The organism is Glutamicibacter sp. MCAF14, from assembly GCF_052114325.1.
Lineage (GTDB): Bacteria > Actinomycetota > Actinomycetes > Actinomycetales > Micrococcaceae > Glutamicibacter > Glutamicibacter arilaitensis.
Window position 1 is genome coordinate 1 of sequence record NZ_JBFREO010000007.1, and the last position, 57671, is coordinate 57671.

Sequence of the window (57671 nt, forward strand, 5' to 3'; positions counted from 1 at the left end):
TCATAGCGTGGGGGAAACGCCCGGTCCCATACCGAACCCGGAAGCTAAGGCCCACTGCGCCGATGGTACTGCACTCGTGAGGGTGTGGGAGAGTAGGTCACCGCCGGACTTAACTTGAGATGAATGGTTTGAGGCCCTGGAACACTTATKGTGTTCCAGGGCCTCACCTGTTTAACCCGTAGCAGGGGTCAGGCTGTGATGCGTGGCCTCTTTCCGCTATTTAAAACAGGACTTGAAAAAGACTCCCCTGAGGCTGTAGGCGCAGAGGAATATGCGCCAAAGATGTGTACAGAACACCCGCGCGAAGGGACTTCTAACAAGATCGGGTCGATAGATTTCCAAGTCCTCGGTCTGGGATCCTGCTAGGATCTTGCAAAACGGAGATAGCGGCCCGATGACTGTGAGCAGTCATCTAAACGGGAGAGTTGGGCAAACATGTTGTTCATGAGCTTTCTAGCATCCAGTGGGCTCGTGGCCTCCACATTCCTGCTTGGGTTCTTCTTTGCCGGTCTGCACGAGACCGGGGCAGAATCCGAGAGCACGAGCACGACTTCAGTGGCTTTCACCGCACTTGTAATGCTTTTTGTGGCCGTATGTGCCGCATTCATTCTTGTTGAGCCTGCACTGATTAACCCGTTGTGGTTGCAATACACGTTGATGGCAGGAGCCCCGTTGGTGGTTGGCTACGCTATGCGCCGGGCGCTGGCCCGGAGCATGGATCGCAGCCAGTAGTAGCAATTGGTCTATTTGAGGGATCCGTCGGCAGCGCCAGGGGACGTTCTCGTTTATTTAGGTTCCAGGCTGGTTGTCGGAGCTGCAGGGTTACGTGGTTTTGGGAAGTTCTTCGTTTCTATTTGGCGCAGACCACCCAAGCGCTGTTTTAGGTTAGCTGCTAATCGATTGCCTTAGGCATCGTTGTTCAGGACCCCAATTGAAATAGGCATATTGTGGGATATGAGCGAGGTTGTAACTGTCTGACTTGCGGTGACTCGACTCGTCTTGCGACTACGAAAGAGGATGACCGAACGTGAGAACCTATGTAGTTACTGGTGCTGCTTCTGGAATTGGTGCTGCCACCGCTGAATTGATTCGGGAACGTGGACACAAGGTCATTGGCGTCGATTTGCGCGACGCTGATGTCACCGCCGACTTGTCGACAGCAGAAGGACGGCAAAGCGCCGTGAGCCGCACTCTGGAGCTTTCTGAGGGGAAGATCGATGCGGTTATTGCAGCCGCCGGCATCTCTGCGCCTAAAGCTGTGACGGTGGCAGTAAACTTCTTCGGCGTCACCAACTACCTTGAAGGTCTCCTACCTGCATTAGCCCAGGCGCAATCGCCACGTGTTGCGGTGGTTTCCTCGATGGCATCGATACAGCAGAACTCCGCGGAGCTGGTTGAAGCCTTGCTTTCGGGCGACGAAGAACAGGCCCTGGCCATTGGCGCTTCGTTGGAAGCCGAGGGACCACGTGCTGGATATCTGAACTATCCCTCCTCGAAGCGTGCCGTGAGCCGTTGGGTTCGTCGCGAATGCATTACCGAAAAGTGGGCCGGCGCCGGCATTCCCTTGAATGCCGTGGCCCCTGGCACCGTGATCACCAACATGACTCGCGAGCTGTTGTCTACGGATGAAGGCAAGGCAATGGTTGACCAGAACGTGCCAATGCCATTGAACTACCACTCCGAAGCAGTGGTCATTGCCAAGCTGCTGCTGTGGCTAACGAGTGAAGAAAATACTCACGTTACTGGCCAGACAATTTACTGTGACGGCGGTGCTGAAGCCACCCTGCGTGGCGATGACATCTGGGCCTAGGGCCTAGTGCTGTCTATGGCGAAGAACACTGTCACCCACCTGCTTTGAATTGGCGCAGTGCTTAGTTGCTTGATATAGTTATGGAGTTATCGCAATTGCGACGGACACCGTAGTTTTCCCATGGTTATCCATGAGGTATAGAGTTACGGCGACCATAGCGTGGGGGAAACGCCCAGTTCCATACCGAACCTGGAAGCTAAGACCCACAGCGCCGATGGTACTGCACTCGGGAGGGTGTGGGAGAGTAGGTCATCGCCGGGCATAATTTGCCGAAGGCCCCGAACTTAGTTCGGGGCCTTCGATGTTTATCCGGAGCAACGAACTCCAAGAGCAAAACAATGGCGACGTGGAAGTTCATTCCACGTCGCCATTGGGATAAATCAGCTAATGCTAGGCATCTGCCAAACGCAAGCCGCTTTCCGTATCAAACATGTGCGCATGCTGCATATCGGGAGCAATGTTGATGCGCTGTCCACGTGCTGGTGGAGTGCGTCCATCAACGCGGACTACAACCACCTGAGTTTCACCAGCAAGCTCTGCTGAGCCGTAGATGTATGCATCGGCTCCAAGTTCTTCAACAACATCAACAATCAGCTCAATGCCTTCGCCCGGGCCGACCAATTCGATATCTTCAGGACGGAATCCGAGGGTGGTTCCACCCTTGGAGCCTGGAGCGTCGATGAGCGTTGAACCGAAAGCGATCTTTCCATTTTCGGACTGCAGCTTCACCAGGTTCATGGCAGGGGAGCCGATGAAGCCAGCGACGAAGACGTTGCGCGGGCGATCGTAGAGCTCACGTGGGGTGCCTACCTGCTGCAGCTCGCCATCCTTGAGCACGGCTACGCGGTCGCCCATGGTCAGTGCTTCCACCTGGTCGTGGGTAACGTACACGGTGGTGACACCGAGGCGTCGGGTCAACGACGCGATCTGGGTACGGGTCTGTACGCGCAGCTTGGCATCGAGGTTGGACAGTGGCTCATCCATCAAGAAGACCTGAGGTGAACGAACGATGGCGCGGCCCATGGCTACGCGCTGGCGCTGGCCGCCGGAAAGTGCTTTTGGCTTGCGGTCCAGGTACTTCTCCAAGTCAAGGAGCTTGGCTGCCTCCAGGACGCGCTTCTTGCGCTCTTCCTTGTCGACGCCCGCGATCTTCAAGGCGAAGCCCATGTTTTCGGCGACGGTCATGTGCGGGTAAAGCGCATAGTTCTGGAAAACCATGGCAATGTCGCGGTCCTTAGGCGGAACGTTGGTTACGTCCTTATCGCCAATGAGAATCCGGCCGGCGTTTACTTCTTCCAGGCCTGCGAGCATGCGCAGGGTGGTGGACTTACCGCAACCCGAAGGGCCAACGAGGACAAGGAATTCTCCATCTTGGATTTCCAAGTCGATTGCGTCGACGGAAGGCACAAGTGCGCCAGGGTAAATACGGGTGGCCTTTTCAAAGGTCACAGTTGCCATGATGACAATCCTTTCACGGGCAGGTACGTGCCCGACGATCCGTTGTGAAAGTGAATTGGGACACTTTAGTGTCGCATGAAAATCAGAATTTTCAAAAGGTCTGGCAATTCAGCAGGGGATGGAATAGAATACGTCGCGACCGTGGGGCCGGCTCCCACCTTGATGCCCAAATCTGCCGTGCCCAGAACCTTGAATCCGTTTTCGTCTGTCACATCATCGCCGACAAACAGGACTGCCTGGACATCGAGAACTTCACGCAGCCATTGCAGGCTTTGGCCCTTATCCCCGTGGTGGACCGTGGCTTCCAACACCGCTTTGCCTTCAAGCAGCGCTACGCCGTCTAATTGCTGCAGTGCTGCCTTCGCTTGTGCCAAAGCCTTAAGCGCCGTATCGGGCGCTGCTTGACGCACATGCAGGACCGTGGCTGAGGGCTTGTGCTCCACGGTGACATTCGCATGAGCTGCAGCGATCTGCTCCAAACGCCCGGTGAGTTCCTTGAGCAGTTGTAGCTGCTTCGTGGACAGCGGCTCATCATGCCAATGTGCGCCCAACTGCTCAGGCAGTAATCGTTCGGCACCGTGCGAGCCGATGCAGATCTCCGGACGTGGTTCGGGATAGGCCTGATTCAAGGACTGCAAATTACGTCCAGACACTACCGCGGTGTAGACCCCGGGGCTGGTGGCTAGCTGCTCAAAGGCAGCCGCCGATGCCGGCAATGGCCGGGCATCTTGCGGCCGGTCAACCAGTGGCGACATCGTTCCATCAAAGTCCAGGGCCACGAGCACTCGCTCGTGTGCGGCGAAATCGGCCAGGGCGGCACGCAGGGCAGGGGCAAGTTCAGGCAACGAAGCTCCTCATCTATATGAATGAATCCTTGCGGAAACCTATTAGCGAACGCTTCCGTGCACGGAAGAAGCCGCGTTGATTTCGGCCAGCGCGGCCAAGAAATCGTTGGACCATTTCGAGACGTCATTCACTGCCAGCTGGCGATTCATCCGTTTCATCCGGCGTTCCTGCTCGGATTCATTCATCTGAACGGCTTCAACGATCTTGGCCTTCATCCCATCGATATCGTGGGGGTTGACCAGAACCGCCTGCGGCAGCTGATCGGCGGCACCGGTGTACTCGGAGAGAACCAGCACGCCGCGTCCGTCCTGATGGGCCGCCACGAACTCCTTGGCCACTAGGTTCATGCCATCACGCAGGGCAGTAACCAGCAGGACATCAGCCGCCAGGTACATGGCGATCATTTCGCGCAATGGGTAGGACTGGTGCAGGTAGCGCAAGGTGGTGTGGCTTAGCGTGTCATGCTGGCCGGTAATCTGGCCGACCATGAGCTCGACCTGGTCGCGCAGCTCCATGTAGCTTTCTACGTTCTCCCGGCTGGGGCTCGCCACTTGGATCAGGCAGACGTCTCCGGCACGCAGCGTCTGGTCCGTGAGCAGCTCGCCGTAGGCCTTCAGGCGGTGGCGGATGCCCTTGGTGTAGTCCAGTCGATCCACCCCGAGCATGATGGTCTTCGGATTGCCCAGCTCATGGCGGATCTGCGCGGCCCGGGCAATGATTTGCGGGTCGCGTGAGAGCTTGGCGATGGTCTTGGTGTCAATGGAAATCGGATGCGCGTTGGCTCGGCACAGATTCTGCATGTCGCTATCTGCTGGGGGAGTAGCCACATCACCCTTGGTGGAGTAGCCAGTAAACCGGCGCAAGCAACGCAGGAAATTCGAGGCATCGGTTTCACGCTGGAAACCCACCAGATCAGCACCTGCCAAGCCCTGCAAGATTTGGGTGCGCCAAGGCAGCTGTGAAAATAAGCTGGCTGCGGGGAAGGGGATATGCAGGAAGAAACCGATTTTCAGATCCGGGCGTGCCAGCCGCAGCATCTGCGGCACCAGCTGCAGCTGGTAATCGTGGACCCAGACAGTGGCATTGGGCGCAGCAATTTTCAGCACCGCATCAGCGAATCGCTGGTTGATCTTCTTGTACCGGTCCCACCATGTGCGGTGGTACTCCGGGGGAACAATGACGTCGTGATACAGCGGCCACAGGGTCGAATTCGAGAAGCCCTCGTAGTAGAGCGAAAGGTCATCTTCATCCAGGGGGACCGGAACCAGATGGATCTCGTCCTTGTCGAAGCTCTCCAGCTCTTCGCCGATACCACCGTGCCATCCGACCCAGGCGCCTTCAGAAGATGCCATCACCGGTTCCAAGGCAGTAACCAAACCGCCGGGCGAACGCTGGAATCCTTGCGTCCCATCCGGGTTGGTAATGCGGTCCACGGGCAGACGATTGGCTACGACTACGAAATCGTAGGAATTTTCTGTTTTTGGATTCGGCGCTGGGATACCCACTGTAAACCTCCTGGTTTGTTCAATCTGGTTCACCGGCGTGGTGCAGATTCGTCGGTTCTAAGTGAATGACGTCTCGATATGGTTCGTCGCTCTTGGTATTGAGCCTAGTGAAAACTAACTAGTAAAGGAACGACAGGCTAAGTTTTGCCGTCATATGACCAGGTTTCTGCTTTTGTGCCGTTGCTAACACGGAACTGAGGAAAGGGGGGAGCATTTGCGATGATGACTTGGTTTAATGCTCAAGTACATGGTTCTGGGCACTTTGGGCGCTGTATGCGAAAGATATGTGTGTCCTGTGAAGGTGCGCGAATCTTGAGTTTTCAAGGATACTGGGCATCGGAGTTGGCTAAGCTTGACTTCAGATGACAGTTTTCCGCTGACCAAGGAACTACCAAATTTATGTCTACGAATAATCCGCGCCCTTCGAAGGCCGAACGTACTGCGAGTGCTCGCGAAAAGGCAGCACAGATGCGTGCCGCCCAGGAGGCAGCTGCGAAGCGTAAGTCGCTTTTCGTGAAGCTGGGCGTATTGGCCGCAGTCATTGTGGTAATCGCGCTGGTCGTCACTTTGATCGTGCAGAACAACAACGCCAAAATTGAAGACAGCGGCGCAGTTCCCCAGGGCGGTACCGCTGCTGGCGGCATCATGGTCACCTCGGCCGACACTGTCGCTGAGAAGACCATCGACAAGGTGGACATCAAGAAGCTGGAAGCACCGGACGAGGCTCCAGCTCCGGCAACCCCACGCGATCTGACGGTCGCTGAAAAAGGCGAGCCGATCAACATCGTCTTGTACGTTGATGCCAATTGCGTTCACTGTGCAGACTTCGAAGCCACCTATGGCGACCAGATGCAACAGTGGCTGGCTGACGGCAAGGTCACCATTGAGTACCGCAACGTCGGCTACCTGGATCGCGGTTCGGCAACCAACTTCTCCTCGCGTGCAGCCAATGCACTGGCTTGCGTAGCGGATGAAAGCCCAGCTGCATACATGGGCTTCGTCAAGGCACTGTGGGGCCACTACCCAGAGGGCGAAATGAAGAACGCCGAGCTGGCAGACATGGCGATCCAGAACGGTGCTGCCGAATCGGTTGCCGACTGCATCGACGATGACAAGTTCCGTCCATTCGTCAAGTACGCCACCACGGCTGGCCAGTACGATGGCGTAGCCGGCACCCCATCGATCTTCGTCCAGGGCAAGGAAGTCGACCTGGCGAAGCAAGACTTCCCAACCGCAGTCGAGGAAGCAATGGCTGCTAACAAGTAAGCAAATCCAGCCCAGGTCTGGACAAACGTCCGAGATTCGGTAATATTCCATATTGATCTCGCACTCTGTCCGATGGGAAGGAAGCCAAAGTTGGTTTCCTTCCCATCGACATTTAACCTGCAGCTTCCCCAATTCGCAGTGACGTAGGGTTTTCGGATATTCTTATCCGGTACGCCCCCTTAGCTCAGCTGGCCAGAGCGTCTGTCTTGTAAACTGAAGGTCACCGGTTCGAATCCGGTAGGGGGCTCTGTCCTGGTCTTGGGCCAGCAGTTGGAACCGTGTCCGTGAATCCTCATGGCGCGGTTTCTTTTCTTTAAACCACACAGCGTGCTCGATTCAACGTCGTGCCTGTAGCAGGGGCCAAGGCCTCGCCGGTAGAATTCTGCGCAGAACCTATATTTGAGGAGCCGACCATGGCCGGAGGCCTTGCAGCACTATTGGACGACGTTGCGGCGTTGGTGAAAGTCACCGCTGCATCCCTCGATGACATCGCATTGGGAGCCGGCAAAGCCAGCACCAAGGCGCTGGGCGTCGTTGTCGACGATGCGGCAGTAACCCCGCAGTATGTGCACGGAATTTCTCCCAAGCGCGAGCTGCCGATCATCTGGAAGATCGCAAAGGGCTCGCTGCGCAACAAGCTGCTGTTCATCTTGCCAGTGGCTTTGCTCTTATCCACTTTCGCTCCTTGGGCGCTGACCCCGATCCTGATGCTCGGTGGGGCCTACCTGGTCTTCGAAGGCGCCGAGAAGCTGATGGAAGCTTTCGGCTGGATCAAGCACCATGGTGTGGAACTCGAAGGCAAGGACCGCGACGAGAAGGCCATCATCGGCTCCGCAGTACGCACGGACCTGGTGCTCTCCGCCGAGATCCTGGTGATCTCGCTGAACGAGGTGGCGGACCAGCCGTTCCTGATGCGCACCGCAATCCTGCTGGTCGTCGCCATCATGATGACCGTCGTGGTCTACGGGACGGTGGGCCTGATCGTGAAAATGGACGATATCGGCCTGCATCTGGCCGCCAAGCCGCGCGAGCTCTCGCAGAAGATCGGCCGCGGCCTGGTCAAGGCGATGCCAATCGTCATGTCCGTGCTGAGCAAGGTCGGCGTGGTCGCAATGCTCTGGGTGGGTGGCCACCTGCTGCTGGTCGGCATGGACGAACTGGGCTGGCATGCCCCATACGGCTTCGTGCACCACATGGAACTGCTGGTCCACGACGCCACTGGCCAGGCCGGTGCCGTACTGGGCTGGCTGGTGAACACCGCTTTCTCCTGCCTTGCCGGATTCATCATGGGCACCGTGATTACCGTCATCATCCTGGGTATCAAGAAGCTGCGCCACAAGGGCAAAGCCGAAACCGCCCACTGAGTCCAAAAAACTGCGGGATGCCCGCACACGTAGAATGGACAAGTTGCACCCCCGGACTCGGTCTACCAGTCCAGCCAAATTGTCTGGCCTGCGTGGAAAGATCGATGCGTGTTGAGTAAAGAATTGAACGACCAGGCCACCGCCCGCCATGCGCGCGGTGCCTACTTCACCCCAGAACCCGTAGCCAGCTTCATGGCGCAGTGGGCGCTGGGCCAGCAGGGATCCAGGGTCCTGGAACCTTCCTGCGGTGAAGCGCAATTCCTTGCCGCCGCGCATTCGGTGCTCGATGAGCAGCGCGAGCAGCTGGACATGCTGGGTCTGGAGCTGCACGAGCCATCGGTGCAGGCAGCCCGCCAGCGGATGCGCGCGGCTGGGATCAATGCGCGGATCGAACAGGCCAACTTCTTCGAAGTCTCCGGCCACGGAGATTTTGATGCTGTTATCGGAAACCCTCCCTATGTGCGCTACCAGCTGCACCGTGGCGCCGACCGGCAGCTCTCGCGCGCCGCGGCCAAGGCCTCGGGCGTGGAGCTGAACGAACTTGCCAGCATCTGGGCGGCTTTCGTCGTGCACGCCACCAGCTTCCTTGCCGTCGGCGGCCGCCTGGCCCTGGTACTGCCCGCGGAGCTGATGTTCGTGAACTACGCCGGACCGGTCCGCCAAATGCTGCTTGAACGCTTCGCCGACGTGCACCTGGCAGTTTTCGAAGAACGCCTGTTTGCCGATGCACAGGAAGAAGTGGTGCTGCTGCTTGCCAAGGGGTACTGCGAAGGGGCCAGCGGTTCCTTCAACCTGCACCAATTCCGCAATGCCCAGGATCTGCAAACCCTCGGCGAAGGCGTGCGCCACACCCCGGTGCGCATGAGCGACCGCTGGACCGGTTCATTGGCAGGTCTTGAAGCCCAAGGGATCCTGGCCACGGCGCTGGCCGCCGGCCGGATGGCGCCGCTGCAGTCCTGGGGCGAGACCTCGCTGGGAGCTGTCACCGGCAATAACAAGTGGTTCACCCTCTCCGCCGGGCAGATCCATCAGCTGGGGCTGGTGCGCGAGGACCTCATCCGCATCTCGCCTCCGGGCTCGCGCCACCTGCGCGGGCTGGAACTGAGCGAGGAAGACTGGGAAAAGCTCACCGAGCATGGGGCTGCCACCTACATGTTCCGTCCCGCAGCGGAACCCAGTGCCGCCGGGGCGCGCTTAGTGGCCAGCGGTGAGTTGCAGAACGTTGACCAGGCGTATAAATGCCGGGTGCGCTCGCCGTGGTGGCGGGTACCTGTCCTCTCGGTCCCAGACCTGTTCATGACCTATATGAACGCAGATACCCCGCGGTTGACCGCCAATGAGGCTGGAGTGCACCACATCAACTCGATCCATGGTGTGTACCTCGGCGCTGATGTCCGCCAGCTGGGCCGGGAGCTGCTTTCGGTTGCATCGCTCAATACCCTGAGCATGCTCGGCGCTGAAATGGTGGGCCGCTCCTATGGCGGGGGCATCTTGAAGCTGGAACCGCGTGAAGCCGACCAGCTGCCGGTCCCGTCAATCGACCTGGTGCAGCGCCATGCCAAGCGGTTGCGTTCCATCAAGCCCACGGTGCGCGAATTGCTGCAGCAGGGGCGCAAGCAGGAAGCCACGGACCTGGTCGACAGCGTGGTGCTCAAGCAGATGCTCGGGTTGGACCACGCAGCCGTGGCCGCGGTCCATGCCGCGCGAACAAGCATGCTCGAACGCCGCAAGGCCCGAAGCAAAGCAGTGAAGGGATGAACGTGGCTAACCCCGTGGTTGAAAAGACCCTGGCCTTTGCCGAATTCGATACCACCTTGATGTCAGCGGCCAAGGATTCGCCCTGGCTGAACAACGGGGCAGTCACCGAGGCATTCAACCCCTCCTTCAGCGTGCTCGAACGCCTGCTGAGCATCCCGGTACGCAATAAGGCGGTGACCCGCTCCGGCCGCTTCGCCCAGGGCGTTGATGCGTGGCTGGCCCACGAACTGCGCCGTGCCGGATTCGATGCGGATCTGGTCTGGCCGCGCCCGGAGGCGCCCCGGGTCCTGTCCAGCGACATCCTTGAGCTGCTGCGCAAGCTTCCCGAGCGCCTGGCCGATGAGGTCCACGAATCCATCATGTCGGGCAAGGCCGGCAGCACCGATGCGCGCATACTGGGCCGCGCCTACATGAAGCAAACAGATGTGGTGATGACCCATTGGTCTACCGGCCCTGAGCTGCTGCTGAGCACCAAGGCCATGACCTCTTCCTTCGGCAAGAACCTGGCCAACCGCTACGAGGAAGCCTATGGAGATGCGGCTAACCTGCGCGCACGCTACCCGCTGGCAGCTGTCGGGTTCTTCTTCGTCCAGCGCGCCACGATCTTGGAATCCGAGCCGGCCGCCTTCCGCCGCACCGTGGACATGATCCGCAAACTGCGCGATTTCGGCGACGGCTTTGGCTATACCGCTACCGGCCTGCTGCTGGTGGACTGGGATGACACAGCAGAAAACCCGGAAGTCAAGTGCGTCCATGCTCCGGTGCCTGCAGATATCGCAGCCCCGCAGTTCCTCAATGCCATGGTTGATGCGGTCCTGAAAGTCACTCCGATCGACCTGCACGAGGCCGCGCGCGCTCGCCGAGCTGGCGAAGTCGCCCCGCTGCCGGGGCACGACGCAGTCGATGAGCAGCAGGACGCCCTGTTCTAGGCAGTCACATCACCGGGACCGGCGAAGCTGAGTCATCGGAGCCGTAGCGGGCAGCGTGCGGGTAGGCCAAGGCCGGAGCCAGGGTGAAAGGTGCGCTAGGCGCCGGTGCTTGGGACAAGCGAATCGCGACTTGATCTTCGCTGGCCTGAGGCAATTGCGCGGCCCACTGCCAAGCGGCTTCGGTAGCCCGGTAGATGAACTTCAGCTGCCCCTCGTGTTCGAAGCTGCGCTCGCGCTCCCAGAGCTCGGATCGTTCGTAGAACGCCCACGAAGCGGGGTTCTGCGAATCTATAACGCTGATCGGGGTTCTGCCCGCACGCAGGGCGTGGGCAAGGCGCAGCGAGGTTACATGCTGGCGGATGCCCAGCCGACGGTAATCGGCGCGCACGGCCATGCAGCCCAGCTCTACGGCGTTCATCGAAGAGGTCGGGGCAACGATGGAATCATGCACCAGGCCAGCAGCGACCAGGGTGCCCTGGTCGCGCACGGTCACCAACAGCGCCAGGCGATCGAATTTCTGGTTCCAGCGCTGGTCTACAACGGTGTACAGGGACGCTAATTCGGCGCGCTGGGCTGGCTGATCGCATAGGGATGACAAGGAAAAGTTCAGGTTTTCAAACACTGGGGTACGGTCCTAAATTCTAAGAACGAACGAAAGATGAGGCTTTTGCACGGTGGAGAAAATCCACTGCGCGGTTTCGTTGGCCTTGAGGGGACCGATGCCGGCGGCTTCCGGCAACTTCCTTGTAGGGTCCAGTTTGAGCTCGATGAGCTAGAAAAATTATGGAGTCTAAAGTGCCCTTTTGACAAGTGGAGATGGGTACTTTTAAGTGAATCGCAAATAAACTATTTGGCGCTGATTTTCTGTTCTGGTCAAGCAACGGATTATCTTGTCCCTGATGGCTGGTTTCAGCGCATTTGCGGTGTGTTTTACAACCGGTTTGCGACAACCGGAACCGGAACCGATTTGGAGTCAGGTCCGCTGCCCGGTAAGATTGCATACGCACTTGGCTTGCAAGTCAGAGCGCAGATGGATCTTTAGCTCAGTTGGTTAGAGCGTTCGCCTCACACGCGAAAGGTCGCTGGTTCGAGTCCAGTAAGATCCACCAATAACGAAAGCCACCGCGTCGCGGTGGCTTTCGTGATTTCCGGCTCAGTTTCGGCGTTTAGCTTCCCAGCAGCTGGTGCACCCGGGGCTTTACTTCTTCGCCGAGCAGCTTGATGCTCTCCATCATCACCTCGTGCGGCAGGGATCCGGCCGAATATTTGATGTCAACGCGGGATAGCCCTAATTGCGTGGTCACCTTGGCCATCTTCTGCGCCACGGTCTGCGGACTGCCTGCCATCATGGCGCCTTCAGGGCCCATGGAAGCCTGCAAGCGCATTTTGCTTGCCGGCGGCCATCCGCGTTCGGCGCCCAGACGGTTCATGGTGCGCTGGTAGTGAGGCCAGAGCGTTTCCAGGGCTTCTTCGTCGGTCGATGCCACCAGGCCATGGAAGTGCGCAGAGATGGGCAGCTGTTCCTGGCCGAATTCCTCCAGCGCGCGGTGGTAGAGGCTGGCCAATCCCTCGAATGCCGAAGGCTGCCCGCCAATGATGGCCAAGCACAGGGGCAAGCCGTGCCGGGCGGCGCGGACCACCGACTGCGGGCTGCCGCCGACGCCCACCCAGGTGGTGAGCGGACGGTCTTCCAGCAGCGGGTACACCTGCTGGTTGCGCAGAGCCGCACGGTGCTTGCCCTGCCAGGAAACCGGTTTTCCGTGGCGCAGCTTGGCCAGCAGGTGCAGCTTTTCTTCGAACAGGTCCTCATAGTCCTCGAGGTCCAGGCCGAACAGCGGGAAAGACTCGATGAAGGAACCGCGGCCGGCGATGATTTCGGTTCGTCCATTGGAGATCGCATCCAAGGTCGCGAAGCGTTCGTATACGCGCACCGGGTCGTCGCTGGAGAGCACGGTCACCGCGGTGCCCAGCTTGATGCGCTGCGTGGTGCTTGCTAAAGCGGCCAGTACGACTTCGGGGGAGGAGATGGCATAGTCATCGCGGTGGTGCTCGCCGACGCCGAAGAAATCGAGATTCGAGGCCTCGGCCTGCTGCCCTTCGGCGATGACGTTTCGAATCACCTGGGCATGGCTTAGCGGGTTGCCTTGGGCGTCTTCGGTGATGTCACCGAAGGTCTCGGCGCCGATTTCTGGCAAGGGGAGTTTGGTGCTCATCAGATCCTCCGGTTTATATGCAAACACATCTAACTTCTGACTGGTTCAACCGCTATCGGCCCTCCGATATTCCAGCAAGCAGAAAAGCACCTAAATGTGTTCGGGGATACCATCGGAATTCGCCACGTTCCCGACAACTTTTCATGCACGGGTTGTATGGTGAATCCATGGGAAAAACTTTGGTTCAGGGGGCGTGATTCGTGGCATATCGATCTGACGAGGAGCGGTCCACCTCGTCGAATGCCGTGGGTGAGGATCCGGCTCCGATAGCTGGCGCCATGCCACGCATTGTCACTAGCGAAATCAATATGGGCTTCCATCCGGAAGAGCCTGTCGAAGAACCGCTGATGGCGTCCGAACTGCCGCTGAATACTGCGGTTAGTGCCAATGTGGCGGCTGCTGATGCCACGGATATCGAGTGGCGCACCGGACAGGTGCACACCACCGATGAGGGCATCACCCTCATGCCTACCCGAGCCAACCCAGTGGCTCGCCGGCTGCTGGCGAAAATGTGGATCTCCGATGCCCCGCCAACCGAGGCGCTGAACATTGTCGAGCGCTTGCAAGGCACCCCCTATGCCAATCCCAAAATCAACGTAGACCAGGACGCTTCAAACCGGCGCACCATGGAGTTCGCGCTGGACTTGGGCGAGACCCTGATCCGCTATGGCGCAGGCGCCTTGGAAGTGGAAACCAGCGTGATCGCGGTGACTGCGGCCCTTGGCCTCAGCCACCTGGATGTGGATATCACCAACCAGTCCTTGCACCTGAATTACAGCCCTCCAGATGGCGAGAGCTACTCGGTCTTGCGCGTGGTGCGTTCCTACACCTCGAACTACGCAGGCATGGTCCTGGTGCACGAGCTGGTCTCGGACATCATCGCAGGCGGAGTTTCACGCACCGCTTCAGCTGCGCGGCTTAAACAAATCACGCGCAAGCCCAAGCCGTTCCCGCGTTGGATCGCCGCTACCTCGCGTGCGGTCTTTGCCGCCGCATTCGTGCTGTTCATCGGCGGCTCGTGGGCCGGGGCGCTGGTGGCCATGGTTTCTTCCAGCCTTGTCACCCAGATCAGCCGCTATGGTTCGCGCTGGCGCGTGCCCGAGTTCTTCACCATCGCGGCTTCGACATTGACGGTAACGGTCATTGCCCTGCTCGGCCACCAATTCCATGCGCCGCTGGACCCGGCATTGGTGGTTTCTGGCGGTATCTTGCTGCTGCTGCCATCGGGCAGATTCGTTTCGGCGCTGCAAGATGCCATCAACGGCTTCCCGGTCACAGCGGTGGGACGCTTGTTCTCGGCCAGCTTGATCTACGGGGCAATCCTCTGCGGCATCGCTACCGCTCTGGTGATCTCGGATCTGCTAGGCGGAGAAAAGGTCGACGTGCATAAGATCGTCCAGACCGAGTATCCAACCTGGCTGCTGGTGGTCTTGGTGGGCGTGGCCATCGTCGCTGGCGCGGTCACCGAGCAAAGTGCCTTGCGCTTGCTGCTGCCGACCGCCGGCATCGCAGTGGGCGGTTATCTGGTGATGCTGCTGGCCGAAAGCATTGGCCTGGGCGATCGCGCCACCCCGGCGCTGGTTGCCACTGTCATTGGTTTCGCCGCGCGCTTCGCAGCAGACAAGCTTCGATCCCCGCAGTTGGTCTTGGCAGCTCCCGCGGTTATGTTCCTGCTGCCGGGTTTGATGATCTTCCGCGCCATGTACGGCATCGTCATCAACGTGGATGAGACCGCGGCCGGGCTGGTGGAGATGTTCAACGCCATGGCAATCATGCTCTCCATCGCTGGAGGCGTCGTTTTCGGAGACACCCTGTGCCGCCCGCTGACTTCCAATGCTCGGCGCGAACGGCGGCGGATCCGCCGCCGCTAGGCTTTCGGCAATGACCAATCAATCGGCTTCTGTCCCTTTTCGGACAGGAGCCGATTGATGTTTGAGAAGGGTTTGGAGCCGAAGAAGCCACGCGAGGCTGACAAAGGCGAAGGGTGGGCGCTATGCAGCTGCTCTGCGTTGGGCAGCGCCTGCGAGAGCTTCTGGGCGTGCTTGCCCCACAGCAAGGCCACCGGAGGGTGCGGGCGTTCATTGAGCGCCTTGAGGATGCTCTGCACTATTGGGGACCACCCGAGGTTCTGGTGGGAGCCGGCATCCCCGGCGGTAACGGAGAGCACCTGGTTCAGCAGCAGCACTCCTTGGGAAAGCCACGGGCTCAGATCCGGGTGCGGGACCGGGGCGATGCCCAGATCCGCCTGCAGCTCCTTGTAGATATTGGACAAGGAGCGGGGCAGGGGACGAACCTGCTTGTTGGCCGCGAAGGCAAGTCCATTGGGATGCCCGGGCGTCGGATAAGGGTCCTGGCCAATAATTAGGACCTTGACCTCAGACAATGGCAGACTCAGTGCGCGGAACATCACCTCTGGCGCTGGCAGGATCTGTTCACCGGCCGCTGAGCGGGCAGCTAGAAGCGACGCCAGGGACTTGAGCAGTGAGTCCTGCCCCTGGAGCGCCTGAACCCAGTCTGGCGCGATAAACCCGAGGTCGGCCATTGATTTCGCCCCATGGTAAAAAGGGAAATCCGAGGCTTCGTAAACGGGCAACGGGGCTGGCCCAGGTGCGTCGAAAAGTGCTGGCTGCAAATCGTCCATAGAGTTAATTGTGCCGTTTTTCTGGCGTGCCTGTGCTCGGCCACACGGCGTTAGGCAAGCGGATTGGTTAGAATATCGGTGGTATGTCTGCCGAAGGCGGATTGCATGCATAACTGAAACCCGAGAAAATCGAACTAAGGATCGAGGTGAGAGCGTATGGCTGAAAATGAATTGCTGGTGGATTTCGTGATGAACCCGGATTCAGAATTGGACGAACGTTCGCAGCAGATCCTCACCTTGGAAAAGCTGTGGTGGAAGTATGCCGGGGCCAAAGAACAAGCCATTACCAAGCAGTTTTCGATGTCGCCGACGAATTACTACCAGTTGTTGAACCAGCTGATTGAAACCGACGCGGCACTGGCCTACGACCCGATGTTGGTCAAGCGCCTGCGCAGAGCACGTTCCACAAAACGTCGCGTGGGCGGTAAGGTCGGCACGGGAAGATAACCCTGCCTGCCGTGACCAATCAGACCTCGAGCAAGGACAAGAATGACCAACTACCCGCGTGACGAATTTGATCGCGTTCCGGAATTCAGCACCCGTGTGGGCTCGCACCACGCCCACGGATGGGCGCAGTCCGCCGCGTCGAAGTCAACCGGTGGAAAATTGCGCTGGGTAGTGCTGACCGCTGTGCTCGTGCTGGTGATCGGTGCCCTGTCCTTTATCTTTGGTCCGCAGCTGAAGGAAACCCTTGCCACTTCCACTGGCAGCGAATCGTCGCAGTCCCAGGAAGAGACCCCGCAGAGCTCCGAGGAAGCTACCCCGAGCGAAAGCGAATCGCCATCGAGCACCATCGATGATGAAGACGTGCTCTACGGCCAACTGATCGGCGTGTATAACGCTGCAAACATCGCCGGCTTGGCCACCGCAGGCGAAGACGCCATGACCGAAGCCGGATTTACCAGCATCGTGGCCGACAACTGGACCAAGCCAGCCGAAGTTTCGGCGGTTTATTACATGTCTGAGTCCTACCGGACTACTGCTGAAAAAGCTGCCGAAGTCTTGAATGTCGAGGAAGTTTTGCAGACTACCAACATCCCGAACCGAGTCACCGTGGTTTTGGGCACCGATGACACCTTGGGGCTAAACGAATAATTCGTTCATAATTCCATTCGCTTACAGCCGATCAGCTTGCACTCGCAATGCGAGAGTGCCAATATTTGTATTAGCACTCTCGTGTTGTGACTGCTAACGCTGGTCGGTTTTGGCGTTCCTAGGGGAACTTCAAGAAGCACCAGGAAGCGTACGCAACGCGTGGAGCGTGGAAAATACCTCAGATAGCGAGAGCTGAAACGGCTGCTGGCCCGATGCCACGCCGCTCCACTCGTCCGTCGCGGGCGCTGTCTGTCGGTTGCATTTTCGCAAAATCGTCCCGAAAGGACCGTACGCCACAATGGCTAAGATGATTGCATTTGACGAGGAAGCACGCCGCGGACTAGAGCGCGGCCTGAACACCCTTGCTGACGCGGTAAAGGTCACCCTAGGCCCACGCGGCCGCAACGTCGTTCTGGAAAAGAAGTGGGGCGCCCCTACTATCACCAACGACGGTGTATCCATCGCTAAGGAAATCGACCTCGAAGATCCTTACGAGAAGATCGGCGCAGAGCTGGTCAAGGAAGTTGCCAAGAAGACTGACGACGTCGCTGGCGACGGTACCACCACCGCAACCGTACTGGCACAGGCACTGGTCAAGGAAGGCCTGCGCAACGTTGCCGCAGGTGCTGACCCAATCGCACTGCGTCGCGGTATCGACAAGGCTGTAGAAGCTGTCACCGCTGAACTGTTCGCCGCTGCGAAGAAGATCGAATCCAAGGAGCAGATCGCTGCCACCGCTTCGATCTCCGCTGGCGACAAGGAAATCGGCGGTCTGATCGCTGAAGCTCTCGACAAGGTCGGCGAGCAGGGCGTCATCACCGTTGAAGAGTCCAACACCTTCGGTCTGGAGCTTGAGCTGGCTGAGGGCATGCGCTTCGACAAGGGCTACATCTCCGCTTACTTCGTTACCGATGCTGAGCGCCAGGAAACCGTTCTTGAGGATCCATACATCCTCATCGTGAACTCGAAGATCTCCTCGGTCAAGGACATGGTTACCTTGCTGGAGAAGGTCATGCAGTCCAACAAGTCGCTGCTGATCATCGCCGAAGATGTTGAAGGCGAAGCACTGGCTACCCTGATCCTGAACAAGATCCGTGGCCTGTTCAAGTCTGTTGCCGTCAAGGCTCCAGGCTTCGGCGACCGCCGCAAGGCCATGCTGACCGATATCGCCATCCTCACCGGTGGCCAGGTTGTTTCCGAGGAAATCGGCCTGTCCCTGGACAACGTAGGCCTGGAAGTTCTGGGTACCGCCCGCAAGGTCGTTATCACCAAGGACGAAACCACCATCGTTGAAGGCGGCGGCGAAGCCGACGCAATCGAGGGCCGCAAGTCCCAGATCGCAGCCGAGATCAAGAACACCGACTCGGACTACGACCGCGAGAAGCTGCAGGAGCGCCACGCAAAGCTCTCCGGCGGTGTCGCTGTGCTGAAGGCTGGCGCAGCTACCGAGGTAGAGCTCAAGGAGCGCAAGCACCGCATCGAAGATGCTGTGCGTAACGCCAAGGCAGCTGTTGAAGAAGGCATCGTCGCCGGTGGTGGCGTTGCACTGATCCAGGCTGGCGCTGCTGCATTCGAGAAGCTGGTTCTGGAAGGTGACGAAGCAACCGGTGCGAACATCGTTCGCGTTGGCATCGAAGCACCTCTGAAGCAGATTGCACTGAACGCTGGCATGGAGCCAGGCGTCGTGGCTGACAAGGTCAAGGGCCTGCCTGCAGGTCACGGCCTGAACGCTGCCACCGGTCAGTACGTGGACCTGCTGGAAGCTGGCGTCAACGACCCAGTGAAGGTAACCCGTTCGGCTCTGCAGAACGCAGCATCGATCGCTGGCCTGTTCCTGACCACCGAAGCTGTTGTCGCAGAAAAGCCAGCTCCTGCTGGCGCTGCTCCAGCCGGTGGAGATGACATGGGTGGCATGGGCGGCATGGGCGGCTTCTAAGCTTCCCGCCGCAAGGCACCAAGCAATCATCGCGCCGATGGCCCGGATTCCTTTTCACAAGGTATCCGGGCCATCGGCCGTTTTGCCTCGAAGAGGCGTTGAACTAGAGCCAGCTTCGCAGCAATTCCAGTTCATTGCTCAGATTGATGCGCGCACCGGGCTCCCAGCGCTGGATACCGGCGGGCGTGCCGTAGATCTTGTCTTTCTCCAGCAGCCCTGTGAGGATCTTGCTGCGTCCTGATGCGAGCAGGGGGCGAGGCAGATGCTCGTATTCCTTGTAGATAGCTTCCGCGTAGCGTTGATAGGCGACCGTGGGGCGTGCAAGGACCTCCAGGTCGGCATCGCAGAGGATATTTCCCAAGCGGTCGGTATCTGCCGGGGAATGCCCGGCGGTGAGCATGATGAGGTCACTGACTTTCGAGACTGCCCCGGGGGAGAGTACTCCCCACAGCCGTTCGCGGGCTAATATCGCAGACTTGAATTCGTCTTCGCTGGTTCCTTCATACACCGCATCATGGAACCAGGCAGCCAGTTGAAGCAGCATGAGCTCTTCCGGATCGGTATTGTCCTTGGCCAGCCAATCGAGTGCTTCGAGCACCGAGAGCAGGTGCACCCGGTCGTGATAGTGCCGATGGGACTGGGACCAGCGCTCCAAGAGCTCAGAGCCGAGCTGGGGCTCGGTAGGCAAGGTACGCGCCCAGCGGCGGGAGAGGATCGTTCCCAGCTTCTCGGGCCGGTATTTGGCCGGTATCCGTATCCCAGAGCTGAGCAGGGCGCGGACCAGTTCGCCTCCCGAGACTTCCTGAGCGCCAGCCGCAACTAGGCGGTCGTAGTGTTCGCGCGGAACATCGTAGTGGTCGCGGTCAAACGCCCGACGGGAGATTTCTTGTTGTTCAGCGAACTGATGCAGTTCAGCCAAGGAAGTATCCGACACCAAATGGGCAAAGAGCGTGCCATGGGCAGGCCAGCGCGGCGGGTCAATCAGAATACTCATAGGGCTAAGCCTACTGGTCAACCGGCCGTTGCGCCTGTGCCTTTCAATACCGGAACAATGAGGTGTTGACCTGCTCGACCTCTTCGTACTGCATGGATGCGTGGTTCAGGGCCGTGGCAATGCTGCTCAGCGCCTCCTCGATCTGCACATGGGTTGACCCCCATTCGGCCACGATTGACTGGAAGGAGGCAGCTGCAGAACCCTGCCAGGTACTTTGCAGCTGGTCGAGATTCATCTGCATGGTCGAAACCTCATGACGCAACCGGTCAATGGTGTTCATGACGGCCTGGGACTTAACCTGCATTTCGCCGGTATTGGTGGAGAACGTACTCACTGAAATCATCCTTTCCAAGATGAGTGACTTGATCACTGATGCATTCACCCTAGAAACACCACACCCCGTGCTGGCGGCGGCCAGCACGGGGTGTGGATAAAAGCTAAGCGCCGTTAGTCCTCGATATCGTCGACTTCCGGTTCCTTAGGTTCGCGAAGCGGTTCATATGGCAATGAAATCGACATCGTCGCTCCACCGCCGGGGGTGTCTGCCAAGGCCACCGAGCCGCCATGCTGCTGGACAATGGCCGCAACGATCGCCAAGCCCAGGCCGGAACCTCCGGTCTCGCGTTGGCGCGAGCTATCCGAACGGTAGAAACGTTCAAAAATGCGCTTGGCATCTTCAGCAGGGATTCCTGGTCCATGGTCGCGGATTTCGACCACAGCGTCCATCGTTCCTGCGACCAGCGAGCGTACACCGACAGCGACTTCCAGCGGGCTGCCTTCCGGAGTGTAGCGCAGGGCATTGGTGATCAGATTAGCGATCACCTGGCGAATGCGGGCATCATCGCCGACAGTGCTTGCCGGACTTGGACGATCGGAGACCAGGCCGACAAGTTTGACGGTACGGTCCGGTGCACGGACCTTGGTGTCTTCCACAGCGTCCTGCCCGAGCACCAGCAGGTCCACTGGCTGTTTTTCCATGGGGCGCTGTTCGTCCAAGCGGGCGAGCATCAACAGGTCTTCAACCAGGCGAGCCATCCGCTTGGATTCGCTTTCAATGCGGCCCATTGCCGAGTCCATGGCTTCGGGCTCTGCCAGTCCGCCATATCTGTAGAACTCCGAGTAGCCCTGAATGGTCACCAGCGGGGTGCGCAGCTCGTGGGATGCGTCTTGGATGAAGCGGCGCATCTTCCGTTCGGAAGCTTCGCGGTCGTTGAACGCCTTTTCAATCTGGGCCAGCATGGCGTTGAGCGAGCGGGAAAGCCTGCCGACTTCGGTTTCTGCCGGGTAGTCCTTAACACGCTGGGATAGGTCGCCTTCGGCGATCATCGACGCGGTGCGTTCCACATTAATCAGCGGTTTGAGTGAACGCCCGGTCAGTCCGTAGGCGATCATCGACATCAGCAGGGCAGCGAGCGTGCCGGTGGAGAGCACCAGCACGGCGGTTTGATTGACAGTACGGTTCACATTGTCCAGCGGCATGGACAGGAACAGGTTCAATTCACTGCTCTTGAGCGGAATCATGACCGTACGCCAACCCGCGGAGGTCGGAAAAGCGCCAGGAACTGTCGCAGGGGAGTTCGGGTGAGCTGCCAGCTGCTGAATTTCTTCCATATTCAATAGCGGCAGGTCGGTGCCGTTGGAAGGCCCGACCCGCGAACGCGGCATCACGTAAACGATTTCGCCGTCCTGGTCGCGGATATCCGCGTAGGCGCTGCTCAAGCCGAGCAGCGTGGCATCGACATCCAAGGCGTCGTGGCTGCCGCTGTCCTCGTTCAACGAGTACAGGTAGGCCTTGTTCAGACCGTAAGCCATTGTCGACTTAGACACGTTCAACTGCTTATCGATCTGATTGGTCATCGCGATCCTCAGCGTATGCGCTGAACCGACTGCGGTAGCGAAGATCGCGACGATCATCAGACCCAGCATGACCGTGACCAGCTTGGTCCGCAACGAGGTGCGGCGCCACTGGGCTCGAAATGACTTCATAAGGTGACTTTACAAGGCCTTCAACTATTGGCTCGGACCGATACTCATGCTCTTAGCGGCGATCCGGGGTGCGCATCAGGTAGCCGACACCGCGCTTGGTCTGGATAAGCGCAGGCCATTCAGGGCGGTCAACCTTGCGGCGCAGGTAAGAAATGTAGGACTCAACGATCGATGCGTCGCCGTTGAAGTCGTATTCCCAGACGTGATCCAAGATCTGCGACTTGGACAGCACTCGGTTTGGGTTCATCATCAGGTAGCGCAGCAACTTGAATTCGGTAGGGGAGAGGTCGATGATCTCCCCGGCACGGCGCACCTCATGGGCGTCGTCATCCAGTTCAAGGTCGGCAACGGAAATGGTCGCGTTCTCGTCCTCGCCGCTGGCGGTACGACGCAGCACGGCACGGATGCGGGCTACGACTTCGTCCAGGCTGAATGGCTTGGTGACGTAGTCATCGCCGCCAACAGTCAGACCAGTGACCTTGTCGCTGGTGTCATCGCGTGCGGTCAGGAACAAAACTGGGAAATGGCGGCCGGCGGCACGCAGCTTCCTGGTGATGGTGAAACCATCCATGTCCGGGAGCATGACGTCCAAGACGGCCAGATCTGGTTCGTCGGCTTCAACGGCGGCAAGAGCTTCGCGTCCATTGGCAGCAGCAACGACTTCGAAGCCTGCAAAGCGCAGGGAAGTGGAAAGCAGTTCGCGGATGTTTGGCTCGTCGTCGACAACGAGAAGTTTTGCCTCAGCAGTTTTTGGACTCATGAACCCTAGTTTGCCGAAGAAGTCTGGGAGTCTGCTGGGCGAAAGCTGAGGCGGTTGGTTAGTTGCTTCGGCGTCGGGCGACGTTTCCGAAAATCACCACGGCGGCCAGGATGAATGCCGTGGGCAAACCGAAACGGGCGCAGAGCATCAATAGGGGTGGGATAGCGATCCCCTGGAAGTAGAAGACCAGGATTCCAATCAGGGCCAAGGCCGAGAGGACAGCGATGGCAATCGCCAAACGCGAAAGGAAGGACATGGTTTTGGATGAAGCGCTCACGCTACCAAGTTTAGCCGTGGAGGCTGTGCCTGTACGCAGAATCCGAAGAATGGCCGGTAAAGATGAATTCCCCGTGCCAGAGATGACATAATCTTAGGTAAAGGACTTGAAGCGTTTCGGCAGTTTGAGCACCCGGCAAGAAATATAGAAGAATTCCGGTAGTGGCTCCGCGGGAACGCACATATGAAAATGCATGGCGCTGAGCAGGCCTCGGCTATGCAGCTTAGTTAAAGAACGAACGAGGTAAGCGATCATGCCTAGCGGCAAGGTTAAATGGTACGAAAAGGCCAAGGGTTTCGGTTTCATCACTGCCGAGGACGGCAAAGAGATCTACGTCAATGCTGCAGCGTTGCCCGAAGGCGTGCATGACCTGCGCCCCGGAACCCGACTGGAATTCGGCGTTGCCGAAGGCCGGCGTGGTCCGCAGGCACTGAGCTTGCGACTGCTGGAAGAAGCACCGTCGGTCGCCCGCGCCAAGCGCAAGAAGCCGGAAGCGGAGGCTGTGCTGATCGAAGATCTTATTAAGCTGCTCGACAACGTTTCCAATAGCTTGCACAAGGGGCGTTATCCTGAACAGGCATATGGCAAGAAGGTTGCTACCGTACTTCGTGCGGTAGCCGACGATCTGGACGCATAAATAATGGCCCGTAAACCCAAGTTGGACACCATCCTCGCCGAGGCAGTGGATACTGCTCGCGGTGCGCTCGCAGAAATTGCACGCGTGTCGGAAATCGGCGAACACCTAGGGGTCACGGCGGAAGGTGAGCGACTTGTCACCCATCGTTTTGTCTCCCATAAAAAGGGATACCAAGGATGGACCTGGTTTGCCACACTTGCACGGGTGTCTCGGGCTAAGTCCAAAGACCTGACGGTGTGCGAAGTCGGCATCATCGCCGGTGAGCACTCGCTGCTTGCTCCAGCATGGGTGCCGTGGGCAGACCGCTTGGCCAAGGAAGAGATTGAAGCGGCTAACGCTGAGGAAGCCGGTGAAACCTCTGGCGAGGATACCGGAACCGCGGCTTCAGCAGAACGCGCTGAGACTGAACCTGACGCTGCAGAGGCTGAAGATTCCACTTCAGCCACTGAGAAGCAGCCTGAGTCGGATGAGGCAGAAGATGCCGAAAGCGACCAGGAGACGGTTCAGACTCATAAGTCTCCAGCCCGACGCCAGGTGCGCCGCCGCCGGACCGCACAGCGCACCGCAGCCCGACGCCGGGCAGCGCAACGCAATCGGACGCGCAAAGAAAACTAGGCAGTAAAAAGCAAAGACCTTCGCCCAACGATGTTGCATCGTTGGGCGAAGGTCTTTGACGTTAAATCGTGAAGCTCTAGAGCTGCTCGATCACGTAGTCGATGCACTTGAGCAGCGACTCAACGTCATTTGGCTCAATCGCAACAAAAGTCGCGATACGCAACTGGTTGCGTCCAAGCTTGCGGTAAGGCTCCACATCGACCACGCCATTGGCACGCAGCACCTTGGCGATTGCCGAAGCGTCCACTGAATCTGCGAAGTCAACAGTTGAGATGACGTTGGAGCGGTGAGCAGGGTTGGCAACATAAGGGGCGGCAATTTCGGATGCCTCGGCCCATGCCTGGATCTTGCCGGCAGATTCCGCAGTGCGTGCTGCTGCCCACTTCAGACCACCATTGGCGTTGATCCACTTGATCTGCGCATCCAGCCCGACCAACGTGGTCAGCGACGGGGTGTTGTAGGTCTGGTTCTTCAGCGAGTTATCCAGAGCGGTCTTCAGATTCAGGAAGTCCGGGATCCAACGATCGGTAGCTGCGATTTCTTCGATGCGGGCAATGGCAGCAGGCGAAACGAAGGCCAGCCACAAGCCGCCATCCGAAGCGAAGTTCTTCTGCGGGGCGAAATAGTACACATCGGTCTCGGCCAGATCGACATCCAGTCCGCCGGCGGCGCTGGTGGCGTCAATGACGACCAACGCATCGGCATTCGCACCAGCAACACGCTTGATCGGTGCGGCAGCGCCGGTGGAAGTCTCATTGTGAGGCCATGCGTAGAGGTCTACATCCGCTTCGGCGACTGGTTCGGGCACAGTGCCAGGCTCGCCAACAATGATTGAGGAAGCTTCCAGGAATGGAGCCTTGTCGGTAGCCTTGGCGAATTTTGAACCGAACTCACCGAAGGACAGGTGCTGTGCCTTGGAACGGACCAAGCTGAAGGCCGCTGCATCCCAGAACGCGGTGGAACCGCCCACGCCTAGCAATACTTCATAGCCTGCTGGCGCGTTGAACATTTCCTTCAAGCCGTCCTGCACCGAGGCGACGAGGTTCTTGACTGGAGCCTGGCGGTGGGAAGTGCCAAGCAGCTCGGGGCCGGCATCGACGATGGCCTGAACCTGCTCTGCACGAACCTTGGACGGTCCGGCGCCGAATCGACCATCGGCAGGCAGAAGGTTTTCTGGAATTTTGATATCCGTGCTCATCGCGCTCCTCTTGTAGCGATAGATTGAAGTGCCGTAGGGGCCACCCATCCCCAAGGTCAGGAATATTGATAGGTAGCTTTGGCGTTTCAATAGACATCTTCGCAAATAGCGGGGGTTCGTGAGAAAAGCGCGTCGGTCGGTTACGCCGAGGGCATGGCGGGTTACAGCGCTTTCTGTCACTCAGACCAAGTAGAGTGGGATATCGACGCTAGGTAATTTTCAAGCGAACTTTAATTGTTGTGACTTCCAGGAGCGGCTACAGTGTCTGACCTTATCGATACAACTGAGATGTATCTGCGCACCATTCTTGAGCTTCAAGAAGAGGAAATCGTGGCCTTGCGTGCCCGAATTGCAGAGCGTCTAGGCCACTCCGGCCCTACTGTGTCACAGACGGTCGCCCGCATGGAACGCGATGGCTTGGTGATCGTGTCCACCGACCGGCACCTGGCGTTGACGGAGAAAGGTCACGAATTGGCTACCGGCGTGATGCGCAAGCACCGCTTGGCCGAACGCCTGCTCTCGGACATCATCGGCTTGGATTGGGAATACGTCCATGACGAAGCATGCCGCTGGGAACACGTGATGAGTGAGCGCGTCGAGCGCCGACTGTTTGATCTCTTGGGCAAGCCAACAGTGTCGCCGTACGGGAACCCAATTCCCGGGTTGGAGGTGCTCGGCGGCCCCAACGTGGGCGAGATCTCACACGATGTCGAGAACCTGGATGACGCGTTGCTCTCCGGAAATATCGGTCCCTTGGCGATTGAACGCCTCGCTGAACCGATCCAGACGGACCCAATCCTGCTCGGACAACTGAACGAAGGCGGTATCCGCCCCGGCGCGATCGTCACTCTGGAACGCGCCGATGACTATGTCGTCGTGCGTGTGCAAGGCATCGAAGGCGCATTGGAGCTGCCAGTTGAGGTCAGCGCACACGTATTTGTAAAGTCTCAGAAATGATAACGAAATTGTAACTTTCTGTGTTGACAGGTAACGTTAAGCATTGGTGCTAGCGGTCTAGCTAGTTCCATCCATTTCCGGTGCGACCGCCTAGTGTTGCCCTGCGCCAGAAACGGTCATCAAATTTTGAGGGCAATAACGGGGGACCCACTTTCCGGCGTGCAAACGCCTTGGGGTGAAGTTCTGCGACAAGCAGGCCGGCTCATTCTCCAGAGCCGAACCCGACAGCTAACTTCGTAGGCGCAACAGTGAGAGGAATGTTTTGGTAGAAACCAAGACTGCGGGACGTCGTCGCGTTGCAGACGTTGAAGTGGATGTGATTGCAGAAGTCACTGCTTCGGCTACTGAGCGCACCGGCGGGCGCCGGGCAGCACGAGCTGCTGCCACCGTCCCGATGATTGCACCGGCTAAGCCGGTTCATGAAGATTTCGTTGGTCGCCGCTTCGACTCCGTGCACCGCTACGGTGTTGCTCCAACCCAGAGCATGCTTGCTGCGACGGATGTGGCCAGCAATGTTGTTCTACTTCCAAATGCTGCTCCAGCATCTGCCAGCAAGCCGAAGCCGGTTGAAGCCGCTGGCAATGTGGCGTTCATCGCGAGCTTTAAGTCCAAGGTCCAGAAGACAGCTCACCGTGGGTTTGCCCATAAGGTTGCAGCAGTAGCCGCAGTTTCGGGCTTGGCACTAGCGGCCGTAACCCCACAGCTTTCCGGAAACTCAGAAGAGCAGAAAGCTGTTGAAGTAGCTGCACAGCGCACCGCAACGTCTGCAGTTGTAGATGTCACCGCACCAAGCAGCAACGCGGAACTTTCTGTGGAACGCGCGGCTTTGTCCTCGGAATTGAACACCGAGGTCGCCAAGGAAGAAAAATTCGCTGAGGTCATGACCGCTTCGGGCGGCAGCATTACGGCGATCAAGGACACCTCAGGTTTACTCGGATCGCCAGTTACCACGCAGCGAATCACTTCGACTTTTGGTCACCGTAAGAACCCAACCGGTGCCGGATACATGATTCACAGCGGTACCGACTACGGCGTGCCAAGCGGTACCAAGGTATACGCAGCCGCAGATGGCATCGTGACCGTTTCTGGCTGGGCTGGACACTCCGGCAACCGCATCACTCTCGATCACGGCAACGGTCTTGAGACCGGTTATAGCCACAACAGCAAGTTGGTTGTGAAGGTCGGGCAGAAGGTTAAGCGCGGCGACGTCGTTGCTCTAGCCGGCAGCACCGGCAACTCAACGGGGCCACATGTGCACTTTGAAGTGATCGTAGATGGTCAGTTTAAAGACCCAGCAGGTTGGTTATAACGACGTTCGTCACCATTCCGTGATCAAAACGTGACATTTCAAAAATCTTCCTATAAGCTTGAACGCGTGCCATGGGGAACCCTGGGCAACGTTGCGTGAGAACCGAGCACTGCCAACACGCAATGAGCAGTTATACACAACTCGTACGGCAGTGGCGGGGGAACCAACATCGGGTCGTTAGTTTTGGCTAACAACCCTAGGGGTGAAGTGGATAGAGAAGGAAACTTCGAGTCCACCGAGGTAACTCCACTTCGAACCCGACAGCTTACCTCGTAGGTATCAAGGAGAGGCAATACTTTGACCAAGAGTCATGCACATGGACGTCGCCGTGCCGACGTACCACGCACCAATTCGCTACAGGCGATTTCACAGGCCGTAGCGTCCAACGCAGGCTCGGTGGGTCGACAGGCTGCCGTTGTAGCTGCAGCATCCGGCTTGATCGTTACTTTGGGCGTGCCAGGACAGGCAACCGCACCACGTGACGTTTCCGCATCGCCAGTTGACACCATCAACCCAGAGCGCGTTGCAGTCAAGGCAGTAAAGGTAGCTGCCGACAAGAAGGCTGACATCGCTATCGAGCGCGCTAGCTTCACCGCTGAGGAGAAGCCAGAGCCAGTTGTCATTGCAGTTTCCAATGACATCACCCCAACTACCCGTAGCAACAACTCGGGCAGCTCCGATTCGATGGCCCCAATGACTCGCCAGAGCCGTTCGGGTGGCCAGGAATCGGCTCCACAGCAGAAGGCTCAGCCAAAGGCTGAAACCACTGTTCAGAGCTCCAACCTTTCCGGCATTGCAGCAACCGCTGCCAAGTACGTTGGCGTTCCATACGTCTGGGGCGGCAACGGTCCAAGCGGCTGGGATTGCTCCGGCTTCGTCAAGTTCGTTTACGCACAGCACGGCATCAACATTGCTCGCGGCACCTCGGCTATCCTCGGATCCGGCCAGTTTGTTCGCACCAGCAACCCTAAGCCAGGCGACTTGGTATTCCAGAATGGTGGCGGCCACGTTGGCATCTACCTGGGCGGCGGCCAGATGATTGGTGCACAGAACCCAACCGTGGACACCATGATCCACTCGGTTTCGCGCAACCCACTGTACGGCTACTACACCCTAGCTGGCTAAGTACAAAAGCTTTTCATAGGCCATCGGATGAGAAAGACATCCGATGGCCTATGTTCGTTTAACCAGATGAACAAGGGGCATCAAAGCGATGAAAAGAAGACAATTTCTTCGCTAGGTACTCACCAATGAACCGACCCATCGCATAGGCTAGCGCTTAGAGACACTCCGAGCAGAACGCGAGCTCCATCAATGCCAGATGGCGGCCATCGGTTCATGAAGGTAGTACGAGCAATGCGAACACTAGTATTAAACGCAGGATACGAGCCATTAGCCGTTGTGACATTCCGTCGAGCTCTAGTGCTTGTTATGAGCGATAAAGCGAGCATTGTGCTCCAAGATGATTTCTCACCCATCCGCAGTTCCCATGGCGAGTTACCAAGGCCCACGGTCATTGTTCTCAAACGTTATGTACGACGCCCCTACAGGGACATGCTTCATGTCACCCGTAGGGGCGTTTTGCGTAGGGACGCCTTTACCTGCGCTTATTGCGGCAAATCCGCCAATACTATTGATCACGTCATTCCGCGAAGCAGGGGAGGGCAGAACACCTGGGAGAACTTGGTTGCTGCATGCCTGCACTGCAATAGCAGGAAGGCGGACAAGATGCTCTCGCAATTGGGCTGGCAATTACGTATCACCCCGCACCGTCCGAGAGTCGCCGGCCACCTCGTTTCGGGGTTGCAACATGTCGATGCAGCATGGAACGAGTACCTGCACGCGAGCTAGAGACCAACGGTAAGCTGCGTGAATAGTTTGTTGCGACTTACGCCTTGGCTCGTGCAATGGCCAGGGGCAAGACATGGTCGCGCAATAGCGGGGCCAGATCGTCGCGCTCCAAGGCCTGCTGTGGATCAATCCACAGCAGCTCTTCCAATTCAGCCAACGGCGTGAGCGCCCCGTCGTAACGAGCGCTGTATAGCGACGCATGGATCAGGGTATCTGCTTCGTTGGCGGCTGGTCCTGTCCATTCACCATCGAAGTGGAGTTGCTCGGCCGTAAAATCGATGCCAAGTTCTTCACGAATTTCTCGAATGATAGTTTGTAACGCAGTTTCCCCGGTTTCTGGCTTCCCGCCGGGTTGCATGAACATCGTTGTTCCACGTTTCCGAACCAGGAGTATTTCTCCTTGGTTGTTGATTAAACAGGCCGCTGAGATCGTCAAATTTTTCTTCACTAAAACACAATATCGCGTGTTTATGCGAGTTAGAGATGGTAACGTGCTTAAATGGATCTCCAACGTTTTTAGTTCTAAGATGTCATGGTTATTTTACTCGCAGTAGCTAACCGAAACTTTGACTGACTATGGGAAACGTTGGAATTGAAAGATCGATCCATCAACTTTACAGATCAATGGAGCAATTTATGCGACGGGGTACAAATTTAGGACGCTTGGGAGACTTCAACCAAGCCGTAATTCTCGAGTCAATTCGACGGGCTGCAGAAGGAATTAGCCGCGTCGAACTGGCTGGTTCCACTGGTCTGTCTCCACAGACCATTTCCAACGTAGTCCGCCGCCTGCTGGATGATGGAATTGTCCGAGAAGACCGCACTATCGTTTCCGGCCCGGGAAAGCCTCGCACCGTTCTGGAACTTGAAGGCAACCGCCTCGTTTCTATCGGTATCCATCTTGACCCTAGCGTTCTCACCTTCGTCGCAATGAACCTGCGCGGTGAAGTTTTGCGCGAGCGTCGCATTGAAGTTCCCAACCTTGAAGTTGCTACCGAGACCGTACAGCTCATGGCTACCACGGTGAAGGAACTCATTGCTGAAATCCGCGTGCCAAAGAAGCATATCGTGGGTGTCGGCATCGCAGTTCCAGGTCCGGTAAACGTTGAAGAAGGCGTTGTGCTGAACCCGCCATTGCTCGACGGCTGGGCAGATGTTGAACTGGTGAACCCGCTGCGCAAGCTCTTGCGTCTGCAGGTCATCATCGAAAAGGACACCATTGCATCGGCAGTCGGTGAACTGTGGCAGGCCAAGGAAGAGAAGAATAACGACTTCGTCTTCGTCTACTGCGGTCACGGCTTCGGTGCTGGTCTAGTGCTCAACGGCGACGTCCACCACGGTTCGAGCAATAACGCCGGCGAAATCGGCCATTACTCAACGGGCTACAAGTCGGTGAAGTGCGAAGAATGCGGAGCGGATGACTGCCTCGCTGCCGGCACTTCGTACGAATTCATCGCGGCTCAGGCCAAGGAACGCGGACTGGAACTGCCAAGCTTTGAAATCGTCGGCCCAGAACAGCGCGCAGCGGGAATGAACCGCCTCTACGAGCTGGCTCATGAAGGCAACAAGGTCGCCAAGGACTTGGTCATCGAAGCAATGGTCAAGGTAGGCGAAGTAGCCGGCCAGCTAGCGAACTCGCTGGATGTCCGTGAAGTTGTCCTCGGAGGCCCGCAGTGGGACAAGGTCCGCGAACTGGTCGCTGACGAGGTCAACGATGCCATCGGTCGCCGCTTCGCTTTGCGTGGCGTGCATGAAATCGAGATGCGCACCTCCGAGCTCGGCTCCAATGTTGGTGCTATCGGTGGCGCCTGCGTCGTCATGGATGCTTCGCTGTCGCCGAAGGCGACCGCACTGCTGCTTCGATAAATTCAGCTCAAGATAAAATACAGAAGGGACGTTCCATCGGGAACGTCCCTTCTGTATTTATCCCTGTAACTACAAAATGAGCCTTGTTTCCAATCAACAGAATGGAAACAAGGCTTCAGTTGTGCCCCTGGCCGGAATCGAACCGACGGCCTACCCTTTAGGAGAGGGTCGCTCTATCCTACTGAGCTACAGGGGCTTGGGCGTGAAAACACCAACAACACTATCTTACTAGGATGTCAGGGTGTAATTCTCACACCCTGGCTCAGTCGGTGCCCTCGCGAATTGCAAGCATCTTTGCCTTGAGCGCGCGATTGGCGCGCACAGCGCCCAGGCCCAGAACCAGGCCAGCAGTAATAATGAACAATGCCCACCGGGTAGTGGTGAGAATCGACGCCAGTACGACGGCGCTTTCGCTCAGTTCTCCGGTGAACAGTGCATCAATAGCGAAGTTCTCCCAGATATCAATCGCGGCAAAGCCCAAGGGGGCAATCCAGGCCAACCATCGTGTCTGGCGGTTAGGAATCCAGTAGATGAATAGCAGCATGGAGAAAATAGCGGTAAACATTGGGAAGAGGAAGCCAGCGGTCTTGTGCAAGTAGTTGAGCTGTCCAACAGCGTCATCATCCATGGCGTTGCGCAGGGCCTCAATATCGCCAAGTGTGTACCCAAAAATCCGCTGATCAGGCATCGGCAAGGAACCACTGAGGTCTTGCATCTGAACCAAGGTCAGCAGGTGGTAATACACGAATAATGCAACACCGATGATCAAGCCCACCGAAATTAACAACATCGGGTTCGACTTGTTCTCGTGGGAGGTGCTTTGCACCTTGCCTGAGCTCGCATTCGATTCAATCCGCTGATTTGGCAGCTGCTCGAATTGATTCGGCTTGCGATATTCCTTGCTTTTCCTGACCTTCTTTGCCATATCTTCTATTATGCCCGTCCGGCAGCGTCCGCTTTTCCTCACACACTGAAAAGTGTCCGGTGCTCCACGTAGACTGGCTACATCATGGATTTTCTTTTTGATGATTTCGCCCCGGACACCACACAGCAGGTCATGCCCAGCGCTGAAGAACTTTTAGTCGGTATGAACCCGCAGCAGGAAGAAGCCGTGCGCTATGCCGGTGGACCATTGCTGATTGTGGCAGGTGCCGGTTCTGGAAAAACTCGTGTGCTCACGCACCGCATTGCTTATCTCATGGCAACCGGTCGCGCTCGGCCACACGAAATTTTGGCGATCACCTTCACCAATAAAGCCGCAGCCGAGATGCGTGAGCGAGCCGCGGAACTCATTGGTGAGGATCAGGCGAAGAAGATGTGGATTTCTACTTTCCACTCCTCGTGCGTGCGCATTTTGCGTCGTGAAGCTGCCACCATCGGCATGAAATCGAATTTCTCGATCTATGACTCCACTGACTCATTGCGACTGATTACCCTCGTGGCAAAGTCTTTGGAAATTGATCCGAAACGCTTCACCCCGAAGGCGATCGCGCATAAGATCTCGTCATTGAAAAATGAACTGATTGACGATGAGGACTATGCCTCAACAATCAATGCCAATGATCCATTTTCGCGAGCAGTCTCTGAGGTATACCGGGGCTATACTCGTCGCCTGCGGGCAGCGAACGCCATGGACTTTGATGACCTGATTGGGCAAGTTGTCTACATGTTCCGCGCGTTCCCACGCGTGGCAGACAATTACCGCCGCCGTTTCCGCCATGTGCTCATTGACGAGTATCAGGACACCAACCATGCCCAATACTCCCTGGTGCGTGAGCTCACCGGGGTAGAAGGGGATACGACTCCTGGCGAATTGACCGTCGTGGGCGACTCGGATCAGTCGATTTACGCTTTCCGTGGTGCGGACATCCGCAACATCATCGACTTCGAAAAGGACTACCCGAACGCGGCCACCATCAAACTGGAACAGAACTACCGTTCCACGCAGACAATACTGTCGGCGGCAAATGAGGTCATCAAGCGAAACCCGGACCGCAACGATAAGAAGCTGTGGACTGCCAGCGGCGACGGTGAGAAGATCACTGGCTACGTTGGAGAATCCGAGTCGGATGAAGCTCGCTGGATTGCTGAAGAAATCTTGCGCTTGAATGACGACGACGAAGTCCGCCCCGGTGACGTAGCGATCTTCTACCGCACTAACGCTCAATCGCGTGCGCTGGAAGAACAGCTGATGCGTGTGGATCTGAAGTACCGGGTTGTTGGCGGAACCCGCTTCTATGACCGCAAGGAAATCAAGGACGCATTGGCCTACCTGCGCGCCTTGGTGAACCCTGATGATGACATCAACGTTCGCCGCATTCTTAATGAACCCAAGCGCGGCATCGGAGACCGAGCCGAAGGTGCTGTGGCTGCGTTGGCTGAACGTGACCGCATCTCCTTTATGGACGCGTTGCGGCGGTCGGATGAAGCACCGGGCCTAGGTACCCGCGGCATCAAGATGACCGCGGCCTTCGTTTCGATGATGGATGACCTGAAGACCGTAGCTGAAGGCTCTGGTCCTGCGGAGGCTCTTGAGGCCGTTCTGGAACAGACCGGATACTTGGAGACTCTTCGGCTCTCCTCGGATCCGCAGGACGAGTCGCGTGTGGAGAACCTTGCTGAATTGGTCGCTGTGGTCCGCGATTATGTCAATGACGAGCCAGAAGGTGGTCTTGAAGGATTCCTGGAGCGCGTTGCGCTGGTGGCAGATGCCGACCAAATTCCAGAGGCTCCGAGTGACGACGAGGGCGCGGCCATGGCTGCCCAAGAAGGCGTGGTCACTTTGATGACCCTGCATACGGCCAAGGGTTTGGAATTCCCCGTAGTCTTCCTGACTGGCATGGAGCATGGGGTCTTCCCGCACCAGCGGTCGATGACCGACGAGAAGGAACTGGCCGAAGAGCGCCGCTTGGCCTATGTTGGCCTGACCCGCGCGCGCGAACGCTTGTATCTGACCCGTGCCGAGCAGCGCAGCCTCTGGGGACAGGCCCAGTACAACCCTGCGAGCCAGTTCTTGGAAGAAGTCCCAAGCGAGCTGATCGATTGGAAGCGTGAAGGATCTGGCGGCGGAATGGGCTTTGGCTTCGGCAACACAGCGGTGAATTTCGCCACGAGCAGATACGAACGTGGCAGCCACTGGGGTGCTGGTTCAGGTACGGTGCAGCCCACTCGCGGACATAACGCTGCTCCGATTTCCAAGAAACGAGTTGTGCAGAACAAGGACATAACAATCCCCGAAGTTGGGCAAAACGTTAAGCATTCCTCGTTTGGCTTGGGCACTGTTATTGCTTTAGAGGGTGCAGGTGACAAGACTGTTGCCAAGGTGCAGTTCCCGGACTCTGAGAAGAGGCTGTTGCTGCGTTATGCACCGCTAGAAATCGTGGACTAGATAACAGACTTTTAGTGTTTTCTAGGTCACATCTTGATGGTATCCGGCAGTCTTCGCGAGTTTCTCTACACGCTGTAAAAGTGGGAAGTTTGCGAAAGTCGGGATAGTCTGAGAGGTGCGCACGGGCTACGGCGCCTAACGACGTCCCGATAGTTGCGGTGCGCTCTCTTTGGCATGGCATGGATTTCGGTCTGTGGCCGTGTCGCGAGTCAGCATGAACTTCGAACGAAGGACACAAACCCGTGGACCTGTATGAGTACCAGGCGCGCGATCTATTCGAGGCACACGGCGTTCCCGTGCTTGCCGGTATCGTCGCTTACACCCCGGAAGAAGCCAAAGCCGCAGCCGAGAAGATCGGCGGCGTTGTTGTAGTTAAGGCACAGGTCAAGGTTGGCGGCCGTGGCAAGGCTGGCGGCGTCAAGGTTGCTAAGACCGCTGACGAAGCTTTCGAGCACGCTTCCAACATCCTCGGTATGGACATCAAGGGCCACACCGTAAACAAGGTCATGATCGCTCAGGGTGCCGACATTGCTGAGGAGTTCTACTTCTCGGTACTGCTGGACCGTGCAAACCGTAACTACCTGGCCATGTGCTCGGTAGAAGGTGGCATGGAGATCGAGGTGCTCGCAGTTGAGCGCCCGGACGCCCTGGCAAAGGTTGCAGTCGACCCAATCGTTGGCATCGATGCCGCGAAGGCTGCTGAAATCGTTGAGGCGGCTAACTTCCCTGAAGAACTGCGTGCCAAGGTTGCAGAAACCATCCAGAAGCTCTGGGTTGTATTCAAGGAAGAAGACGCCACCCTCGTCGAGGTCAACCCACTGGTGAAGACCGGTGCCGGTGACATCGTTGCGTTGGACGGCAAGGTTTCCCTGGATGACAACGCATCTGAGGTTCGCCACCCAGCTCACGAAGAGCTCGAGGACAAGGGCGCAGCCGATCCACTGGAAGCAAAGGCAAAGGCCGCTGGCCTGAACTACGTCAAGCTGGACGGCGAAGTGGGCATCATCGGTAACGGTGCTGGCCTGGTCATGTCGACCCTGGACGTTGTTGCCTACGCTGGCGAGAACCACGGTTCGGTCAAGCCTGCTAACTTCCTTGACATTGGTGGTGGCGCATCGGCTGAGGTCATGGCTAACGGCCTTGACGTCATCCTGAATGACCCACAGGTCAAGTCGGTCTTCGTTAACGTCTTCGGTGGCATCACCGCATGTGACGCTGTTGCAAACGGCATCGTTGGCGCGCTGAACACCCTGGGTGATGCAGCGAACAAGCCACTGGTTGTCCGCCTGGACGGCAACAACGTTGAAGAGGGTCGCGCCATCTTGGCCCAGGCCAACCACCCGTTGGTAACCCTGGCAGCAACCATGGATGAGGGCGCCGACAAGGCTGCCGAGCTCGCCAACGCAGCGAAGTAAGAGGGATAAGCGAACAATGAGCATTTACCTGAACAAGGACTCCAAGGTCATCGTCCAGGGCATCACCGGCGGCGAAGGCACCAAGCACACCGCCCTGATGCTCAAGGCTGGCACCAACATTGTTGGCGGCGTTAACGCCCGCAAGGCCGGCACCACCGTGACCCACGGTGACCAGGACATCAAGGTTTACGGCACCGTGGCTGAGGCCAAGGCCGAGACCGGCGCTGACGTATCGATCGTCTTCGTGCCACCCAAGTTCACCAAGGACGCAGTCGTTGAGGCTATCGAGGCTGAAGTTGGCCTCGTTGTAGTCATCACCGAAGGTGTTCCAGTGCAGGACTCCGCCGAGTTCTGGGCTCTGGCACAGTCGAAGGTTGACGCCGACGGCAACCAGATCACCCGCATCATCGGCCCTAACTGCCCAGGCATCATCACCCCAGGTGAAGCACTGGTTGGTATCACCCCGAACAACATCACCGGCAAGGGCCCAATCGGCTTGGTTTCCAAGTCCGGTACCCTGACCTACCAGATGATGTACGAACTGCGCGATCTGGGCTTCTCGACCGCAATCGGCATCGGCGGTGACCCAGTCATCGGCACCACCCACATTGATGCACTGGCTGCTTTCGAAGCTGACCCAGAGACCAAGGCCATCGTCATGATCGGTGAAATCGGTGGCGACGCTGAAGAACGCGCAGCTGATTACATCAAGGCCAACGTCACCAAGCCAGTAGTTGGCTACGTGGCTGGCTTCACCGCTCCTGAAGGCAAGACCATGGGCCACGCAGGCGCCATCGTTTCCGGCTCGGCTGGCACCGCCCAGGCCAAGAAGGAAGCACTGGAAGCTGCAGGCGTCAAGGTAGGCAAGACTCCTTCGGAGACTGCCGTCTTGCTGCGCGAAGTTTTCGCAGCTCTCTAAGCTGTCGCTGAACTGAAGCTGATAACCGGAAATATTTTCCGGGAATGAACGGCCGCCGTTTCTCCTGAACCATCAGGAGAAATGGCGGTCGTTTCGCATTTAATAGGAATCTACTAGTCAAGCCGTCGCTGGACTAATATGCTGATTGGAATAATTGAGTTCGAGGACTTAAAGAGAAGGATTGCCGACGATGCGCGGAAGTTACTGGGCGGCGTTTGCGTGCCTATCTCTGGCATTGACTTCTTGTACGAGTCCAGGATCCAGTAAAAGTGAAGGGCCGTTGCCTTTGAACCCTGATTCAGCAAGTTCTTGCGATCGTCCGTACATTGCCAGCGAGGGCGAACTGCGTGGTGCACCGCAACTGCTCCGAGTCGACCAGTTCTATGACCAGGACATGCGCCATACTTTGATGGACGCATCTGTTGGCTCCTCTGTCACCTTCAGTCCTCGTCCTGACTGGAACAATGTCAATGAAGTGCTCACGGCGGCCGGCGCCGTCTCCGAAACCACTGTCGTAGAACGGCCCTATGATGCAAGCGAAGGGCTGGAATCGTTGATCAGCAGCTCCGATCAGTCTGCGGGGCTCGTGGGATACGCGGCAGCGCGCCCGGTGACCTACACATATAGCGTTCAATGCCTCAACGATCAGCAAAACGACTATAGGCTCGTTTTCGATACCTGGTCCGAGGCTGAATTCGGAATTCTTGACTGCGAGCTGAGGCTAGATGCGAAGGCGCAATGGGCTGCACAAGCAACCTACGATTCCTACTGCCAAGCCTCATAGCCCTTTAGCCGGGTGAAACGATAGTGGGGCCAGTTCCACTTGGAACCGACCCCACCATCGCTCACAACCCCATTGAGAGGCTATCTAGCCTAGGACTGAGCAGCCTTGGCGTCTGCAATCTCCTGCTGATAGTTCTCTTCGAGCGCAGGAACCTGCTCAAAGAGTTCTTCAACATCAAGGTCCGGGTTCTCTTCCTGAGTTTCAACCAGCTCGATCGCTTCAGCTTCGGAGGCTACCGACGGCAACGAGCCAGGTAGCGGCTTGCGAGCAGATTCACGCAGGTAGCAGACAGCAATGAAACCTGCGACCGAAGTGCCCATGACCCAGAAGGCGGGGGCCAGCGAGGACTTGGTCACGGTGACCAGCGCTTGCATGATGAACGGTGCGAAGCCGCCGAAGATGGCGACGGCAAAGTTGTACGAGATGCCCATGCCGCCGTACCGCGAGGCGGTCGGGAACAGCGCAGGCAACGACGAAGCGAGGTTGGCAACGTAGAAAGTCACTGGGACGGCCAGCAGTGCAAGGCCCGCAAGGGTGGACCAGATCTGGCCATGCATCATGAGCAAGAATGCGGGAACGGCCAAGACTACGGACGAAATCGAACCAATGAACAGGACCTTGCGGCGGCCCACGCTATCGGAGAGCTTGCCAGCCAGCGGGATGCACAAGGACATTCCCACCAAGATCGGCAGAGTCAGCAAGTTGCCGTGGACCGGATCGTATTCCAGCGTCTCGGTCAGGTAGGTAGGCATGTAGCTGGTGAGTGCGTAGCCAGCGGTATTGGCGGCCGAAACGAGCACGAAGCCGGTAAGCAGCTCGCGCCAGTACGACTTCACCAAGTCGATGACGCCCTTCGGCGCATCGGCAGAGTTCCTTGCGTCTTCGCTCGCGCGATTGGCCGCTTCCTGAGCTTCCTTGAAGGCAGGGGTGTCCTCGATTTTCGAACGGAACCACAAGGCAATGACACCCAGTGGAAGGGCAACCAGGAATGGAATGCGCCAGGCAAACCCTTCCATGACATCTGCGCTCAGCGTCAGCTGGAGGATGGAAACGAAAGCAGCACCGAGAGCGAAGCCCATGTAGGAGCCGAGGTCCAGCAGCGAGGCATAGAAGCCACGGCGCTTATCTGGAGCGTATTCGGTGATGAAGGTAGTTGCTCCGGCGTACTCGCCGCCGGTGGAGAAGCCCTGAACCAGCTTCAGTGCGACCAAGAGAATTGGCGCTGCCACACCCCATGTCGAGTAATCCGGAAGGATGCCGATGCCGAACGTGGCCAAGGCCATCATGAGCAGGGTGAACACCAAGATTTTCTGGCGTCCTACGCGGTCACCCAGCTGGCCTAGTATTACGCCGCCAAGCGGGCGGGCAACGAAGGTCACGGCAAAGACGCCGAGGCTGAAGAGGGTTTGAATTGCCGGCTCGACTGTGTCGGGCATGAAGAGCTTGCCGATGATCACTGCCAGGTAGCCGTAGACGCCGACGTCGTACCATTCCATCAAGTTGCCAACGACGGTACCGCCGATAGCTTTCTTGAGCATCGAATCGTCGACAACGGTAACGTCTTCTACCTTCAAGCGGCGTTTTCGCAGGAACCGCTGCTTCCGTGTGTTTCTTGCTTCCATAGTTTCACTCCTCATATCTTTCTTGATCTTGTCGCAGTGCCAGCGACCATCTTCATCCGCATAGTGAGGAGCAAAATCGCTGCTCTTTGAAGCTGGTTGCGGCCGCCATGTGACTCATCGAAATCGATAGATTTCTACTCAAGAATCCGGTGAAAAACCGGCTTCGAGCGACGAAACGCTTAAGCGAACAATCATTAAGTTTACCAAAAATCGCATTAATGACCTGATCGAAGGGCACTCCTGAGCCGAGGGAACACCAGTGATGACAGTGGAATTGGTGTTGGGGTGAGTGCCGAATACCCACGTAAGCATGGGGTAATCGAGCAATTGGCGACGGCCCGGTCAGATACGGGCAAAAAGTTGAAACTGTGGCCAAGGACTCGAAAGATCAGAGGCCGAAATTTGGCGGTTCTTGGCGAAAACCGCCCATCCTAGAGAAGAATTCCAGGGGTAGAAATTGGTGCCAGAGACCACCAAAAGGCGGTGTGCTGAACGGCTGTCTTGAACGCCGTGTGCCGAGGGTACAAAAATGCCCCAAAGCTGCCGGTGGGCAACTTGGGGCATGTAGTTGAAGAGTGCTAGCCGCGTAGGCCGGCTGCAGCTTCAGTATCGACTCGTAGGAATGAAGAGCCGATAGCAGCGAAAGCGCCTGGAATCAGTAGCATTCGGTGCTTTGGGTTGTAGAAAATCTCTTCGAGCGGAGAGGCTAAAACTCTGCGAATCTTTTCCAAGAGCCGGTCGTTTTCCAAGGACAGGCTTTCCTGCTCGGTTTGAATCACCACACGATCTTTATCGATACTCACCGATGCGCTCATCCAGTCATCATCGGGGGTACTGAGAGTCTCCGATTTAATCAGGGACACGGTTATTACCGCCTTTGTCGTTCGTATCGCCCTGACGAGGATCCGCCTGGGCTACTGTCCGACAAGCACGCCAAGTGTGGCGTAGCGCACATCGTCGGACATTTTGAATATACAGGGTATTACTGGAAGATGCCTGCTAAAACAACAGATTTAATCAACCTGTTACTCAAGCAATCCTCGGATATCTTGGGCGGTCAGAGCCTTGGAGAATCCGTCCGCCTCATCCATGACGGTAGAGATCAGCTTGCGTTTGCTCTCCTGCAAGGCCACGACCTTCTCCTCAATGGTGCCCTGCGAAATCATGCGGTACACCATGACCTGGCGGGTCTGGCCAATACGGTGCGTACGGTCAATCGCCTGGGCTTCCACTGCTGGGTTCCACCAAGGGTCAAGCAAGAAGCAGTAGTCGGCCTCGGTAAGGTTCAGCCCGAAACCACCAGCCTTCAGCGAGATCAGGAACAGCGGTGCTTCGCCTTCCTTGAACTGCTCGATGACCTTTGCGCGGTTGCGGGTGTTTCCATCCAGGTACACGAACTTCACGCCGCGTTCGGTCAGCTTGTCGGCCAGCACCTTCAGGTATGAAGTGAACTGGCTGAAGATCAGCGCGCGGTGTCCTTCGCCGACCACATCATCGAGCTGGTCGAAGAGTGCTTCAAGCTTTGAACCGGTGACATCTGAGAGTTCTGGATCCACCAAGGAAGGTTCCAAGGCCAGCATGCGCAGGTGCGTCAAGGACTGGAAAATAGTGAATCGATTGCGATCCAAGTCCTCAACCAAGTGCAAGATTTTCTGGCGTTCACGGTTCAGATGCGTGTCGTAGACGTGCTGATGCTCTTCGGACAGGCGCACCAGTACTTGCTGCTCCTGCTTGGCTGGAAGGTCCAGGACCACAGATTCCTTGGTGCGGCGAAGCATGAATGGCTTGATCCGACGCTGCAGCAGGGCAAGGACATCGCGGTCGCCCAGGACCTCGATTGGTCGAGCGAACTGGCGATTGAAACGTGTGGTGTTCAAGAACAACGCTGGTGCCACAAGCGAGAGCAGTGCACCAAGCTCGGAGAGGTTATTCTCCATCGGCGTACCGGTGACAGCCAGCTTGAAGTTGGTTTGCAAATTGACAGCGGTACGGTGTGCCTTGGTGGACTTGTTCTTGACGAACTGAGCCTCATCGAGGATCAAGCCGGCAAAGCGCTGCGCCTCGTAAATCTCGTCATTCAGGCGCAGCAGGGTGTAGGTAGTAAGAATGACATCGTAATTCTCGGCTAGCTCCTGCAGCTTTCGCGCTGAAGGCAAAGTACCTTCGACGCTGACAACCCGCAGCGACGGTGCGAACTTGTTGATTTCCATTTCCCAGTTGGAAACAACCGAGCTCGGGGCAACCACTAGGAACGGCAACTGGGTGCGCTGCGTCGCAGGCAGCTGGGCGCAGGCCTGCGGGTCAGCCCAGAGCTTGTGGGTATGCAGGATCAGGGCGATCGTCTGCAAGGTCTTACCCAAGCCCATGTCATCGGCGAGGATGCCGCCAAAACCGCCTTCATACAGGCGGGAGAGCCAATGGAATCCCTCAACCTGATAAGGGCGCAACTGGGCGTTGAGCGTATCGGGCACTTCAGCATGGTGCGCTTCGGCGACTTTGAGCAGCGAGCGCATGCGTGCGATAAACAGATCGGCACCATCGATGCCTTCGGCCATTTCATCAAGCTCTTCAAACAACGAGATCTGGAAGACCGTCAGCTTCAGGTCTCCCTCCTTCGGCTTGTCATTCATTGCCTGAGCTTCGTCCACTAGCGCTTTGAGCTTGGCGAACATCGGGTGGTTCAATGAGAACCAGGTGTTATCAGGCAAGCGTAGCTTCATCCGGCCATTGCTCATGGCCTCGACAATCTGTGCAAAGGGAACTTCATGGTTGCCCACGGTGATCAACAGGCCAAGATCCAGCCAGTCGGTGCGTTCGTGGTTGACGGCGTTGATCTTCAGCTGGGGGAGCTCACGCAGCTGGCGGAAAGTTGGACGCGAACCCTTCTCAAGCAGCTTGATCCCTGGAAGCTGTTCCAGCTCGGGCAGGATTTCAGTGACGAAATCTATGGTGTCATCGCGGGCATAGAACTTTGGCGACAGGCTGGGATTACCGCCTTCTTCATGAGCTTCGAAGACTTCATGCACAGCGCTTCGAAGCAGTTCCTCGGCCTCGAAGTCGTAAACCTCTTGATCGCTGGGAATACCCGGATAGCGGATCTCGAAGTCGACCGATGCTGTGTCGTTAGGTTCATCCTTCTCGTTGAACTCTCGCTTGTACGCCACGGTGACCTGAACGTACGGAGGCTTCAGAACCGGCAGCTCCAGCTCTTCGCTCGTGCTTCTCAGCTCGAAACGCCGAGCCAAACGAGGGTAGGAGGACTCGAAGAAATTGTTGATCTCAGACTTTGGCACGGTAACTGGCCTGCGGTCAACGTACCAACGCCGATGCGCGTCAGGGATCGGCTCGAGACTTGGTGCAAGCCAAATTTCATCAGGCTGGGCCAGCTGAGCGTAGAAGCCATGCTCGGCAATGACACCGCTTGGAGCCTCAGGTTCAAGGACCAGATCCTGATTGGCAATGTGCAGGACTCCGTCCAACTGCAGGTGCTGTTCGTTCAACGAAGCACGCATGCTGAAGCTGGCTGGATCAACGATGCGCACGCGCTGCTCATTGCGGGTGGTGATCAGCGGGATGCCCAGCTCATCGGCCTGTTCGAGCAGTGGCCAGAGCAGGTCAGAGGCGTACTCATCCAAAAACAGCCAGTCTTCATCGACTTTGAACTGCAACTGGGTATCGCTGCGGGCCATCGAGGCAAAACGGGTAAACCAGTGGTGCTGGGCACGCAGCAAGTTCCAGCCGTACGTCTTGAAGCCTAAGGTCGTCCAGCGAAGCTGGCCGCGAACCCAACGGCCCTCGGTATTGCGCACCATCGGGCGAACACCCAAGCGGAAACGCTTATTGCGGGTCGGGTGGGGGATGGTGCCAGTTGGCATCCACTGTTGCTGCTGGGTGGTGTCCTTTGAATCAAAGAGCAGGAACTGAAGGGCCATCGGCACCACAGCATCGTGCTGGGAACCGAGCAACCCGTCGGCAGGACCAGGTTCGGATTCTTCAAACCAGGAATCTATTTGTTGGGACCAAACGGTGTTCGGCTTTTCTTCCTGAGTCGGCAAAGTTCGCGGCTGTGAAGCGATCTTGTTGGAGATGATGGCCAGTGCGGCGATATGCGAGCAGATGCCAGGCGCGTCGCAGGTGCACTCGCAGGAATCGATCTTCCACTCTTCGTTGTCCAAGCGCACTTGAATCATCGGAGCGTACTCTTCACCGGACTCGGTGACGGTACCTTCGATTTGTTGGGCGTCTTCGTCGAATTCCACGTCAACCACGGAATTTTCTTCTGCAGCCAGGGTTTTTCCGTAGAAGAAAGGCGCGTTGCCCAGAAAAGCCAGTAAATGGCGGGCATCAATGGTTGGTGGAACAGATTCACTCATCCTCTCATCGTTTCACGTTCCGGGCCGTGGTGAAAGTTGAAGAGCTTTTCTGTGAATAATCACTATCTGTGACGTAGCGTGTAGCTATGTCCCAAGTGTGGCCCTACCTTCCAGCACGAGCGGTGAACATAACATCGCTCGTTGAGTTCGATCGGCTTGCAGCCGAGGCGTTGGCATCTCACCGCGCCCGCGGGAAAAATTGGCGCGTGCACCGCGTTGATCTGCGCGAACGGGATACCGTGCTCAATTCCCTGGACCTTTCCGAAGCACTGTTCATTGATTGCCAATATTCCTCCCAAGGCCAGCAGATCGTGCAAGCCACCGGCGGGCTATGCATGAGTTCGGGGTCCGAGCTGCCCTTTGAAACTGGTGCCCGGGATTTGTATTCAGCCGATGAGCTGTACTCGGGAATTCGGACCCAGACCTACGAACACGTGCCTGATGCGAAGATCTACGCGTACTCGCAACAGCATGTCGCGGTGAACGGCAATAGCGATGACAGTGCGCTGTCCAAGACGTTGCATGATCACCATATTGGCCAGGCGCTGGTCTCAGCGGTGTATGAAGGCATGTTCCAGGACACTCCGATCATCGGGGTGATGGGCGGCCACGCGATGAACCGCGGCACTGTCGAGTACGCGCGAGCTGTAGAGCTGGGGCGGATGATTACCCGGGCGGGCTATGCGGTGGCTACCGGCGGTGGGCCTGGCGCAATGGAAGCGGCCAATGCTGGAGCGTGGTTGGCTGACTATGAACCAGAGGACATCACTACGGCGTTGCGGATGCTGGCCGAGGCGCCGGATGCGATTCACCAGCGTACCGGTTGGGCAAGAACCGCGTTGATGGTCAAAGAACGCTTCCCCAGCCAGCGCCAGTCCCTTGGCGTGCCGACCTGGTTTTACGGTCATGAGCCGCCGAACCTGTTCGCCACCGGGATTGCCAAGTTCTTCACCAATTCCATTCGCGAAGCTATTTTGCTGGAGCAATCCAATGGAGGGCTGGTTGTCCTGCCAGGGGCCGCTGGCACGGTGCAGGAAATCTTCCAGGACGCCTGCGAAAACTATTACGCCACTGGGGCCCGAGTGGTGCCGATGGTGCTCATTGGCAAGGACTACTGGACCAAGGACCTGCCGGCGTGGCCGTTGCTGCAAGCACTGGCCAAGGAGCGGGTCATGGAGCAGAAGATCGCGCTAGTGGATACGGCCGAAGAAGCCATGGCGTTCATCGAATCCATGACGACGCTGCGCCGGCGCACCCGGCATCCACAGGGTAGCTGAATGAGGCATGGAAAATGCTGGTACAGACGAAGCTGTACCGGCATGCACAAGGTGTCGGGCCGCTAGCTGACGCTGACGTCGAAGATCAGGCCCAAGCAATAGGTGACGGCAGCCGCTCCCCAGCCGATGGCCAGCTGGCGCAGGCCTCGTTTGAATGGGGACGCGCCGGAGAGCAAGCCGACGATGCCGCCGGTAATCATCAAGGCGATGCCAACCAGCACCACGGAGACGATGACTGCGCTCAGGCCGGATAGGCCGAAGATATAGGGCAGGATCGGCACAATAGCGCCGGACGCAAAAAGGAAGAACGAGGTAGTGGCCGCTCCGGTCGCCGATCCCAGCTCTTCATGTTCCTTTTCAAGTTCTGCGCTGCGGCCTTCTGGGTTCAACGAGAAGCCGGGATTGCAGTCACAGGAGAACATGCCCATGCGTTCGGCCGCACGGTGCTCGGCATCCTCATCGCTCATTCCTCGGGCCTTGTAGATCAGCAGCAGCTCGTTGGCATCGAGGTCCAGGTTCGGGGCTGCAGTGAGCGTGACCTGGGTTGGGCGCGAAGCGGTCAGCAGCTCGCGCTGGGAACGTACTGAAACGTATTCGCCAGCGGCCATGGACAGCGCACCGGCCAGCAAACCAGCAACACCGGAGAACAGCACGAAGGTTGCCGAGACACCGGTGGCGCCGATACCCATGATCAGCGCCAGGTTGGAAACCAGCCCATCGTTGGCACCGAAGACCGCGGCGCGGAAGTTGCCTGAAAGACGTGCGCGGCCAGCGGTAGCCAGCGCACGGACTACTTCCTCGTGGACCTGTTCGTCGGCTGCCATCTGTGCGGTGGCATCTTTGTCATCACGGTAGGGGGAGCTGCTTTCCGAGCGCTGGGCCATGGCCAGCACGAACACCGAGCCCAAGTGCAGTGCTAGGAAACGCAGCATGGTTCGGCGCAAGGATGGACGAACGTCTTTGACGTGTCCGCCGAGCTTGGTCCGCCAGTGTTCTTCGTGGCGTGCTTCGGCTTCGGCCAGGCCTAAGAGGATCTGCCGTTCCTGCCCGGTTTTCTTCTCCGCGAGGGCACGGTAGATGGCGCCTTCGGCGATTTCGTCGGCGAGGTATTGCCGCCATCGCTTAATCTGAGTTTTGCTGGGTTCGCTTGCTGAGTGCTGTGACATCGTGAAGATGACTCTCCTGGTACATGGAGTTTCCCAATGAAACCCGTGGGTCGGATCAGCTACCCAGTTTAGTCAGGGCTCCGTTGCTTGGGAATTTGGCAAGGCTAAAAGCAAATTTCTTGCCTGCAGGATCTGCGATTGCTGGCACTACGAGCAGCAAATTTGATGTTTCCGGGTCGAAGATCGGCCGTCTCGCGCACCGGGCAAGGAGTCGTTCAAGCCGCAGCGGATCCGCTACATATCGGATATGCCAGTGGCCTTCGGCTTTGAACTGCACCTGTCCGGTCTGGCGGTCGATGATTGGCAGGATTGGATACGTCATGGGGCTGCATCTCTCTGGCGAGCTCTTGCCCGTGCAACTGTTGATGCGCGGACCGCTTCCTCATCCGAACCACCCATGAACTTGGGGTTGGTGTGCGGCCAGTCGGAGCTTGGCGCCGCATCTCGTGAAGCAACAATTCTGATGCTACTGCCGGGGTGAGGACTTGAAGAAGTCATGGGGCGAAATATGACTGCCGCTTCGCTGCTGGAACCAGATGCAGTCGGCACACCAGGCCACCGAGCTGTTCACGACTCATAGGCCGTTCCCTAGGCATCTTCGGTGGGGTGAACGGGGCAGAAAGAATGCCGATAGAGATCACCGCGTGTTTACCATTGGTAAACTTGCTCCGCAGGCCTTGAAACCGAAATGGATTGGGCTTTGCCGCTATGAGAATCGTCGATGGAGCCAAACGATGAAAACCTTGCCAGTTGAACCAACCGGTGCAGCGATCAACATTGGCGCGCGGCTGCGCGGGGTGCGCCAAACCCAGCGCATGACCATTGACCAAGTCGCCGAGCTTTCGGGACTGACCAAGGGCTTCCTCTCACGCGTCGAGCGCGACCTGACCAGCCCGTCGGTCTCGACCCTCTTGCGGCTGTGCGAAGTACTGAGCATTGAAGTCGGTACGCTCTTTGAAGTTCCGGAAACCAAACTTGTGCGTTTGGAGCAGGCTCCTCGCGTTTCCCTCGGCGGTGATGGCATCACGGAGCAGCTGGTTACGCCTCGCAGCGAAAAGCGGGTGCAGATGATCCGTGCCGAGATCGCGCCGAAGGGCACCGGCGAAGCGGAACTGTATTCGGTGGATTGCGAGCTGGAAGTGCTGCATGTGATTGCCGGCAGGTTCGTGCTCGTATTACCTGATCAACGAGTGGAACTCGAAGCTGGCGACACTATAACTTTCCCCGGCCGTGAGCCGCACAGCTGGGAGAACGAGTCCGACCAGATCGCCGTGGTTACCTGGACGCTGATTCTCTAGTTGTCCGTCTCCAGCTTCTGTTCTGGAGGTGGGACAGTCCCTGCACAGCCTTGCGTTGGCTGATGGGCCGGCAAACCGCGTATTCTAGAAGCATTGCGTTGATTTGGGCGCTGGGATCGATAAGTGATGGGAGAGGTGTGAAAACAGGGGAACCGACCACAACGCATGACCAATTGCGCAGCATCAGCTGGTGGGCTTCGATACTTTTCGGTGTCCTTGTCGGCACCACCCTGACCTGGATCCGCACCCAGCGCAATTTCTTTTTCATCGGCGCTGCGATTCTGGCGATCGTGATCGTGACCATCGGGGTGCGCACGATTCGCCGCCGCGCACGCTTCCCACTGATGGCCCAAGCTCATACCTCGTGGGTCTACATGTTGTGGACCGGGGTCTTGCTGATCTTGGCTGGACCAGTTCAGCTGGTGTACGTAGCCGATGATCTTTCTGAACTGACTATCAAGTCACTGATCATGTCCGCAGGTTTTTGCCTAGGTATCCATGAGGTCGATCGTGCGCTGGTTAAAGCCAGCAAGAAGCACTCTGACGAGAGCTGACCATCTTCATTGGGCGAAATAGCCTGAAATATAGTCAAAACTCCAAGACTTTGGCACCACGCGCTGGAAGTGCTTGCCCAGCAGAATCGTAGTGCTGCCAGCTGAACGCCAAGAACATAGTTGAAGCGAACGCCGCCACCCAATCCCGGGTGGCGGCGTTCGACATTTCTCCTGGATTCTTGTGGCGGAGGAAGCCTGATCTTGACGTGATCCAGCAGACAAAATAGCATAATAGAAAACTGAAGTTTCGTATTAGACAACTCTGGCTTTTGTGCTGTTGTGTCTTGGGGAGGAAGTTGCGATGAAGGAAATCCGTATCGAGGAAAATGGTCGTCTAGGGCCCATCAATGCTGCGATGATTCCGCGCTATGCAGGAGGCGGCACCTATGCCCGGCTTCCACGACTGGACCAAGTGGAGAAAGCCGACATCAAGATTGTCGGAGTGCCGTTTGATACCGGTGTTTCCTATCGTCCCGGTGCCCGCTTTGGTGCCAACCACGTACGTGAATCCTCGCGCCTGATCCGCCCCTACAACCCGGCGACAGATACCTCGCCGTTTGCGCAGAGCCAGGTGGCTGACGCAGGGGACATGGCGGTTAACCCGTTCAATATCAATGAGGCCATTGAAACCATTGAACACGAGGCACTGGAGCTGACCAGCGATGGCTCCACCCTCGTCACCGTTGGTGGCGACCACACCATCGCGCTGCCCTTGCTGCGTGCCGCTTCGCAGCGCGCTGGAGCACCAGTTGCCATGCTGCACTTCGATGCGCACCTGGATACGTGGGATACCTACTTCGGCGCTGAATATACGCACGGCACTCCGTTCCGCCGTGCTGTTGAGGAAGGCATTTTGGACACCGAAGCAATCTGCCATGTCGGCACCCGCGGTCCGCTATACGGCAAAAAAGACTTGGAAGATGACAAGCGTTTCGGCTTTGGCATCGTGACCAGCTCCGATGTCTACTACCAGGGCGTATGTGAAATCGTGGACAAACTGCGCGATCGCATTGGCAATCGCCCACTGTACATTTCGGTGGACATCGACGTGCTTGACCCGGCTCACGCCCCGGGCACCGGCACCCCGGAAGCCGGCGGCATCACCAGCCGCGAATTGCTTGAAATCCTGCGCGGTTTGCGTGGGCTGAACATCGTTGGCGCAGATATCGTTGAAGTCGCTCCGGCCTATGACCATGCAGAGCTGACCGGTGTGGCGGCCTCGCATGTCACCTATGATTTGATCAGCCTGATCAGCGACTTCCGTGCCAGTAAGGGAATGAATAGCTAATGAATGAGCAACCTCAACGCAATGGCGGGGACCTGGTCATCGAGACCCTCACCGCACTCGGTGCTAAAACCGTGTTCGGCATCCCCGGGCAGCACGCCTTGGGCCTCTTCGATGCGCTCTCGCGCTCAAGTTTGGATTTCATCTCCTCGCGCGTCGAGAACAACTCGGCGTTTGCCGCCGATGGCTACTCCCGCGCGACTGGCGAAGTAGGTGTCCTGTTCCTGTCCACCGGCCCCGGCGCATTGACCTCGTTGGCGGGTTTGCAGGAGGCCTATGCCACCGGTGTGCCCATGGTCGTCATCGCCAGCCAGATTCCATTGGACGGCTTGGGTGCTCGGCGCAAGGGCATGCTGCACCAGCTCGATGACCAGAAGGCCTCGGCCGCCAACGTCACCAAGTTCCAGCAGACCGTGCATCACGCTTCGGGGATCCCCTCGGCTATCCAGGACGCGTGGGCACGCGCGATCACCGTGCCGATGGGACCAGTCTGGGTTGAGGTGCCACAGGATGTTCTGCTCGCCCCGGTCATGGTTCCTCCGGTACAAGATGCTCTGGCCGAAGCCTATCCGCACCCGCCGCGTGAAGAATTGATTCGTGAGGCCATGCGCTGGCTAGCCGATGCCAAGCGGCCAGCGATCATCGCTGGCGGCGGTGTGCGCCGTGCTGGCGCCCAAGCGGAACTGCTGGCTGTGGCCGAGGAACTGCAGGCTCCAGTGCTGTGCAGCCCCGGCGGCAACGGAGCCTTCAGCTGGGACCACGAACTGTCTCTGCAATCCTGGTCTGAAGACCGCTTTGTCTCGGAGGTCATGGAAGACGCCGACGTGCTGATGGTGATCGGTTCGGCTCTGGGCGAGGTGACGAGTAATTACTTTACGCTCGAACCGCGTGGCAAGATGATTCAGATTGATGCCGAACCGCGTGTCCTGGAATCCAATACCCCGGCCTTGGGCATCCGTGCTGATGCACGCGAAGCGCTGAAATTCTTGGATGAAGAGATGCGCGCGACCGGCTTCAAGGCCCAGGCTTCCTGGCATGGGCAAACCCCACAGCAGGTAGTAGCCCAAACGCTGGCAAAGGTGCAGGGCCGCCTGGATGCGCAGGACTTGGCCAAGGAACGGAAATTCATGGCGGACATCCGTGCCGCTGTTCCTTCCGAAATGCAGACCTTCTGGGATATGACCATCGCTGCCTACTGGGGATGGAGCTGCTGGGACGCCAAGGACGGTGAGTTCCACTCCGCCCAGGGCGCTGGTGGCCTAGGCTTCGGATTCCCCGCCGCAATCGGTGGGGCCATCGGTTCCAAGCAGCGCGTGCTGGCCGTCAGCGGGGACGGTTCGTCGATGTACTCCATCGCCGAACTGGCCACCGCCAAGCAGCATCAGGCGCCGGTCACATGGCTGATCGTTGATGATGGCGGATATGGCATCCTGCGCGAATACATGGAAGGCGCCTTCGGGAAGGCGACTGCCACCGAGCTTGCCCGTCCGGATTTCGTGGCGCTGGCACAATCCTTTGGCATCCCTGCTCAAGCCGTCGAGCCAGAAGACATCGGAACCGCGCTCGCCGAGGCCCTGAAGTCTGATGGGCCGAACGTCATTGTGGTGCGCACGCTGCTGAAGATGTTTGCGCCAACCCACTTGTAAAACAGCCAAGCACGAAAGCGGCCTCGGATCTGTTGCTCTGATGAACAATGAATCCGGGGCCGTTGTGGTTATTGGAAAAGCGAACAGTTCCTATCAGTGGGTGAAGTGGAATACCACGCCGAAGAGTACTGTCGAAACGCCCAAGCTAATGCCGATGAGCAGTGGCTCCCAGTCCAAGGACTGTGCTGCCAACATCACTGCGAAGGAAACAAAAAGCAGAACTGCTCCGATTCCTCCCAGGATCACCCCTCCGCCTCCATGATGCCGCACTGCGGAGTGTGCGGTCCGGTGAAATAGTGGTTCCATGTCGCCATGGTACGTCCGAAAGTGGCCAAAGCCGAGAGCTAGGGCGAACTACTTTGCTATTGTCAGACTTGTTGGCTTAGATGCTGGCCCGCAGCTGATGAATTTGTTCGGCGGCGGCTGCTAGCGAAGGGTAGTTGGCGCCTGGTCCTTGGGCGATGAACCCTGGACATTGGTGATCTGCCAGGCCCGGTTGTCCGTAGGACAGTCCGCGGAAGGTCCCCTTGGCCATGCGTATCAAGTGCGCTCCGGCAGCCACATCCCAAACCTTGGTATCGAACCCGATGCTGGCATCGCACCACCCAGCGGCAACATGGGCTAGTGCCAAGGCTGCGCAGACTTTGCGCCGCACGGTGGCGAAGTCCTGGATCCACTGGCCAAAGATCTTCATCGACAGCTCACCGTCTTTGAGCATGGATTCGGCACCCGGATAATCTGTCATCAGATTGGCCCGGGATTGTTCCGGGCGAGCACTTGGTTCAAGGCGCCGTTCGTTGAGGAATGCGGCAGTGGAGTTAGCGGTGAATTCTTCGCCAGAGATCGGGTCAAGGACTACCGCAGCGAGCAGTTGACCATCGACGGCCGCTGCAATGGAGATGCAGAAGAATGCCACGCCGTGAACGAAATTGCTGGTGCCATCGATCGGATCAACGATCCACTGCACTTTTCCGGATGCGGGCAGTCCTTGATCTCCGGAGACCTGTTCTTCGCCCAGTACCCACGAATCCGGTTGAGCGGACAGCAAGGAGGCGGTGATCAGTTGCTGGCTGCGCCGATCGATGTCGGTGACCAGATCGTGAGCGTTGCTCTTATGCTCTGCCTGGACATTTGCACGGAAGGATTCACGTAGCAATACGGCGGCCTGGCGAGCTGCCTTCAGCGCCGCAAGGCGTAATTCTTCGGCGAAATGTGGGCTGGTTTGAACTTGACGATCATTCACAAATCCAGCTTACCGTCGTGGCAATTAAGAAAAACGTTGACCAAAGCAACGATTCGAACTTAATGTGAGTGGAGACAGCAAAAGATAGGCAGCCAATAGAACGTGGACAAGTCTTCAGATACCCAAGCAGATTCACAGATTAAGGGCTTGCTCGACGAACTGGCCCGCAGCTCGCGGATCCTTCGGGTGTTCTCACATATGGATCAGACTGATCCCGAAGTATCCAATGCTTCCCACCATGTGCTCAAAACCCTTAATTCCCGAGAACCCACCCACGCTGCTGACCTCGCCCAGTTCCTCGGGATCGGCACCGCAGCGATGAGCCGGCACCTGGCTGAACTGGAAGATTCTGGCCTAGTCGCTAAGCGGTCCAGCAAAATTGACGCCCGGCGGCACGTGCTCTGGGTGACTGAAGCAGGCCGTGCAAAGCTTGAATTCCGTGACCGCCTGCGCCTGGAACGCATGAGAGGACTGCTTCCGGATTGGGATCCGGAGCGTCTGACGCAGATTTCGCAAGCGTTAAGCGAACTGAACGACACGATGATGCGTGGCATCCATTCCCAGCGCACCGAGCAGTTCGGCACGGCAGGAGAAGCAGAGCATGGACAAGAATAAACCGGATGGCGAACGCCCTATCGACCTGACCGAGGTAGCCGCCGACCGCCCGCAGATGAAGCAGCAAGAGGTGCTTAAATCCATCGTCGGCGTCTTGGCCTCGTTCTTCGCTGCCATGCTGGCGGCGACCATTGTCTCCATTGCGCTGCCAACCATCATGGATGTCCTTGGCGGTACGCAGACGGACTTCAACTGGGTCTTGAGTACGACCTTGCTGGCTAATGCCGCGACTACTCCCATCTGGGGCAAAATGGCTGACCTCTTCGATAAGAAGAAGCTGTTGCAGGTAGGGATCTTGGTATTTGTGCTCGGCTCCTTGCTGGCTGGACTTTCGTGGTCGATACCGGTGCTGCTGTTCGCCCGAGTGATTCAGGGCATTGGCATGGGCGGTTTGACGGCGATGGGCATGGCGGTGATCGGAACGGTCATTCCGCCACGAGAAAGAGGACGCTATTCAGGGTATTTTGGTGCGGTCATGGCGGTATCCACCGCTGCAGGGCCGTTGCTCGGCGGGTTCATTGTCGACTCGCCACTGGGCTGGCGCTGGTGCTTCTTCTTCGGCATCCCAATCAGCTTGCTCTCCATGGTGTTGATTCATCGGACCCTGCATTTGAAGCACGTCAAGCGTCCTGTGCATATCGACTGGGTCGGTGCCGTACTGCTGACCTCCGCCGTCTCCATCTTGCTAATTTGGGTTTCCTACGTAGGGAAATCAGACTATTTCGGCTGGAATTCGTGGCAGACCTACACCATGGTCTCCTCGGTTCTCCTGCTGACCACCATATTGCTCATGGTTGAGTCCAGGGTGCGCGAACCGATCATTCCGCTGAAAATCATTTGTACCCGAACCACGTCTTTGGCAATTATGGCTTCGATTGCAATTGGAGTGGGAATGTTTGGAACTGGTGCTTTCATTGGCCAGTATTTCCAGATTGCGCGTGAAGCGACTCCGACCATGGCCGGTCTCATGACCTTGCCGATGATCGCCGGAAATTACTTTGGATCCGTTTTCTCGGGCCAGATGATCACGCGTTTTGGCCGATGGAAAATCTACCTGTTGATTGGTTCGATCCTCAACGTCGCGGGACTTGGCCTGCTGGGCATGATGCGCCACGATACCGAATACTGGCTGTTGGCCTGCGGCATGTTCCTCAACGGTGTGGGAATGGGCTTCATGCTGCAGAATTTGGTGCTCTCCGTGCAGAATACGGTGAAAGTTACCGATATCGGTGCGGCAAGCTCTTCGGTCGCTTTCTTCCGTTCAGTAGGCGGTTCGGCTGGCGTGGCGGTACTTGGTGCCTTGCTTTCGCGTAACGTCGCCGAGTTGATTGCCAAGTCTCCGCTGGTCTCAGGGCAACCGCCCTCGCCTTTGGCCAATGAAGATTCGCTGAACCTTTCGGGTATGCCAGATGCGCTGCGCCAGGTGGTCGAAGCAGCCTATGGAGAGGCGACTGGGATTGTCTTTGTCGTTTCGGCGGCTGTAGCGGTGGTTGCCTTCGTCTGCATTCTGCTGATTAAGGAAGTCCCGCTGCGCCAGACCATTTAATGGCAATTCCTTGTCGCTGGGGCGAATCGGGATAAGCTTCAGACTATGAGTAGCATGCAACCGATTAAGCAGAAGGTCTCTTTGACCGAGCAGGTGACCACGATGATCCGCGCGGCCATCGTTGCTGGCGAGATGACTCCAGGGGAGCACTACTCAGCCATTGGAATTTCTGAAAAGCTTGGAGTCTCCCGGACTCCAGTGCGCGAAGCCCTGCAACTGCTGGAAAAAGAAGGCATCGTTACCGTAGCCAAGAACCGCGGGGTTCGTGTCAACCAGATTTCCCTCGAAGACATCGTGGAGGTTTTCCAGCTGCGCTTGGCAATTGAGCCTCCGGCCGCCGCTCGCGGCGTACGCAATGCGACCGATGCGGATATTGAACATCTCAAGTCCCTTCACGCACGAATGCTGGAAATCGGTGAAACCGGCGATGGTCGAGCAACCCTGGAAGCGGATAAAGCATTCCACCTTCATCTTCTGGGGCTGGCCGGAAATTCCAAGCTCGACAGCGTGGTGGGGGAGTTGCGCAACCTTGTCCTAGCGCATGGGCAGACTACCGTCCCCTTTGCCCGCTCCAGCCAGGACTTGGCCGGAGATCGGGAAGAGATCATGGGAGCTATTGTGTCCAAAGATGCCCAGGGCGCTGCAGCGGCGGTGCGGGATCACGTCTTGCGTACTGCGCAGATGCTGATTGCTTCGGTTTGTTCCCGTACGCCCGGGTTGGATCCGGAGCCGTTCTTGGAACGCTTGGATGCCTTGATTTCCTAAGTGGTGAAGCATCGCCAATTCGTGTGGCGGTGCGTTGAATCCAGTGCAATATTTTGCAAAACCTTGTCAGGGTGATCTCTGCGACATAGAGTAGCATGCAACATGTAACTAATGATTTGTGTGTGGAACGAAGGTGTCGAAGCAAATGAGCCAACCGCTTGAAGGGGTCAAAGTCATCGACCTTTCGCGTATCCTGGCTGGGCCACTGTGCACTATGACGCTGGCGGATTTCGGCGCCGAAGTTCTCAAGGTGGAAAACGGTGCAGGCGACGAGACCCGCAGCTGGAAACCCCCGGTCAACGCGCAGGGCATCAGCACCTATTACTGGTCGGTGAACCGCAATAAGCAGGCAATAATTGCCGACTTTGCCGATGCCACCGACCTGCAGGCGCTGCGTGAGTTGATCCGTGACGCAGATGTACTGGTGGAAAACTTCCGTCCCGGGGTGCTGGCCAAATTCGGGCTGGATTACCAGAGCTTGCTTGAGCTGAATCCGAAGCTGGTCTATTGCTCCATCTCCGGCTTCGGTGAAAAGCAAGGCGCAGCCTTGCCCGGCTTTGACTTGCTGGTGCAGGCCGTTGGCGGACTAATGAGCATCACCGGAGAACCAGAGGGGACCCCGAGCAAGGTGGGGGTTGCACTGGTGGACGTCTTGGCGGCGCAGAACGCAGTCACCGGAATCCTGCTGGCCTTGCGAGAACGCGATGCCAGCGGCCAGGGGCAACGAGTGAGCGTTAATCTGCTCCACTCATTGCTGGCAGGACTCACTAACCAGTCCAGCAGCACGCTGGCTACCGGAAAATCTCCAGCACGCATGGGCAATGCGCATCCAAGCATCGCTCCATACGAAACCTTCGCCGTACAAGACGGAGTGGTGGCCATCGCAGTGGGCAATGACCGCCAATTTGCTGCTCTTGCCAGGGAACTTGGCCAGCCCGAACTTGCTGATGATCCCAGGTTCAGCAGCAACAGCGCACGGGTCGCCCACCGCCAGGACCTCAAAGCCATTATCGAGGCAGCTACCGCACAAGATACCGCAGTGCACTGGGCGCAAACCCTCATGTCCGCCGGGGTGCCAGCGGGCAAGGTCAATTCCATTGCTGAGGCCATCGAATTTTCCAAGGAACTGGGATTGGACCCCGTTGCGATCATCACCGACCCCGCTACTGGCGAGACGACCGAGCAGATTGCCAGCCCCATTGGACTCTCGCGCACTTCTGCTCAATATCGCAGCATCCCGCCCGCCCACGGGCAGCACCAAGAACTTCTTAACACCCTGGCAAACCAGTAATCAATAGAACTTTAAAGGAGAAATATCGTGAGCACCGCAGAACGCCTTCTAGACCCAGCGGACCTGATCAACTTCGATTCACTGCTCTCGGCAGAAGAATTGGCCCTGCGCGGCACTGTGCGCGGTTTCGTCAAGGAGCACATCAAGCCGAATATCGCCAAGTGGTACAACGACGCGGTCTTCCCACTTGAAATCGTCCCCGAGATGGCCAAGCTGGGCCTGCTGGGCATGCACCTTGACGGCTACGGATGCGGTGGACGCTCCGCGGTGGAGTACGGCATCGCCGGTGCCGAGCTTGAGGCTGGCGACTCCGGGCTGCGCACCTTCGTCTCGGTTCAGGGCTCGCTGGCCATGAGCGCGATTTACAAGCACGGCTCCGAAGAGCAGAAGCAGCAGTGGCTGCCCAAGATGGCCGACGGTGAAGCCATTGGCTGCTTCGGCTTGACCGAAGCAACCGCCGGATCAGACCCTTCGAGCATGAAGACCTTTGCCCGCCGCGACGGCGATGACTGGGTCATCAACGGGTCCAAGCGCTGGATTGGCTTGGCAAATGTCGCACAGGTCGCGGTGATCTGGGCGCAGACCGAGGAGGGCATTCGGGGCTTCGTGGTGCCAACCAATACCCCTGGCTTCACCGCGACCCCGATTGAGCAGAAGCTGTCCATGCGTGCCTCCATCCAGTGCGAAATCGAGATGGTCGACATGCGCCTGCCTGGCTCGGCAGCACTGCCCAACGTTGTGGGCCTGAAGGGTCCATTCTCTTGCCTGAACGAGGCTCGCTACGGCATCCTGTGGGGTTCAATGGGCGCGGCCCGCGATGCCTTTGAAGATGCCTTGGCCTACTCCCAGGAACGCTTGCAGTTCGACAAGCCGCTGGCTGGCTACCAGATGACCCAGCAGAAGCTGGTGGACATGGCATTGGAAATCAACAAGGGATTCCTGCTGGCCCTGCACATCGGACGCTTGAAGGATGCCGGCAAGCTGGACCTGCACATGATTTCCGTGGGCAAGCTGAATAACTGCCGCGAAGCCATCGCGATCTGCCGCGAAGCGCGCACCATTCTTGGCGGCAACGGGATCACCTTGGACTACTCACCGCTGCGCCATGCCAACAACCTTGAATCGGTTCGCACTTACGAAGGCACCGACGAAGTCCACACCCTGATCCTGGGCAATAAGCTCACCGGTGTCCCGGCCTTCCGCTAAACCGCGA

General features: G+C 57.7%; 53 protein-coding genes, 3 tRNA genes, 2 rRNA genes and 3 riboswitches. Of the genes, 36 read left to right on the plus strand and 22 right to left on the minus strand.

Annotation, left to right across the window (positions count from 1 at the left end):
- The 4 genes from rrf (AB4Y71_RS14570) to rrf (AB4Y71_RS14585) form a co-directional block, all read left to right on the plus strand.
- Positions 1-109 (plus strand): 5S ribosomal RNA (gene rrf, locus AB4Y71_RS14570); the annotation flags it as partial.
- A 335-nt stretch (positions 110-444) separates the two neighbouring features.
- Positions 445-732, plus strand: a complete 288-nt coding sequence (locus AB4Y71_RS14575) for a hypothetical protein (RefSeq protein WP_441721419.1) — start codon at positions 445-447, stop codon at positions 730-732.
- A gap of 295 nt (positions 733-1027) precedes the next feature.
- The gene (locus AB4Y71_RS14580) at positions 1028-1810 is read left to right on the plus strand and encodes an SDR family oxidoreductase (protein WP_134780644.1); all 783 of its coding nucleotides are present in this window, start codon (positions 1028-1030) and stop codon (positions 1808-1810) included.
- Positions 1811-1954: 144 nt separating this feature from the next.
- Positions 1955-2071: ribosomal RNA gene (rrf, locus tag AB4Y71_RS14585) — 5S ribosomal RNA — on the plus strand.
- A 129-nt stretch (positions 2072-2200) separates the two neighbouring features.
- Here the strand turns inward: rrf (AB4Y71_RS14585) and AB4Y71_RS14590 are convergent.
- The 3 genes from AB4Y71_RS14590 to AB4Y71_RS14600 all read right to left on the minus strand — a co-directional run bounded on the left by AB4Y71_RS14590 (position 2201) and on the right by AB4Y71_RS14600 (position 5619).
- Complete coding sequence (locus AB4Y71_RS14590; RefSeq protein ID WP_134780645.1) at positions 2201-3268, minus strand: ABC transporter ATP-binding protein; 1068 nt, start codon at positions 3266-3268, stop codon at positions 2201-2203.
- 65 nt (positions 3269-3333) lie between these two features.
- A complete protein-coding gene (gene otsB / locus AB4Y71_RS14595) occupies positions 3334-4113 on the minus strand; it encodes a trehalose-phosphatase (protein ID WP_134780646.1) in 780 nt (259 codons plus the stop codon).
- A gap of 42 nt (positions 4114-4155) precedes the next feature.
- The gene (locus tag AB4Y71_RS14600) at positions 4156-5619 is read right to left on the minus strand and encodes an alpha,alpha-trehalose-phosphate synthase (UDP-forming) (protein WP_134780647.1); all 1464 of its coding nucleotides are present in this window, start codon (positions 5617-5619) and stop codon (positions 4156-4158) included.
- Positions 5620-6018: 399 nt separating this feature from the next.
- Between AB4Y71_RS14600 and AB4Y71_RS14605 the strand changes: the two genes are divergently transcribed.
- From AB4Y71_RS14605 to AB4Y71_RS14625, 5 genes are all read left to right on the plus strand, one after another.
- Complete coding sequence (locus AB4Y71_RS14605; RefSeq protein WP_441721423.1) at positions 6019-6885, plus strand: DsbA family protein; 867 nt, start codon at positions 6019-6021, stop codon at positions 6883-6885.
- A gap of 173 nt (positions 6886-7058) precedes the next feature.
- Positions 7059-7132: transfer RNA gene (locus AB4Y71_RS14610), tRNA-Thr, on the plus strand.
- 166 nt (positions 7133-7298) lie between these two features.
- Positions 7299-8249, plus strand: coding sequence for a DUF808 domain-containing protein (locus AB4Y71_RS14615; protein WP_441721426.1), 951 nt, complete (start codon positions 7299-7301; stop codon positions 8247-8249).
- Positions 8250-8357: 108 nt separating this feature from the next.
- A complete protein-coding gene (locus AB4Y71_RS14620) occupies positions 8358-10007 on the plus strand; it encodes an HsdM family class I SAM-dependent methyltransferase (protein WP_441721429.1) in 1650 nt (549 codons plus the stop codon).
- Positions 10004-10936 carry a hypothetical protein gene (locus AB4Y71_RS14625; protein WP_013347924.1) on the plus strand — a complete coding sequence of 311 codons (933 nt, stop codon included), beginning with the start codon at positions 10004-10006 and terminating at the stop codon, positions 10934-10936. Before AB4Y71_RS14620 ends, AB4Y71_RS14625 begins: the two co-directional genes overlap by 4 nt.
- A gap of 4 nt (positions 10937-10940) precedes the next feature.
- Here the strand turns inward: AB4Y71_RS14625 and AB4Y71_RS14630 are convergent, their stop codons facing one another.
- Entirely contained in the window at positions 10941-11558 is a 618-nt protein-coding gene (locus AB4Y71_RS14630) for a GNAT family N-acetyltransferase (RefSeq protein WP_441721432.1), read from the minus strand.
- Between the two features lie 36 nt (positions 11559-11594).
- Between AB4Y71_RS14630 and AB4Y71_RS14635 the strand changes: the two genes are divergently transcribed.
- Positions 11595-11978: a hypothetical protein gene (locus AB4Y71_RS14635; RefSeq protein WP_148669461.1), complete on the plus strand. Its 384-nt coding sequence runs from the start codon at positions 11595-11597 to the stop codon at positions 11976-11978.
- Positions 11969-12045, plus strand: a tRNA-Val gene (locus AB4Y71_RS14640). Before AB4Y71_RS14635 ends, AB4Y71_RS14640 begins: the two co-directional genes overlap by 10 nt.
- A 57-nt stretch (positions 12046-12102) precedes the next feature.
- Here AB4Y71_RS14640 and AB4Y71_RS14645 read toward each other — a convergent pair.
- Positions 12103-13149: an LLM class flavin-dependent oxidoreductase gene (locus AB4Y71_RS14645; RefSeq protein ID WP_441721435.1), complete on the minus strand. Its 1047-nt coding sequence runs from the start codon at positions 13147-13149 to the stop codon at positions 12103-12105.
- Positions 13150-13349: 200 nt separating this feature from the next.
- Here AB4Y71_RS14645 and AB4Y71_RS14650 point away from each other — a divergent pair, with 200 nt between their 5' ends.
- Positions 13350-15020: a threonine/serine ThrE exporter family protein gene (locus tag AB4Y71_RS14650; protein WP_013347927.1), complete on the plus strand. Its 1671-nt coding sequence runs from the start codon at positions 13350-13352 to the stop codon at positions 15018-15020.
- Here the strand turns inward: AB4Y71_RS14650 and AB4Y71_RS14655 are convergent.
- Positions 15017-15691 (minus strand): uracil-DNA glycosylase, encoded by a 675-nt coding sequence (locus tag AB4Y71_RS14655; RefSeq protein WP_441721612.1) that lies wholly within the window; start codon positions 15689-15691, stop codon positions 15017-15019. The two genes, AB4Y71_RS14650 and AB4Y71_RS14655, sit on opposite strands and share 4 nt — an antisense overlap.
- Before the next feature lie 255 nt (positions 15692-15946).
- On the opposite strand from AB4Y71_RS14655, the gene AB4Y71_RS14660 reads away from it, so the two are divergent.
- From AB4Y71_RS14660 to groL, 3 genes are all read left to right on the plus strand, one after another.
- Positions 15947-16237 carry a DUF3263 domain-containing protein gene (locus tag AB4Y71_RS14660; protein WP_013347929.1) on the plus strand — a complete coding sequence of 97 codons (291 nt, stop codon included), beginning with the start codon at positions 15947-15949 and terminating at the stop codon, positions 16235-16237.
- 42 nt (positions 16238-16279) lie between these two features.
- Positions 16280-16885 carry a LytR C-terminal domain-containing protein gene (locus tag AB4Y71_RS14665; RefSeq protein ID WP_102598488.1) on the plus strand — a complete coding sequence of 202 codons (606 nt, stop codon included), beginning with the start codon at positions 16280-16282 and terminating at the stop codon, positions 16883-16885.
- 298 nt (positions 16886-17183) lie between these two features.
- Positions 17184-18821, plus strand: coding sequence for a chaperonin GroEL (groL, locus tag AB4Y71_RS14670; RefSeq protein WP_013347931.1), 1638 nt, complete (start codon positions 17184-17186; stop codon positions 18819-18821).
- 103 nt (positions 18822-18924) lie between these two features.
- On the opposite strand, the gene AB4Y71_RS14675 is transcribed toward groL, so the two are convergent.
- From AB4Y71_RS14675 to AB4Y71_RS14695, 5 genes are all read right to left on the minus strand, one after another.
- Complete coding sequence (locus AB4Y71_RS14675) at positions 18925-19815, minus strand: DUF4031 domain-containing protein (protein ID WP_013347932.1); 891 nt, start codon at positions 19813-19815, stop codon at positions 18925-18927.
- A 43-nt stretch (positions 19816-19858) separates the two neighbouring features.
- Positions 19859-20149: a WXG100 family type VII secretion target gene (locus AB4Y71_RS14680; protein WP_441721438.1), complete on the minus strand. Its 291-nt coding sequence runs from the start codon at positions 20147-20149 to the stop codon at positions 19859-19861.
- A 113-nt stretch (positions 20150-20262) separates the two neighbouring features.
- Positions 20263-21801: a sensor histidine kinase gene (locus AB4Y71_RS14685; RefSeq protein WP_417366728.1), complete on the minus strand. Its 1539-nt coding sequence runs from the start codon at positions 21799-21801 to the stop codon at positions 20263-20265.
- Positions 21802-21853: 52 nt separating this feature from the next.
- Entirely contained in the window at positions 21854-22561 is a 708-nt protein-coding gene (locus AB4Y71_RS14690; RefSeq protein WP_013347935.1) for a response regulator transcription factor, read from the minus strand.
- 58 nt (positions 22562-22619) lie between these two features.
- A complete protein-coding gene (locus AB4Y71_RS14695; RefSeq protein WP_013347936.1) occupies positions 22620-22838 on the minus strand; it encodes a hypothetical protein in 219 nt (72 codons plus the stop codon).
- Between the two features lie 253 nt (positions 22839-23091).
- Here AB4Y71_RS14695 and AB4Y71_RS14700 point away from each other — a divergent pair, with 253 nt between their 5' ends.
- Both AB4Y71_RS14700 and AB4Y71_RS14705 read left to right on the plus strand, forming a co-directional pair.
- A complete protein-coding gene (locus AB4Y71_RS14700; protein WP_013347937.1) occupies positions 23092-23475 on the plus strand; it encodes a cold-shock protein in 384 nt (127 codons plus the stop codon).
- Between the two features lie 3 nt (positions 23476-23478).
- Positions 23479-24090 (plus strand): DUF3027 domain-containing protein, encoded by a 612-nt coding sequence (locus tag AB4Y71_RS14705; protein ID WP_441721441.1) that lies wholly within the window; start codon positions 23479-23481, stop codon positions 24088-24090.
- 76 nt (positions 24091-24166) lie between these two features.
- On the opposite strand, the gene serC is transcribed toward AB4Y71_RS14705, so the two are convergent.
- On the minus strand, positions 24167-25288 hold the full coding sequence (serC, locus tag AB4Y71_RS14710; RefSeq protein WP_102598483.1) for a phosphoserine transaminase: 1122 nt from the start codon (positions 25286-25288) through the stop codon (positions 24167-24169).
- 261 nt (positions 25289-25549) lie between these two features.
- Between serC and AB4Y71_RS14715 the strand changes: the two genes are divergently transcribed.
- From AB4Y71_RS14715 to AB4Y71_RS14730, 4 genes are all read left to right on the plus strand, one after another.
- On the plus strand, positions 25550-26245 hold the full coding sequence (locus AB4Y71_RS14715) for a metal-dependent transcriptional regulator (protein WP_013347940.1): 696 nt from the start codon (positions 25550-25552) through the stop codon (positions 26243-26245).
- 107 nt (positions 26246-26352) lie between these two features.
- A riboswitch (cyclic di-AMP (ydaO/yuaA leader) is annotated at positions 26353-26503 on the plus strand.
- 4 nt (positions 26504-26507) lie between these two features.
- Positions 26508-27554: a M23 family metallopeptidase gene (locus AB4Y71_RS14720; RefSeq protein WP_102598482.1), complete on the plus strand. Its 1047-nt coding sequence runs from the start codon at positions 26508-26510 to the stop codon at positions 27552-27554.
- A gap of 123 nt (positions 27555-27677) precedes the next feature.
- Positions 27678-27848, plus strand: a riboswitch (cyclic di-AMP (ydaO/yuaA leader).
- A 3-nt stretch (positions 27849-27851) separates the two neighbouring features.
- A complete protein-coding gene (locus AB4Y71_RS14725; RefSeq protein WP_441721444.1) occupies positions 27852-28679 on the plus strand; it encodes a C40 family peptidase in 828 nt (275 codons plus the stop codon).
- Between the two features lie 429 nt (positions 28680-29108).
- Positions 29109-29405, plus strand: a complete 297-nt coding sequence (locus AB4Y71_RS14730) for an HNH endonuclease (RefSeq protein ID WP_396231223.1) — start codon at positions 29109-29111, stop codon at positions 29403-29405.
- Between the two features lie 37 nt (positions 29406-29442).
- On the opposite strand, the gene AB4Y71_RS14735 is transcribed toward AB4Y71_RS14730, so the two are convergent.
- The gene (locus AB4Y71_RS14735; RefSeq protein WP_134780657.1) at positions 29443-29853 is read right to left on the minus strand and encodes an NUDIX hydrolase; all 411 of its coding nucleotides are present in this window, start codon (positions 29851-29853) and stop codon (positions 29443-29445) included.
- A gap of 188 nt (positions 29854-30041) precedes the next feature.
- Between AB4Y71_RS14735 and AB4Y71_RS14740 the strand changes: the two genes are divergently transcribed.
- Positions 30042-31271 (plus strand): ROK family transcriptional regulator, encoded by a 1230-nt coding sequence (locus AB4Y71_RS14740; protein ID WP_013347945.1) that lies wholly within the window; start codon positions 30042-30044, stop codon positions 31269-31271.
- Positions 31272-31393: 122 nt separating this feature from the next.
- On the opposite strand, the gene AB4Y71_RS14745 is transcribed toward AB4Y71_RS14740, so the two are convergent.
- Positions 31394-31467: transfer RNA gene (locus AB4Y71_RS14745), tRNA-Arg, on the minus strand.
- A gap of 66 nt (positions 31468-31533) precedes the next feature.
- A complete protein-coding gene (locus AB4Y71_RS14750) occupies positions 31534-32196 on the minus strand; it encodes a hypothetical protein (RefSeq protein ID WP_441721446.1) in 663 nt (220 codons plus the stop codon).
- An 84-nt stretch (positions 32197-32280) separates the two neighbouring features.
- Between AB4Y71_RS14750 and pcrA the strand changes: the two genes are divergently transcribed.
- The 4 genes from pcrA (at position 32281) to AB4Y71_RS14770 (ending at position 37777) form a co-directional block, all read left to right on the plus strand.
- A complete protein-coding gene (pcrA, locus tag AB4Y71_RS14755) occupies positions 32281-34659 on the plus strand; it encodes a DNA helicase PcrA (RefSeq protein WP_013347947.1) in 2379 nt (792 codons plus the stop codon).
- Positions 34660-34901: 242 nt separating this feature from the next.
- Positions 34902-36074 carry an ADP-forming succinate--CoA ligase subunit beta gene (sucC, locus tag AB4Y71_RS14760; protein WP_013347948.1) on the plus strand — a complete coding sequence of 391 codons (1173 nt, stop codon included), beginning with the start codon at positions 34902-34904 and terminating at the stop codon, positions 36072-36074.
- 16 nt (positions 36075-36090) lie between these two features.
- Positions 36091-36993, plus strand: a complete 903-nt coding sequence (sucD, locus tag AB4Y71_RS14765; protein ID WP_131090319.1) for a succinate--CoA ligase subunit alpha — start codon at positions 36091-36093, stop codon at positions 36991-36993.
- 280 nt (positions 36994-37273) lie between these two features.
- Positions 37274-37777 (plus strand): hypothetical protein, encoded by a 504-nt coding sequence (locus AB4Y71_RS14770; protein ID WP_441721448.1) that lies wholly within the window; start codon positions 37274-37276, stop codon positions 37775-37777.
- Between the two features lie 89 nt (positions 37778-37866).
- Here AB4Y71_RS14770 and AB4Y71_RS14775 read toward each other — a convergent pair whose 3' ends face one another.
- The 3 genes from AB4Y71_RS14775 to AB4Y71_RS14785 form a co-directional block, all read right to left on the minus strand.
- Positions 37867-39399 carry an MFS transporter gene (locus AB4Y71_RS14775; RefSeq protein ID WP_441721451.1) on the minus strand — a complete coding sequence of 511 codons (1533 nt, stop codon included), beginning with the start codon at positions 39397-39399 and terminating at the stop codon, positions 37867-37869.
- A gap of 578 nt (positions 39400-39977) precedes the next feature.
- Positions 39978-40262, minus strand: coding sequence for a hypothetical protein (locus tag AB4Y71_RS14780; protein ID WP_148669462.1), 285 nt, complete (start codon positions 40260-40262; stop codon positions 39978-39980).
- Positions 40263-40424: 162 nt separating this feature from the next.
- Complete coding sequence (locus AB4Y71_RS14785) at positions 40425-43772, minus strand: SNF2-related protein (protein ID WP_441721454.1); 3348 nt, start codon at positions 43770-43772, stop codon at positions 40425-40427.
- 206 nt (positions 43773-43978) lie between these two features.
- Between AB4Y71_RS14785 and AB4Y71_RS14790 the strand changes: the two genes are divergently transcribed.
- Positions 43979-45049 (plus strand): LOG family protein, encoded by a 1071-nt coding sequence (locus tag AB4Y71_RS14790; protein ID WP_441721457.1) that lies wholly within the window; start codon positions 43979-43981, stop codon positions 45047-45049.
- A gap of 62 nt (positions 45050-45111) precedes the next feature.
- Here the strand turns inward: AB4Y71_RS14790 and AB4Y71_RS14795 are convergent, their stop codons facing one another.
- Positions 45112-46215: a VIT1/CCC1 transporter family protein gene (locus AB4Y71_RS14795; RefSeq protein ID WP_441721460.1), complete on the minus strand. Its 1104-nt coding sequence runs from the start codon at positions 46213-46215 to the stop codon at positions 45112-45114.
- 55 nt (positions 46216-46270) lie between these two features.
- Complete coding sequence (locus AB4Y71_RS14800) at positions 46271-46537, minus strand: hypothetical protein (RefSeq protein WP_134780665.1); 267 nt, start codon at positions 46535-46537, stop codon at positions 46271-46273.
- Positions 46538-46553: 16 nt separating this feature from the next.
- Positions 46554-46667, minus strand: a riboswitch (SAM riboswitch).
- 282 nt (positions 46668-46949) lie between these two features.
- Here AB4Y71_RS14800 and AB4Y71_RS14805 point away from each other — a divergent pair.
- The 4 genes from AB4Y71_RS14805 to AB4Y71_RS14820 all read left to right on the plus strand — a co-directional run bounded on the left by AB4Y71_RS14805 (position 46950) and on the right by AB4Y71_RS14820 (position 50998).
- Complete coding sequence (locus AB4Y71_RS14805; protein WP_417366700.1) at positions 46950-47513, plus strand: cupin domain-containing protein; 564 nt, start codon at positions 46950-46952, stop codon at positions 47511-47513.
- A 137-nt stretch (positions 47514-47650) separates the two neighbouring features.
- Positions 47651-48067 (plus strand): hypothetical protein, encoded by a 417-nt coding sequence (locus AB4Y71_RS14810; protein ID WP_134780667.1) that lies wholly within the window; start codon positions 47651-47653, stop codon positions 48065-48067.
- A 301-nt stretch (positions 48068-48368) separates the two neighbouring features.
- Complete coding sequence (gene speB / locus AB4Y71_RS14815; protein ID WP_441721464.1) at positions 48369-49355, plus strand: agmatinase; 987 nt, start codon at positions 48369-48371, stop codon at positions 49353-49355.
- Positions 49355-50998, plus strand: coding sequence for a thiamine pyrophosphate-binding protein (locus tag AB4Y71_RS14820; RefSeq protein ID WP_134780668.1), 1644 nt, complete (start codon positions 49355-49357; stop codon positions 50996-50998). Before speB ends, AB4Y71_RS14820 begins: the two co-directional genes overlap by 1 nt.
- A gap of 93 nt (positions 50999-51091) precedes the next feature.
- Here AB4Y71_RS14820 and AB4Y71_RS14825 read toward each other — a convergent pair whose 3' ends face one another.
- The gene (locus tag AB4Y71_RS14825) at positions 51092-51304 is read right to left on the minus strand and encodes a hypothetical protein (RefSeq protein WP_134780669.1); all 213 of its coding nucleotides are present in this window, start codon (positions 51302-51304) and stop codon (positions 51092-51094) included.
- 76 nt (positions 51305-51380) lie between these two features.
- Positions 51381-52241: an inositol monophosphatase family protein gene (locus tag AB4Y71_RS14830; protein ID WP_417366689.1), complete on the minus strand. Its 861-nt coding sequence runs from the start codon at positions 52239-52241 to the stop codon at positions 51381-51383.
- Between the two features lie 102 nt (positions 52242-52343).
- Here AB4Y71_RS14830 and AB4Y71_RS14835 point away from each other — a divergent pair, with 102 nt between their 5' ends.
- The 5 genes from AB4Y71_RS14835 to AB4Y71_RS14855 all read left to right on the plus strand — a co-directional run bounded on the left by AB4Y71_RS14835 (position 52344) and on the right by AB4Y71_RS14855 (position 57664).
- Positions 52344-52856 carry a MarR family winged helix-turn-helix transcriptional regulator gene (locus AB4Y71_RS14835; protein WP_134780671.1) on the plus strand — a complete coding sequence of 171 codons (513 nt, stop codon included), beginning with the start codon at positions 52344-52346 and terminating at the stop codon, positions 52854-52856.
- On the plus strand, positions 52843-54402 hold the full coding sequence (locus tag AB4Y71_RS14840) for an MFS transporter (protein ID WP_441721469.1): 1560 nt from the start codon (positions 52843-52845) through the stop codon (positions 54400-54402). Before AB4Y71_RS14835 ends, AB4Y71_RS14840 begins: the two co-directional genes overlap by 14 nt.
- Before the next feature lie 45 nt (positions 54403-54447).
- Positions 54448-55167 (plus strand): GntR family transcriptional regulator, encoded by a 720-nt coding sequence (locus AB4Y71_RS14845; RefSeq protein WP_102598472.1) that lies wholly within the window; start codon positions 54448-54450, stop codon positions 55165-55167.
- 145 nt (positions 55168-55312) lie between these two features.
- Positions 55313-56458 carry a CaiB/BaiF CoA transferase family protein gene (locus tag AB4Y71_RS14850; protein ID WP_441721472.1) on the plus strand — a complete coding sequence of 382 codons (1146 nt, stop codon included), beginning with the start codon at positions 55313-55315 and terminating at the stop codon, positions 56456-56458.
- 27 nt (positions 56459-56485) lie between these two features.
- Entirely contained in the window at positions 56486-57664 is a 1179-nt protein-coding gene (locus AB4Y71_RS14855) for an acyl-CoA dehydrogenase family protein (RefSeq protein WP_441721475.1), read from the plus strand.
- Positions 57665-57671: the final 7 nt, after the last annotated feature.

Coding starts and splice junctions, on each gene's coding strand:
- AB4Y71_RS14575 (WP_441721419.1), top strand. CDS start 445: ATGAGCTTTCTAGCATCCAGTGGGCTCGTGGCCTCCACATTCCTGCTT.
- AB4Y71_RS14590 (WP_134780645.1), bottom strand. CDS start 3,268: ATGGCAACTGTGACCTTTGAAAAGGCCACCCGTATTTACCCTGGCGCA.
- AB4Y71_RS14605 (WP_441721423.1), top strand. CDS start 6,019: ATGTCTACGAATAATCCGCGCCCTTCGAAGGCCGAACGTACTGCGAGT.
- AB4Y71_RS14615 (WP_441721426.1), top strand. CDS start 7,299: ATGGCCGGAGGCCTTGCAGCACTATTGGACGACGTTGCGGCGTTGGTG.
- AB4Y71_RS14625 (WP_013347924.1), top strand. CDS start 10,004: ATGAACGTGGCTAACCCCGTGGTTGAAAAGACCCTGGCCTTTGCCGAA.
- AB4Y71_RS14635 (WP_148669461.1), top strand. CDS start 11,595: ATGAGGCTTTTGCACGGTGGAGAAAATCCACTGCGCGGTTTCGTTGGC.
- AB4Y71_RS14645 (WP_441721435.1), bottom strand. CDS start 13,149: ATGAGCACCAAACTCCCCTTGCCAGAAATCGGCGCCGAGACCTTCGGT.
- AB4Y71_RS14655 (WP_441721612.1), bottom strand. CDS start 15,691: ATGGCCGACCTCGGGTTTATCGCGCCAGACTGGGTTCAGGCGCTCCAG.
- AB4Y71_RS14660 (WP_013347929.1), top strand. CDS start 15,947: ATGGCTGAAAATGAATTGCTGGTGGATTTCGTGATGAACCCGGATTCA.
- AB4Y71_RS14665 (WP_102598488.1), top strand. CDS start 16,280: ATGACCAACTACCCGCGTGACGAATTTGATCGCGTTCCGGAATTCAGC.
- groL (WP_013347931.1), top strand. CDS start 17,184: ATGGCTAAGATGATTGCATTTGACGAGGAAGCACGCCGCGGACTAGAG.
- AB4Y71_RS14675 (WP_013347932.1), bottom strand. CDS start 19,815: ATGAGTATTCTGATTGACCCGCCGCGCTGGCCTGCCCATGGCACGCTC.
- AB4Y71_RS14685 (WP_417366728.1), bottom strand. CDS start 21,801: ATGAAGTCATTTCGAGCCCAGTGGCGCCGCACCTCGTTGCGGACCAAG.
- AB4Y71_RS14690 (WP_013347935.1), bottom strand. CDS start 22,561: ATGAGTCCAAAAACTGCTGAGGCAAAACTTCTCGTTGTCGACGACGAG.
- AB4Y71_RS14700 (WP_013347937.1), top strand. CDS start 23,092: ATGCCTAGCGGCAAGGTTAAATGGTACGAAAAGGCCAAGGGTTTCGGT.
- AB4Y71_RS14705 (WP_441721441.1), top strand. CDS start 23,479: ATGGCCCGTAAACCCAAGTTGGACACCATCCTCGCCGAGGCAGTGGAT.
- serC (WP_102598483.1), bottom strand. CDS start 25,288: ATGAGCACGGATATCAAAATTCCAGAAAACCTTCTGCCTGCCGATGGT.
- AB4Y71_RS14730 (WP_396231223.1), top strand. CDS start 29,109: ATGCTTCATGTCACCCGTAGGGGCGTTTTGCGTAGGGACGCCTTTACC.
- AB4Y71_RS14740 (WP_013347945.1), top strand. CDS start 30,042: ATGCGACGGGGTACAAATTTAGGACGCTTGGGAGACTTCAACCAAGCC.
- AB4Y71_RS14750 (WP_441721446.1), bottom strand. CDS start 32,196: ATGGCAAAGAAGGTCAGGAAAAGCAAGGAATATCGCAAGCCGAATCAA.
- pcrA (WP_013347947.1), top strand. CDS start 32,281: ATGGATTTTCTTTTTGATGATTTCGCCCCGGACACCACACAGCAGGTC.
- sucD (WP_131090319.1), top strand. CDS start 36,091: ATGAGCATTTACCTGAACAAGGACTCCAAGGTCATCGTCCAGGGCATC.
- AB4Y71_RS14775 (WP_441721451.1), bottom strand. CDS start 39,399: ATGGAAGCAAGAAACACACGGAAGCAGCGGTTCCTGCGAAAACGCCGC.
- AB4Y71_RS14785 (WP_441721454.1), bottom strand. CDS start 43,772: ATGAGTGAATCTGTTCCACCAACCATTGATGCCCGCCATTTACTGGCT.
- AB4Y71_RS14795 (WP_441721460.1), bottom strand. CDS start 46,215: ATGTCACAGCACTCAGCAAGCGAACCCAGCAAAACTCAGATTAAGCGA.
- AB4Y71_RS14800 (WP_134780665.1), bottom strand. CDS start 46,537: ATGACGTATCCAATCCTGCCAATCATCGACCGCCAGACCGGACAGGTG.
- AB4Y71_RS14805 (WP_417366700.1), top strand. CDS start 46,950: ATGAAAACCTTGCCAGTTGAACCAACCGGTGCAGCGATCAACATTGGC.
- speB (WP_441721464.1), top strand. CDS start 48,369: ATGAAGGAAATCCGTATCGAGGAAAATGGTCGTCTAGGGCCCATCAAT.
- AB4Y71_RS14820 (WP_134780668.1), top strand. CDS start 49,355: ATGAATGAGCAACCTCAACGCAATGGCGGGGACCTGGTCATCGAGACC.
- AB4Y71_RS14825 (WP_134780669.1), bottom strand. CDS start 51,304: ATGGAACCACTATTTCACCGGACCGCACACTCCGCAGTGCGGCATCAT.
- AB4Y71_RS14840 (WP_441721469.1), top strand. CDS start 52,843: ATGGACAAGAATAAACCGGATGGCGAACGCCCTATCGACCTGACCGAG.
- AB4Y71_RS14845 (WP_102598472.1), top strand. CDS start 54,448: ATGAGTAGCATGCAACCGATTAAGCAGAAGGTCTCTTTGACCGAGCAG.
- AB4Y71_RS14850 (WP_441721472.1), top strand. CDS start 55,313: ATGAGCCAACCGCTTGAAGGGGTCAAAGTCATCGACCTTTCGCGTATC.